Here is a 57,671-nt window from a genome sequence, read left to right as displayed (position 1 = left end):
GAGTACGCTGAGTCGCCGCCCGCAGCGTCGGATGCCGCGGCGGCCCGCCGCGCGATGACCCAGATGCCCGCGGCCGATCCGAGGAAGATCACCGCGAGCATCCCCCAGCCGGCCGTGCCGAACGTGATCGCGGTGGCGTTCACGACCACCGGTGCCGCCAGCGAACCGAGCGAGAACCCCATCCCGAACACGCCCTGGTACGCGCCGGCCCGCACCGGATCCGCGAGCTCGAAGCTGAGCCCCCATGCGCCGGCCTGCGAGAGGATCTCGGCGAATGTGTGCGCCACGATCGCCGCGAGCAGCACGACGACCGCCGCCCAGGCGGGGAGTCCGGCGGCGAGCGCGTAGACCATGCACGCCGCGGCCATGAGCCAGCCCGCGATGAGCGTGACGCGTCCGGCGACGCGGAGGTCGTGCGTGCCCCGCGACGCGCGCACCTGGAAGAGCACGACGAGCACTGTGTTCGTCACGATCAGCACAGACACGACGACGGTCGGCGCCTGCGTCTCGCGGGTGACCCAGAGCGGGAGCCCGAGCTCGGCGACGCCGAACTGCATGCCGAACACGGCCGACAGCGCACTGAGCAGCAGATAGCGCGGGTCGCGCCACGGCGAGCGACGGCGCCACTCGACGCGCTCCGCCAGCGCGGCGGCGGCAGCCGCCGTGTCGATTGATCCGGTCTCCGTGCGCACGGGGGTCGTCGTCCGGCGCGGGGCGTCGACCTCCGACGGGAGCCGCAGCAGGGGCAGCGAGCCGAGGGCGCACAGCACACCGGCCACCGCGATCACGCCGCGGTACGCCTCGGGCGTACCGAGAGCGAGGGCGATCGCCGCCACACCCGACCCCACCGCGATCGACACGTTCGTGACGGTGCGCAAGACGGCCCGCGCGTGCACGCGCCGTTCCGGAGGGAAGCCGCGCGCGATGATCGCCGAGCGTGAGGAGTGCCCGATCGAGTCGAAGAACCCTGAGAGCGCGGCCAGCACGAGGGCGGGGACGAAGCCGTCGGCGAACGCGTAGGCCGCGAGGAGCACCCCGCCCAGCGCCTCGAAAGCGAAGCTCAGGCGCCGAGCGCTCCACCGGTCGGCGAGCCATCCGCCGAGGAACGAGGCGACCACCCCGCATCCGCTGGAGACGGCCAGCACCACGGCGGCCTGCGCCCCGCTGAGACCGATGATCTGGGTGAAGAACAGCACAGTGACGGCGAGGAACACACCCCGGCCGATGCGCGAGACGGAGGTCGAGGTGACGAGCGCGCGCAGCACCGGCTCGCGCAGATCCTCCACGATCCGAGCGATGAAGCCTGCGACTCCACCCCTCCCCCGGTTCTCATCGGTGGTGGGCGGGGCGGAGGTCACCCTTCATCCTCACACGCTCCCGGAGCCGCTCCCGTCGATCGGCGGGTACCGGCACGGACACGCAGCGGCGTCGGATACCGTGGAAGGATGCCGAACCGCCTGCTCGCCCCCGAGGGCGCTCCGGCATCGGTCGTCGAGTTCGAGCACTCCGGTGCGACGCTCATCGCCGAATCGTTCGGCAGCGGCGAGCACACGTTCGTGCTGCTGCACGGCATCGGCATGGGACGCAGCGTCTATCTCGATGTGGTGCAGCGGCTCAGGGGACGCGTCATCGCGGTCGACCTCCCGGGGTTCGGCGAAGCGCCCGAACCCGAGCGCACGCTCACGATGGAGCGTCACGCCGACCTCGTGGCCGCCTACCTCCGGCACGCCGACGAGCGCGACGTCATCGTGATCGGCCACTCGATGGGAAGCCAGATCGCGGCGGAGCTCGCGGCACGGCATCCGTCGCTGGTGCGCGGCGTCGTTCTCGCCGGCCCAACCGTGAACAGCGCGCAGCGCAGCATCCGTGCCCAGGCGACGTACCTGCTGCGCGACCTGCTGGGCGAACGCCCGATCGTGCTGTGGCGCGGCGCGCGGGAGTACCTGCGCGGCGGACCGCATCTGCTGCGCAAGATGCGTGCGACGATCGTGCACGAGCCTGAGAAGGCCTATGCCCGCATGCGCTGCCCGACCCTGGTGCTGCGCGGCGAGAACGATCCGCTCGCCCCGATGAGCTGGTGCCGCGAGATCATCGACGCCGTGCCCGGCGCGCAGCTCGAGGTCATCCCCGATCACGGCCACGGCACGCTCATCAGTGATTCCGGGCCTGCCGCCCGGCTCATCCAGTCCTTCGCCGAGCGCACGTGAACCGCGGGCGCCCACAGCGATGTGGACGATCATCCACTTGCGCAGATGTGGACGATCGTTTACATCGACCGTTGGGCCGTGTATTCACCAATCCCTTGCAGCATACGGTCGATGAACTCATGGTCGCCGAGCGCGTCACGCGCGAGTTCCGCTGCAACGCGATATGCCTCGACCACCCGACGGAGGATGCTGACGGCCCGGTCGTGCGCTTCGCCTTCATCGAGGCCAAGACGACGCCCCGCCCGCGCGAGCGCGATCGGGGTTATCCCTGTTGCGCGATATTCGCCTTCGACCGACATCGCGAGGCGAGGCAACCCCGAACCGCGAATCGGGTAGGGCGTGTGGCTGCCCAGATCGTACAGCGGCGCCAAGGTTGCGCGGTCGGCACTCAGAAGCAGCGAGTAGTTCTTCGCATGGGCATCGGTTCCCAGAGCGGCGACGTTGAAAACGATGGCGTCGAAGAATCTTCTCGCGTTTAGCCGACGGTCCTCGTGGTGAGGCAACGAGGCGAACAGTTGCGCGATCGTTGCGATGCCTGGCCCTCCTTCGGCCTGGTACTTCTTCTCAGGCGGGATGGACATCGCCTGACACAGGTCTTCCTGATGCAGACGTTCCCAGCGCTCACCTGTCTTGCGTCGGTCGTATCTCACCGAGACAAACGCATGATCTCCTCTCTCTGTAGTGACGACGAAGTCGTCGGCTACATCGAGACCCAGCCACCGCGCCGCAGCCATGGTCATGAACTCATTGATGTGATGATCGGAGTACGGCGGTACGGCAGGTTTGATGATGTGCGTCGTCGGCGTGGAGTCGTTGGGTATGGCCCAGCGTCCTTCGTCTGTGCGGAAAAGCGCGACCTTTGGTTGAGCACCAGGAAGGCTCCACCGCACACTTGCGTTATCGCGGCGGCCCCAGGTATCGCGGTTTGCGATCACGTCGGCGACGATGGCGGCGAACTCGGACTCGTCGAGTTCTGATACGTCGCCCTGCCTCACCGCCGCGTCGGAGCTGTCGTCGCCTTCCGGCAAGATCTGCACTGCTCCCGCCGCATCACTCCCCATGTGAGCGAGGAGCGCGAACGGATTACGCGGCGATACTCCGAATTCCCGTCCGAGCTCCTCGAGCCGCGCCGCACTGTCCGGCAGGAGGCCCTGGAGGAACGCGCGCGTCGGACGGTTCTTGTGGTTCGGCACAACCAGCGGAAGCGATAGGGACAGCGGGGTGACGCCGCGGTTGCCCCAGTAGTCCGGCATGTACGAGAAGGTGACGCTTCCCTGCTGCGTCTGAGCCAGAGTTCCGATACGTCGTCCGTCAAGGAAGACAGCGAGTCGTTCATTCATATCGGCCCGTCTCCCTGTGCCAAGATCTCCAGTTCCAGGGCCCGGTACACCCGCATGACACGGGAGAGGGTGACGTTCGGCGCACCGGTTTCGAAACGCGCGAGCCAGTCCCGAGTGACGCCCGCTTGGGCCGCGAGCTGTGCCTGTGTGAGGCCTAGCGCTTCACGCCGGGCTGCGGCGAGGGTGCCGAAGTCGGTGCTGCGCTCCAGATTGAACCTCATGACGCCCCCTTGTGGCTTTTATCCCACATTATGCCATGTGCGTTTTATCCCACAACCTGACTTGTGCGTTAAGACCCACAAGTCAGCCGGCGGCCGGCGGGGTCTGCTTCGACTCCGCGAGCTCGTCGACCACGAGCCGGCGCTGCTCGACGGTGCCGTTGCGATAGGCCTGTCGTCCGACCATGTGCGCCGACAGCGGGGCCGTGGCGAACTGCATCATCACGACCGGCGCGACCAGGACGACGCCGACGAGGATGCCGCCGATCGAACGCTGCGACAGCGCGATCGCGACGCAGATGAGCGCCAGTCCGAGCACCTGCGGCTTCGTCGCGGCATGCAGGCGTGACGGCACGTCGCGGAAGTGCAGCAGCCCGACCGCGGCCGAGAGGCACAGCAGTGCGCCGAGCAGGATCAGCACGAGCACCGTCACATCGATGACCGCGTCGGGGATCATCAGGCCGAACACGTTCATGGCGTCGTGTTGTCCCTTCGTGCGACGAAGCGGGCGACCGCGATCGACCCGAACACCCCGACAGCTCCGATGATCAGCAGCACCGGGATGGTGCGGGTGTGTCCGTTGATGGCCATCTCGGCGCCGAGCACGCACATGACCTCGGTGAGCAGCACGTCGGACGCGACGGCCCTGTCGAGGATCGACGGCCCGCGCACGATGCGGATCAGCGCCAGCACCGCCGCGACGCCGAACACGATCATGATGACGAGAAGGAGGATGTTCATCGCCTCCCCTTCCGCGAGTGCTGAGCGCCCTGAGCCTCGCCGCTGCGGGCGACGGATGCCGCGCGCTCATCGGCCTTGAGAGCACGATACTGCGCCGGGTCGCCGAGGGCGCGCACGATCCTGCGCTCCCACTGCAGCACGCCCTCGCGCTGGCGTTCGACGTCGTCGGCGCTGCGCACGCCGATCACGTGCAGATACAGGATGCGGCGGTCTCGATCGGTGTCGACCACGAGCGAGCCGGGGATCAGCGACGACGCGACCGCGACGTGCGTCATCATCAGGTCGTCGGCGTACTTCAGCGGGACGGCGATGATCGCCGCTCCGGGTTGGCGTCGGAAGTCGAACACCTGCACGGTGACCGAGAGCGCACCGTGGAGCACGGCGAACAGGAACCGGACGACGAGGATCGCCGCGTACCAGAGGTTGACGCGTCCCGAGAGCTCGACGGTCGGAAGGCGGAAGACGCGCGTGACGAAGATCGCGACGACGAGGCCGGTCAGGAACGACAGCACCGTGAACTGCGCCCACAGCAGCATCCACAGCACCACGAGCCACGCGAGGAATGGCAGCTGCACGCCGATGTCGCGCCAGAAGTGGCGCCGCGCCCCGGGGGTCATCCGTCCACCTCGTCTTCCAGCTGCACGAGATTCACCGGCTGCAGCAGGGCGGCGCCGATGCGGTCGCACAGGGCGTAGAGCGGCCCGGCGAACACCGTCAGCGCCACGGTCACCGCGACCATGCCGGCCGTGGCCACGGTCATGATCGGCGGGATGACCCTGCTGTCCTGCTGCTCGTCGGCGGCGGGAGCGGTGGCGAGGTGCGAGATGCGGCCTTCGGTCTCGGCGGAGTCCTCCTCCTCGCGCCAGAACGCGAGGTTCCACGCGCGCATGAGCGCGTACAGGGTGAGGAGCGACGTGAGGATGCCACCGAAGATCAGCACGATCATGAGCGGGGTGCCGACGGATGCCGCCGCCTCGAACAGCGCGAACTTGCCGATGAAGCCGGAGAAGGGCGGCAGGCCGCCGAGGTTGATCGCCGGGATGAAGTACAGCACCGCGATCACCGGCGAGAGCTTCAGCAGTCCCTTGACGCGAAGGATCGAGGTGCTCCCGGCCCGCCGTTCGATGAGGCCGACCGCGAGGAACAGGGTCGTCTGCACGACGATGTGGTGGACGATGTAGTAGACGGTCGCGCCGATGGCAGCCGGCGTCGCGATGGCGAGGCCGAAGATCATGTACCCCACGTGGCTGACGAGCGTGAAGGAGAGGATCCTCTTCAGCTCCGCTTGCGCCACCGCGCCGAGCACGCCGACGACCATGGTCGCGAGCGCGATGATGAGCAGCAGCGTGTTGATGTCGTTGTCGGCGAACAACTGGGTCTCTGTGCGGATCAGCGCGTACACGCCGACCTTGGTGAGCAGTCCGGCGAACACCGCCGTGACGGGTGCCGGAGCCGTCGGGTAAGAGTCCGGCAGCCAGAACGACACCGGGAAGATCGCCGCCTTGATGCCGAAGGCGATCACCAGCATGAGGTGCAGCACGAGCTGGGTGTCCTGCGGCAGTTCGCTCATCCGCTCGGCGATCTGCGCCATGTTCACCGTTCCGAGCGCGCCGTAGATCATCGCGATCGACGCCAGGAAGAGGATCGACGAGACGAGCGAGACGACGATGTACACCGCGCCGGTGCGGATGCGGGACTCGGTGCTGCCGAGCGTGATGAGCACGTACGAGGCGACGAGCAGGATCTCGAAGCCCACGTAGAGGTTGAACAGGTCACCGGCGATGAAGGCGTTGAAGATGCCGGCGGCCAGGATGAGGTACGAAGGGTTGAAGATCGAGATGGGCGTCTCGTCTGTGCCGTCGGCGGCGCCCTGGCCGATGGAGAACAGGAGCACGGCGAGCAGGACGATGCTCGACACCAGCACGAGAAGCGCAGCCAGCCGGTCGACGTAGAGCACGATGCCGAACGGCACGGGCCACCCGCCGACCGACACGGCGAGCGGAGACCCGGCGTCGACGATCACGAGCAGCACCGCGGCGATCACCGACACGACGGCGAGGGTCACGACGGTCACGATCACCTGCAAGCGGGCGTTGCGGCCGAAGACGAGCGTCACGGCGGCACCCAGCAGAGGCAGCGCGACCAGCAGGGGGACGAGCGCGTTCATGGGCGGTCCTCCTTCCCGTCGGCATCCGGTGCATCTTCGTGGTCGTCGGCATCCGCGTCGGGGATGCCGTCGGGAACGGAGTCAGCCGCCTCGGCATCCGTCACCGCAGTCCCGACGGGCGTGTCGACCGGTGCGTCGTCATGGATCGCAGGGTGGTCGCGCATGTGCAGCACCGTGATCGGCGCGGTCTGCACGCCGACGAAGTCGGTGGTGACCTCGTCGTCGGAGTAGTCGCCCTCGTCGTCGCCCATGAGGTCTTCCTCGGCATCCGTGCGCCCGCGGATCGCGATGTCGTCTTCGTCGTCCTCGACGGTGTCGGCCTGACCGAGCTGCCACGAACGGTAGATCAGGGCGAGGAGGAACGCCGAGACGGCGAAGGTGATGACGATCGCGGTGAGCGTCAGCGCCTGGGGCAGCGGATCGCTCATGCCTCCCTCGGTGCCGAAGAACGGCGCGTTGCCCGGCACTCCCATCACGATGAGGAGCAGCAGGTTCGTCGCGTTCCCGAGCAGGAGGAAGCCGATGAGCACGCGCGTGAGGCTGCGCTCGAGCATGGCGTAGACCCCGCACGCGAAGAGCACCGCCATGATCAGGATGAGGGTGAGCGAGACGTCCATCAGGCGCTCACCCCCCGCTCGCGCAGTTCGTGCGCCTGCCGGTCGACCTCGGCGCCGAGGCTGCGGAGCACGTCGAGCACGAGCCCGATCACCACGAGGTAGACGCCGATGTCGAAGATCGTCGAGGTGACGAACTCCATGTGCCCGATGCCGGGGATCTCCCACTCCCAGAAGGTGCTGGTCAGGGGTGAGAGCCCGAAGAAGAGCGGGACGACGGCGGAGCCGACGGCGAGGATCAGTCCGGCGCCGAGCAGGCGCCCGGCATCCGTCGGGGCGGCCGCACCGAGCTCCCAGCGGCCACCGGCGATGTAGCGCATCACGAGCGCCATGCCGGCGACCAGTCCGCCGGCGAACCCGCCGCCGGGGAGGTTGTGCCCGGAGAACAGCAGGAAGATCGACACGACGATGATCGTGTGGAAGAGGATGCGCACGATCACCTCGAGCAGGATCGAGCGGTTCTCCGGCTTCATCCGCTGACCGCCGACGAGCCACGCGCGCGGGTTGCTGCGGTTCTCCGAGGTCTGGAACCGCACGCCGTCGGTCGTCTCGACGAGCGGACGGCCGCGCGTGGCACGCCGCCGCGGCTTGGGCAGCGTGCGCGTCGCGGACAGGAGGTCGGCGCGGTGCGTCACGAACACGAGCGAGGCGACGCCGGTGGCCGCGAGCACGAGCACCGACAGCTCGCCCATGGTGTCCCATCCGCGGAGGTCGACCAGGGCGACGTTCACCACGTTCTTGCCGTGGCCGATCTCGTACGCGAGCTTCGGGAAGGCCTCGGAGATGGGCTCGGCGATGCGGGCCTGCGTCGCGACGATCGCCACGAGGGCCATCGTCAGGCCGGCGCCGATGCCGAGGAGCGCGCGGGGCACGCGGCCGACCGAGGCGTTGTGCTCGCCCATGCGCGCGGGCAGTCGGCGCAGCACGAGGGCGAAGGTCACCATGGTGACGGTCTCGACGAGGATCTGCGTGAGCGCGAGGTCGGGAGCGCCGCTCGTCGCGAAGAGCACCACCATGCCGAGCCCGGTCACCGAGACGAGCACGACGCCCGTGTAGCGCTTGCGCGCGCGGACGGCCACCACACCGGCGGCGGCCATGATCGGCGCGACCGCGAGCTGCGCCGGCGTATGCCACAGCGACAGGGTGAACTCGTCGATCCCGCCGGCGATGAGCACGGTGGTCTCGGCCGCGACGAGCACGACGAAGATCGTGCCGACATACACCGGGAGCGAACCGCGCTGCGTGAGCGTGGTGCTGAGCACCGAGAGCCGGTCGACCGCGCGGACCGTGAGGTAGTAGACATCGGCCGCAGTGAACGGCAGCACGCGCGGTCGACGATCCCAGCCGGTGCGTCGGCTGAGGAGGAACAGCCCGAGGCCCACGACGAGCGACAGCACCGAGATGCCCAGTGCCGGCTCGAGCCCATGCCACAGCGCGAGATGTCCCGGACCTTCGGTCGCCTCGCCGGTCGCGGGGTCGAGGCCCGGCATCGCCGTGACGGCGTATCCGTGCAGGGCGACGTCGAGGGCAGGAGCGCCGATGCCGCACGCGATCGTCAGGCCGGCGAGGATGATCGGCGCGGAGAGGAAGCCGACGGGCGGGTCGGGCCAGGCGGTGTCCGGCATCCGATCGCCGCGCTCGTCACGCTTCGACCAGAACGCGCCCCAGAGGAACCGAGCACCATATGCCGCGGTGAGCATGGAACCGAGCACGACGCCCAGGAGCGCCACGAGTGCCCACGCCGACCCGCCCTGCGCGTCGTGCAGGAGTGCGGTGAGCGTCGATTCCTTCGCCACGAAGCCGATGGTCGGGGCGACGCCGGCCATGGAGGTGACCGAGATGAACGCCGCCGTCGCCATGGCCGGCGCCTGCCTGCCCACTCCCGAGAGCTCGGTGATGTCACGCGTCGAGAGCTGCCGGTCGATGATGCCCACGATGAGGAAGAGCGCCGACTTGAACAGGGCGTGCGAGATCACCAGCGCGATGCCCGCGAGCGCCGCGGCCTGGGTGCCGTAGCCGGTGACCACGGCGAAGAACCCGAGCTGGCTGACCGTGCCGAACGCGAGGATGCGCTTGAGGTCGGTCTCGCGCAGGGCCTGCACGCCGCCGAGCAGCATCGTCACGACGCCGAGCGTGATGACGACGGGCCGCCACGGCGCGCTGAGGGCGAAGATCGGCGCGAACCGTGCGATGAGGTAGATGCCGGCCTTCACCATGGCCGCCGCGTGGAGATAGGCGCTCACCGGAGTCGGTGCCGCCATGGCTCCGGGGAGCCAGAAGTGGAACGGGAAGAGCGCCGACTTGCTGACCGCGCCGACGAGCAGCATGACCACGGCCGCGTCGACGAGCGGCCCCGACGGCGCGAGCTCGAGGATGGCCGTGATGCTCGTCGTTCCGGCATCCACCGCGAGGAGCACGACCCCCACGAACATCACGAGGCCGCCCAGCGTCGTCACGAGCAGCGCCTGGAGCGCGGCACGACGGCTCGCGGCGCGGCGCCGGTAATGCCCGATGAGGAGGTACGACAGGATGCTCGTCACCTCCCAGAACATCACGAGCATCACGATGTCGTCGGTGAGCACGAGGCCGTACATGGCGCCTGCGAAGCCCAGGAGCACGCCCGAGAACTGTCCGATGCCGGCCGAGTCGTCGTGGAAGTACCAGCGGCAGTAGAGGAGCACGAGCGCGCCGACCCCGCTGACGATGAGGGTCAGCACCCAACTGAGCACGTCCATGCGCAGAGACATCTCGAGACCGAGCTGCGGGATCCACGTGATGCCTTCGAAGGGCGCGTCGCCCCGGATCACGAGGGGAGTCGACGCAACGGCGTGGACGAATGCCGCGGCGGGAATGATCGCCGCGACGAGGAATGCCCGAGGCCCCAGCCAGCGCACCAGAACGGGCATCAGGAGTGACCCGAGGAGGAAAGCGGCGAGGAGCATCAGCATATACGCGGCTCCTCGGGGCTCGTCGGCCGGGTGGCTCAGTCGGGCGATGTGCTTCTATTCTACGGGCGCGAGCGGGCCGCGTTCCCCGTTCGAGTCGCTTGATTCGCCCTCGATCCGGCCCGGAAGGGGCAAATCGTGCGACGTGAAACGCCGGCGGCGTGCGAGAGTGGGGCCATGCGAGGGGCCAGGATGCGGGAGGCTGCCGGGTGGATCGCAGCACTCTCGATCGCCCTCGTCGCGGCGGCGCAGGTCGCGGCATCCGCTCGCGGCGACCTGCTGTTCCGCGACGGGGACTCGCTCGTGGTGGCCATGCTCTCGCGATCACTCCTGTCGGGAGAGCCGCTGGACTGGGCGATGTCGAGCGTGCTGTTCTTGCCGGAGACCGCCGTGCTCAGCGCGATCCGCGCGGTCACCGGCGCCGATCTGGGCACTCTGCTCGCGGTGAACGCCGTGATCGACGTCCTCGGGCTGTATGGAGCGCTCCGTCTCGCCGCCGGGAGACGCCGCGCGCACACGGCTCCGGTGGCATTCTCGCTCACAGGTATCGGAGCTTTCGCTCTCATGGCCGCGACCGAGACGTCGGCCTCCCGCGACGCGCTCGAGCTCGCGTCGCTCCTCCTCACCACGACGTACTACTCGGCCACGGTCGTGGCGGTCATCGCCGCCGTGGGCATCGCGCGACGCGCGCTCGACGCCTGTGCTGAGCGGCGGCACGGTGCAGCCGCGACCGCAGTGGTGGCGCTCGGCCTGGTCGCGGCCGCGTCGACTCTGACGAATCCGCTGTTCGGGGCGTGGGCGACGGTGCCCCTGGGTGCCGTGATGGTCGCGTCTTGCCTGCGGCGGGGCATCGACCGCAGACGGATGCTCACGCTCACGGCAGCGCTCGTCGGCGGCACCGCCAGCGGTCTCCTCGGGCGCATTCCGTTTGCGGCATGGATCGCGAACACCGGTGCCGGGTACGCGCAACCGGCGCAGTGGGCAGCGTCTCTGGAGTACTACACCGCACTGCTGGCCGAACGGGTGTCGACGCCGCTCGGCGTTCTCGGGACTGCGGTGGTGCTGCTCCTCGTCGCGTTCGCGGTTCTGCGCACGCTCCGGGCGAGGTCCGACGGCGAGCGCATCGTCGCGGTGAGCGCGTGGGCGGTCCCCCTCCTCGTCGTGGTCGGGGCGGTCACCCTCGGCACCCACGCGGCGCGCTACCTCCAGCCCGCCGTGTTCGCCCCGCTGCTCGCGCTCGTGTCGTCACCCGGCATCCCCCGGTTCACGGCATCCCTCGTCCGGCCTGTCCCGCCGACGGGGGCGCGAGCTCTCGTAGGTACGGCATCCGTGGTGCTCCTGGTCGCTGGCGTGCTGAACGTTCCGCGATTGGCCGACGCAGCGCACCGTCCCGACCCCGACCTGAAGTGCGTCACGTCCTGGGTCGACGAGTCCGGCCGCACCGGCGCAGGGCAGTTCTGGACGGTGCGGCTGCCCAAGGCCCTTCTCAGCGATCCTGCGCAGCTCGTGCAGGTCGATCATCGCCTCAACGGCTACGCCTGGCTGGTGAACCGCACCGACTTCGACGCCGGCGCGGTCACGTTCCTCGTCGAGGACGCGCAGACGGTGCCGTGGGAACTCCCGGTGGCGGCCACTCCGGAGCACGTCATCCCGTGCGGGCGGTACCGCATCCTCGACTTCGGCGCGCAGCGGCTCCCCCTCGGGCCGGCGCACAGCTGACGCGACGCGATGCGCTCGCGTCGCTGGTTCGCTCCTGTCGCGCTTGCGCCGCTGTCAGTCCCTGCGCCGCTGTCGATCGCTGTGCCGCTGTCCATCCCTATGCCGCTGTCCAGCCCTGCGACGCCGCCCTCCATATCGTCCCTGTGCGCGGCCGCCGAGCCGGTATGCGCACAGCGCGGGGACGGCACAGGCTCGACGCGAACGCACAGGGTCGCTGGGAGTGCACAGGCTCGACGCGAACGCACAGGGAGCGGCACCCCGCCAAGGGCGCACCGGCGGGCAGGAAGCCGGATGCTCAGCGCGAGGGCGGTGCCGTGGTGGTCCCCAGCCGGAAGCGGCACGTGAGGTGCTGCGTCACGCCCTCCTGGCCGCGCAGCATCCGGGCGATCTGCTCTCCCGCGGCTCGGCCCTTCTCGACCGCGGGCTGCACGCTCGTGGTGAGCACGGGGCCGCCGAGTCCGTCGACGGCGATTCCATCGAATCCCGCGACCGAGAGGTCTTCGGGCACCCGCAGGCCGAGCTCTTCTGCGGCACGGATGACGCCGACGGCGAGGAGGTCGCTCTGCGCGAGGATCGCGGTGGGCCGCGTCTGGGGGTCGGACAGCAGCATCCGCCCGACGATGAGCCCTTCATCGATGAGGCTGCCGGATGCCGAGATCGCGCGCGCATCCGGGAAGACGGATCGCATGCCGGACAGCCGGTCGATCGTGACGTCGACGGTCGCGGTGGCGATGCGCTCCTGCGTGACGGGCGCTCGCCGGCGCGCGGAGTCGAGCGGCAGCGTGACGAGCGCGACATCACGGTGACCGAGTTCCTGCACGTGCCGCGCCACGGCGGCCGCGGCCTCGGTGTTGTCGAGCGTGATCCGGGGGACGCCCTCTCCCGCATCGCCTTCGATCACGACGACGGGCAGACCGCGCCCTCGGACGATGTCGAGCGACGCGCGCGTTCTGCCGGAGCATCCGATGAGCACGACGGCATCGACAGGGGCGTTCGTGAGCGAGGCGCCGCCGCTCGCTCCCGGCTCGTCGCGCATGAGCAGGATGCCGGCGCTGAGCTCGGCGAGGCCGTCGGTGAGCCCGTCCATCATCGCGGTCGTCACCGGATCGAGGAACGCCGCACGCAGGTGCCCTTCGAGCACGACCGCGACGATGCCGCTGCGCCCACGGCGCAAGGACGCCGCACGCGGGTCCGGCCCTGCGTACCCCAGCTCGGCCGCGGCGGCGAGCACGCGTTCCCTCGTCGCCGGCGCGACCTTCGCCTTGCCGCTGAAGACCACGGATGCCGTCGACGTGGCGACTCCGGCGGCGCGCGCGACGTCGGCGATCGTCGCGCGCCGCGGTGTGTCGGGCGTGCTCATACTCCGAGGATAGCTCCCCGGGTTTCGCCGAGTCGAATCGATTCGATATGCTGTGCCGCATGGACTCAGCCCTTACCCGATCCCAGTTCGTGCGCTGGCGCATCGCGATCTTCTCGATCTTCCTCGCGAGCGGCCTCTCCATCGCGACCTGGGCGTCGCGGGTGCCCGACATCAAGGTCGATCTGGGCATCGACAACGCGCAGATGGGGCTGCTCCTGCTCGGCATGGGGATCTCGTCGATCGTCGGCATCTCCACCAGCCCCGCCGTCATGGCGCGCACCGGGGCGCGGCTCGGGATGCTCGTCACGATGCTCTGCTTCGCAACCGGCGTCCTTCTCATCGGCCTCGGCACGAACGTCGTCGGGTCCGTGCCGCTCGTGATCGTGGGACTGGTTCTCTTCGGCCTGGGCAACGGATCGCTCGACGTCATGATGAACGTCGAGGCCACCGCCATCGAGCAGCACATGGGCAAGACAATCCTGCCCGTCTTCCACGCGTTCTTCAGCTTCGGCACCGTGCTGGGGGCGGGCGCCGGCGCCCTCGCCGTGCAGGTGGGCGCGAACGTCGCCGCGCACACCATCACGATCGCCGCGGTCATCGTCGTGGTCGCCGTCGTCTGCTTCCTGAACGTGCCGTCGCGCGAGGCCGCGCTCGATCCCGCCCCCGCCGAGAAGCCCCACTGGCGCGAGCGGCTGCACGTGGCCCTCGAGGCATGGCGCGAACCCCGCACCTACGCACTGGGCATCGTGATGCTCGGCATGTCCTTCGCCGAGGGCGGCGCGAACGACTGGCTCGCCCTGGGCGTCTCCGAGGACCACGGCGCCGGTCCCGCCGCGGGAGCCGCTGCACTCGCGACCTTCTCCGTCGCGATGACCGTCGTGCGGCTGTTCGGCGGCCCGCTGGTCGACCGCATCGGCCGGGTCATCGTGCTGCGCGTCCTCGCCATCACGGCAGCCGGCGGCATCCTCCTGTTCATCCTCGCCCCGAACACACCCCTCGTGTTCGTCGCCGCGGCCCTGTGGGGCATCGGCGCATCGCTCGGATTCCCCCTCGGGATGTCGGCCGCCGCCGACGACCCGGCCAAGGCGGCTGCGCGCGTGAGCGCGGCGGCGACCATCGGCTACATCGCCTTCCTCGGCGGACCGCCGGTGCTCGGCTTCATCAGCGAGCACATCGGTCTGCTGAACACCCTGTACATCCTCGTCGTGCTCGCAGCGCTGTCCGGCCTGTTCTCCGGGGCCGCGCGGCCGCTGCGCGACGACGAGATGACGCCGGCCGAAGCCGAAGGCGCGCAGAAGCCCGCGGCGAACCAGGCCTAGGGTCGCTCCCCACGCACGAGTGCCGCCGCGTGCGACCGGCTGCGGGCGCCGAGCTTGGCGAGCACGTTGGAGACGTGGGTCTTCACGGTCGGCACGCTGATGCCGAGCCGCTGAGCGAGCTGGGCGTTGGACCAGCCCTGCAGGATGCCGTCGAGCACCTCGCGCTCTCGCGAGGTGAGCTCGGCACGCTGCACCGGGTCGTCGGGCGGAGCTGCCGTCACGGCCTCGGCCGCGGCGGCGAGCGCCCGCCGCGTCACGCGCGGATCGAGCGCGCCCTCGCCCGCGGCGACCGCACGAACGGCGGCAACGAGGGTGGCGGCGTCGGCCGTCTTGAGCAGGATGCCGGCCGCTCCCGCGCCGATGGCGCCGTAGACCAGCTCATCCTCATCGAAGCTCGTCAGCACGAGCACGTCGCCGAGTCCGTGCTCGACGATCTCCCTCGTCGCCGACACGCCGTCACGGCCCGGCATCCGCAGATCCATCAGCACCACGTCGGGACGGAGGGCCTTCGCGTTGCGCACGGCGACGTCACCGTCGGCGGCCTCGCCGATCACCCGGATGCCGTGGGACTCGAGCATGATGCGCAGCCCTGCTCTGATCGCTCCATGGTCGTCGGCGAGGAGCACGGTGGGCTCGCTCATGACGCCCTCACCGGCAGCGCAGCCCGCACCAGCCATTCGTCGGCGCCGGTCGGGCCCGCCGAGAACTCGCCGTCGAGGGCGTCGACGCGCTCGGCGAGCATGCTGAGGCCCCAGCCCGCGCCCCGGTAGGCCGCCGAAGCCGGAGGCGCTCCTCCATGCGAGAGCACGCGCACGTCGACGCGATTCCCGTCGTGCCGCAGGACCACCTCGACCTCGCATCCCGGCGCGTGACGCAGACAGTTCGCCAGCGCCTCCCGCACGATGCGCACGACCGCCTGCTCGACCGCATCCGGTAGCGCGGGCAGCTCGTCGCGGTCGTACGCGACGCGCAGTCCGCTGCGACGGGCCTCATCGACGAGACCCTCGATGTCGGCGAGGCGCGGTGTGGCCGAGAGCTCTCCCCCGCCCCGGCGCAGCACCGCGATCATGGAGCGGAGGGCCTCGTGGGCATCGAGGCCGGCATCGCGCACCGCCCGCAGCGCCGCGCGGTCGCCGTCTTCGTCGGCAGGCGTCGCCAGGGCCGCCTCGGCACGGATCGCCATTGCGAGCACATGGCCGGCAACGACGTCGTGGAGCTCCTTCGCCATGGTCTCTCGCTCGCGCATGACCGCCTCGATCCGCTCACGTTCGGCCGCCGCGGCGGCGTCCTCGGCACGTTGCCTGTGCAGCTCGGCGAGCTCGTGGGCCTGAGCGACAGCCACGGCCCACCAATAGTCGGTGCCGACGAAGGCGCCGAACTGCACGGCGACGAGGAACGCCATCGGCGCAGGGGCCGCGGCGATGGCGAGCGCAGCGGCGAACATCCCGATCACGCCCAGCGCCAGCGCGAGCAGCAGGCGACGGCGCTGGCGGGCGTCCGCGGCGAACGCCGCGGTCCAGAGCACGTCGAGCAGCACGATGAAGGGGCCGAGGCCCCCGGTCGTGACGAGGTCGATCGCGAACACCGCCGTCGCGAGCACGAGCGACGTCCACGGGGCGCGGGTCTTGGTCAGCACGAGCACGCACGCGGGAAGAGCGGTCGCGAGCGTCCACCACGGCGACACCGAGTCCGACGGCAGCAGCGAGAAGATGCTCCAGACGCCGGTGAAGCCGAGCAGAGCGGCGAGCACGCTGAGCAGGGCGATGAGCAGCGCGTCGATCGGCGGCCGGTGCGCCCGGTACCAGAGCCGGATGCGGTCGGCCGTCACCTCCTCCATGCGCCCATGCAACCACGAGCGGCCCGCCCGGCGCATCCGACGAAGGGATGAGGCGTGTGCGTCGTCGACCGCTCCTTTCGCCCGATCCGCGAGCCGGGCCCTTCGCCCAGGCTGATCGCATGGAACTCTTCGGCGGTCTTCCCCTTCCCCTGTCGCTGACGGTGCTCGCCCTCCTCGACGGGCTGAGCGTCGGGACGCTCCTCATCCCGGTATTCCTGCTGCTCAGCCCCGGGCGGGTGCGCGTGCGCCGGATCCTCCTGTACCTCGGGACGATCGCGGGCTTCTACCTCGTGATCGGCCTGCTCTTCCTCTGGGGGCTGGTGAACGTGGTCGACGTGGCCGCGGACGTGCTCGCCTCGCCTGCGGGCAAGATCGCGCGGCTCGTGGTCGGCGCCGGGCTGCTCGTCACGGCCTTCGTCATGCCCACCGGGCGCTCGCCGAAGACCATCCCCGTCGCCGCGACGACCGCCCCGCACACGGCCCCTTCATCCTCGACCGGCATCCATGACCCGCTCTCGCCGCCCGACGCGCCGGACCGTACCGCAGCGACCCGGCCCCTCACAGAAGGTCGCCTCACTCGCTGGCGGGAGAAGCTGCTCGATCCGCGCACGCGCTCGGCCGCCGTCATGGCGGTCGCCGTCGCGGCCGGGCTCGTCGAGGTCGCCACCATGCTTCCCTACATCGTCGCGATGACCATGCTGGCGGATGCCGGCGTCTCGACGCCGTTCCGGGTCGTGGCGATGGCGGGCTACTGCGCGCTGATGATCGCCCCCGCCGTGGTGCTGCTGATGCTGCGCCTCGTCGCCGCGAGGCTGGTGCAGCGCCCTCTGGAACGGTTCGCCGCCTGGATGGAGCGCACGGGGGCCGAGAACACCGCGTGGATCATCGGCATCGTCGGTTTTCTCATCGCGCGGTCGGCCGCGACCGAGCTCGGCCTCTTCGAGGGCATCGGCTCGCTGCTCGGGAGCTGAGCGCTCCGCGACGAAGTAGGCTCGTCGGGTGCGCCTCGTCATCGCCCGCTGCTCCGTCGACTACTCGGGGCGTCTCAATGCCCATCTGCCGCCCGCCACTCGCCTGATCCTGCTGAAGGCCGACGGCTCGGTGCTCGTGCACAGCGACGCCCTGAGCTACAAGCCGCTGAACTGGATGAGCCCTGCTTGACATGGTATTCCCGCTGGTCCTGCACGCTCGGAAGCGCACGGCGACGGTGGTCGTGAGCCGCGACCAGCCCTCCCGGCGGGACACGTGACTGGCGGTCACCAGCGCCGATCTGGCGCGGCCTCCATGGCTGAAGGCGCAACCCACGCGACGCGCGCGTCTGATGCGTCAGATCGACGGCCAGCGCCGCAGGCTGAGCACCCGAATCCGTTCGCACTTCTCGAGACAAGTAGGTTGATTCGGTGAGACTCGTCATCGCTCGTTGCTCCGTGGACTACAGCGGTCGCCTGAACGCCCACTTGCCTCTCGCAACGCGGCTGATCCTGCTGAAGGCCGACGGCTCCGTACTCATCCACAGCGATGCGCTGAGCTATAAGCCTTTGAACTGGATGCAGCCGCCGTGCAGCATCACCGTTGAGGAGGCCTCCGAAGACGCCGCGGCGGCAGGTGTGAGGGAGTGCTGGCGCGTTGCCCACTCGAAGAACGGTGACGCGCTGCTCATCAACATCTTCGAGGTGCTTCATGACTCGTCTCATGACCTCGGTGTGGACCCCGGCCTACAGAAGGACGGCGTGGAGGCTGATCTACAGAGACTGCTGGCGGAACAGGTGGAGCTCGTTGGGGAAGGCGTCAGTCTCGTGCGCCGCGAGTACCCGACGGCCATCGGCCCGGTGGATCTGCTCGTGCGTGATCCTGCCGGTGGCACCATCGCGGTGGAGGTGAAGCGCCGCGGCGACATTGATGGCGTCGAGCAGCTCACGCGGTACCTGGAGCTGTTGAACCGTGATCCGCACCTGGCGCCCGTGAGTGGAGTGTTCGCGGCGCAGGAGATTAAGCCTCAGGCGAAGATCCTGGCGGCGGACCGCGGGATTCGTTGCCTGACGCTGGACTACGCCGCCATGAAGGGCGTCGAGTCCGGCGCTCCAACCCTCTTCTGATACGCCCGCGCGTGAGCGACCTGCTCCGCAGCTATTGCGCTGGCTAGGCTCACTCCATGGCGATACCCGACTATCAGACGCTAATGCGCCCAGTGCTTGAGGTGCTCTCGGACTCGGGCGTGCTGCCAATGCGCGACCTCACCGAACGCATTTCAGATCGTCTGAATCTCACAGAGGATGAGCGTCGGGAGACGATCACCTCCGGGATGAGCCTGATCGCGAACCGGGTGCATTGGTCTGTGACGTACCTCTCGAAGGCGAAGGCTATCGAGCGTCCGCAGCGGGGACACGTTCAGATCACTCAGCGGGGGCGCGACTTGCTCGCAAGCGTGGCTGAGATTCGGAACTCGGCCCTTGAACAGTTCCCCGAGTACCGCGAGTTCTACGACAAGTACCGGAGCAACAAGGCACGAAACCGTCAGCTCGAGGAGCCCACCTCGGCCGCGCCGAGTGCCGCCGAGGAAGACGAGTCGCCCGATGACCTGATCGCCCGCGCGGAGGCGGACTCGCGGTCTGTGCTTGCGGCCGAGCTGCTCGACAAGGTGCGCACGATCCACCCAAGTGCGTTCGAGCGCTTGGTGTTGAAGTTGCTTGCGGCGATGGGCTACGGGGGCTTGGGAGAACACCTCCACACCGGCCAGTCCAACGACAAGGGGCTGGACGGCATAATCACCGAGGACAAGCTCGGACTTGACCGCATCTACGTGCAGGCGAAGCGCTACGGTGACGGCAACCCCGTCACTCCAGAGCAGGTGCGTGGGTTCCTCGGAGCGATGATGGGCAAGGGCGACCGTGGTGTGTTCCTCACCGCCAGCACCTTCACGAAGAACGCACGCGAGGCGGCCGTCGGCGTTCCCGCCCGCATCGTGCTCATCGACGGCGAGGAACTCGTGGAGCTGATGATCGACCACGGCGTGGGAGTCGAGCCGATCCGGGTCGCGACCCTGCATCGCATCAACGAGGACTTCTTCGACGCGCTCTAGGGTTCCCACGGCGCACGTCAAAGCGTGTCGGACCTGAGCGCTAGTCTCGGAGCATGGCGAAGAACAGCAGTCTGGTAGCGGCACGAGCGGCGAAAGCAGACGAGTTCTACACCCAGCTCAGCGACATTGAGCGCGAGCTTCGGCACTACAAGAAGCACTTCGCGGGCAAGACGGTGTATCTCAACTGCGATGACCCGCGGGTGAGCAACTTTTTCCATTACTTCAGCTACAACTTCGAGAAGCTGCAGCTCAAGAAACTCATCGCGTCCTGCTACAAGAGTCAGGCGACCGATCGATTCAGCCAGAACGATTCGGAGCAGGCTGTCTACCTCGAGTATGAGGGCGACAAGAATGGCAGCGGAATCCCTGACGTAGACGAGATAGGGGTCAAGCACTTCCAAGGCGACGGCGATTTCAGAAGCGCCGAGAGCATCGAGCTGCTCGAGCAGGCGGACATTGTGGTTACGAATCCACCCTTCTCGCTCTTCCGCGAGTACCTCGCACAGCTGATTGAGCACGACAAGAAGTTCGTGATCATCGGGCCCACCGGTGCTATTACCTACAAGGAAGTGTTCCCCCTCATCAAGAACAACCAGGTCTGGCTCGGGAACGGCTTCCAGTCCGGAAACGCCTACTTTGCAACCACTAACCCTGATGGCTACGCCAAGGGCGTCTACAACCCTGAGACGGGCCTCGTGAAGTTCCGCAATGTGAGCTGGTTCACCAACCTCGACATTGCCAAGCGCCACGAGGAATTGGTGCTCTACAAGACATATGACCCTGAGACCTACCCGACCTATGACAACTATGACGCCATCGAAGTCAGTCGGGTTAAGGACATCCCTGCGGACTGGGACGGGGCGATGGGGGTGCCGATCACCTTCCTGGAAAGCTATAACCCCGAGCAGTTCGAGATTCTCGGCATCACTGACCGCGACAATAACTCGGGCCTGAAGACCAAGGAGTACTCGCGTGATGACGTGCCGAACGCCGGGGACCTGAATCGCCGCGGCGCGATCAGGGTGAACGGTAAGCTCAAATCCACCTTCGCACGCCTCCTGATCAGAAGGATCCAGCCGTGAAGATCGAACTCAAAGAGGTCACCGTCCGCGAACTGGCGGAGGGCTACTTTGACAACGCCGAGGGTGGCGTTGTGGGCTACGACGGCCAGCTAGACATTAGGCCTCCGTATCAGCGCGAGTTCATCTACAAGGACAAGCAGCGGGAAGCAGTCATTAACACCGTTTCGAAGGACTTCCCTCTCAACGTGATGTACTGGGCGGTGCGGGAGGAAGGCGGCTACGAGGTAATCGACGGTCAGCAGCGCACTATCTCGCTGTGCCAGTTCGTGGACGGAGAGTTTGCCCTCAGCATTTTTGGAAAGCCGGAGGTGCGCTACTTCCACAACCTTCAGGCTGACGAGAAGCAGCGCATTCTCGACTACAAGCTAATGGTCTACCTTTGCTCGGGCACGGACAGCGAGAAGCTTGAGTGGTTCAAGACCATTAACATCGCTGGAGAGAAGCTCACGAACCAAGAGCTTCGCAACGCCGTGTACTCCGGCCCTTGGGTCTCAAGCGCAAAGAAGTACTTCAGCAAGTCAAACTGTCCGGCCTACGGCATCGCCAGCGATCTGATGAACGGGTCGCCGATCCGCCAGGACTACCTGGAGACAGTCATCGAGTGGATCAACGACGGCGATGTTGAGGGCTACATGGCCGCCCATCAGCACGATCCGCAGGCGAGCGAGCTGTGGCTGTACTTCCAGAGTGTGGTCGCCTGGGTACGTGCGACCTTCCCGACCTACCGCAAGGAGATGAAGGGTCAGGAGTGGGGTGCGCTCTATAACGAGCACCGCTCCGATCCGCTCGATACGGCCAAACTTGAGGCACGTGTAGCCGAACTGATGCTGGACGAGGAGGTCCAGAACAAGCGCGGAATATACTCTTTCGTCCTCGACGGCCTGGAGCGCCACCTCAACCTGCGCACCTTCAGCGACAAGCAGAAGCGCGAAGCATACGAGCGTCAGAAGGGTGTTTGCGTGAAGTGCGGCAAGCACTTCGAGTACGAGGAGATGGCGGGCGACCACATCGTTCCGTGGAGCAAGGGCGGCAAGACGGTGGCCGAGAACTGCCAGATGCTGTGCGCCTTCGATAACGGCAGCAAGGGCAACCGGTAGCCGCCCGGGCGAGGAGTGAGCAATGACGCACGCTGACGAGCAGGAACTTCCCCCGGAGAAGCAATCCGGCTACAGGATCACGATCCGCGACTGCAACAGCATCGGTGAGGCGACGATCCAGCTGCGCCCAGGGTCACTCAACATCAAGTACGGTCCGAACGGCATTGGTAAGAGCACCATCGCACGGGCTCTGACACTCCGCGCGCAGGGCGACGACGCAATCCACGAGCTCACGCCGTTCAGGTACAGGACGGTGAAGGACGGCCCACGCCCTTCGGTCGACGGCGCGGAGACCATCACGCGCGTGATGACCTTCAACGATGAGTACGTCTCCCAGTTCGTGTTTCAGCGCGACGAGGTGCTGAAGAACAGCTTCGAGGTTTTCATCAACACCGAGGAGTTCCAGGAGGGACTCGCTCAGATCGAGTCGAAGTTCGAGGCGCTCAAGCAGACCTTCGCCGATGAACCAGAGTTCGATGAGGCTCTCACGAGTTTCGAGAAACTGCGCGACGCCTTCAACGTCACCAAGGGTGGTGCTCTCGCAAAGACCAGCAAGGCGTTCAAGGGAATTGGTGTAGGCGGAAAGCTCGCGCACATCCCCGAGCCACTGCAAGGATACGAAGAGTTCCTGAAGAGCGATGACCCTGCAACTTGGATCAAGTGGCAGGCCACAGGTAAGGCCTACCTGGAGCTATCGAACAATTGCCCGTTCTGCTCTACCCCTAGCGTCGATAAGGTGGTGGCTTCGAAGGTTTCAGAGGAGTACGACTCAACATCGGTTCGTAACCTCAGCGACCTCCGCAGCGTCATCGAACGGCTGGGCCAATACATTGCTCCTGCCGACCTCCAGGTCCTCAAGGACCTGACAACTTCAATCTCTGGGTTGACGCCTGAGCAGGAGTCCTTCGTCGTCTCGCTTCGTACCGCGGTCGTCACTCTTCTCACCAAGCTCTCGAACGTGAAGAAGCTCTCCTTCCACGCGCTGAAGGACGAGAAGAACATCGCGGCAACCCTTGAGGGCTTGAAAATCGACCTGAAGTACCTCGCAGTCCTCAACTCAGAAGCCACGCGGTCGGTTGTTGGGCTCATCAACAGAAAGCTGGATGAAGTCGTTGGGCAGATCAACGAGATTAATCGTCAGATCGGGATACAAAACCACCAAGTCAAGAAGCTGATCCGCACACATCAGACGGCGATCAATTCCTTCCTGAAGTCGGCAGGGTACCGCTACGCAGTCCGCATCGAGTCAGGCGAGAACACATACAGGATGTTGTTGGAGCACCTGGACGCGCCGGGTGACCACATCGAATCGGCCCGAGACCACCTAAGCTACGGCGAAAAGAACGCTTTCGCCCTCGTGCTCTTCATGCATGACGTTCAACACAAGAAGCCAGATCTGGTGGTTCTTGATGATCCGGTGTCGAGCTTCGACAAGACTAAGAAGTTCGCGATCCTGCACCAGCTCTTCCATGGCAAGAACAGGATCCGTAACACGACCCTTCTGCTCACTCACGACATTGAACCCGCCATTGACGTGGTGCGTACCTCAACCTCAGGCCAGTTCGACGCGGTGGACCCGGTCGTGCACTTCTTGAGCGGCCGCGCCGGAACTATCACTGAGAAGCCGATAAGCGCGAGTGACATCGCCACATTCACGAAGGTCTGCGAGGACAACATCTCCTCCGCGACCGATCCGCTCATCAAGTGCATCTATCTTCGCAGGCTCTTTGAGGTGCACGGCTCACGCGGCTTGCCTTATGAGTTGCTGTCCAGCTTGCTCCACGTTCGGAACACCCCGAGCCGCAAGCTGAGCCCAACGGTCTTCGAGCCGCTTTCGGAAGACGAGGTGGACGACGCCACGGAGATGGTTCGGGCTTACATCCCAGACTTTGAGTACACGAAGTTCCTGGACGAGATGAACACCTTCGAGGCGCTCGCAGCGCGCTTCGACGCGACTACCGTCGGCTACGAGAAGGTGCAGGTCTTCCGCGTTATGCTCGCGCTCGAACCGGACAAGCTTAAGGGTGACGAAGTCTTCACGAAGTTCGTCAACGAGGCGTACCACATCGAGAACGAGTACGTCATGCAGCTCAACCCGCGCGACTTTGACGCCGTTCCAGAGTTCGTCATCGCCGCCTGCACCGACCTGGTAGACAAGTTCAACGCGGCCTGACTCCGGCCGCCACAGCCATGCAGAGCAGTAAGTCTCCCGCGTTGGAGTCCACCATTGAGGCGGCTTTACTTCGAGCTGGTGCATTCCGTCCCGCAGGCGCCATCGGCGGCGAGGTTCCGGACATGCCTGGTCTATACGCGATTCGGATCCGCGACCGGTCGACGCTCCCCGAGCCCTTCGCGAGCCTCAGCGAAGCCCGAGGCCACGACCTCCTCTATGTCGGCATTGCGAGCGGTAGCCTGCGCCGCCGGTTCCTCGGGCAGGAGCTTCGGGCTCGGGGTCACGGCACGTTCTTCCGCAGCATCGGCGCTGTCCTCGGCTACCGACCGGTCCGGGGCAGTCTGGTCGGCAGGCGGAACACGAGGAACTACAGGTTCACGCCGAGCGATAACGAGGCGATCATCGCCTGGATCAATGCGAACCTGCTCGTGAACTGGGTCGAATTCGCCGGTGCTCACGCCGTGGAGGAGTCGGCTCTGGTCCGGAAGCACCTGCCGCTTCTGAACCTGCAAGGCAATCCGGCGCGTCTGTCCGAGCTGTCCGTACTTCGGGCAGAGTGCGTGCGCCTCGCGAACACGCCCGCACAGTAGGCACATCGACTCTTGACGCTCTGGACACCATCTACCTCGGTGTCACGCGTAACTGAAGGATGCTCCCAACCCGCTCGACGCGGTCCGCAACGTTGCACCTTCGTTGAGGGGTGCTGGGCCAGGAGCGACGGCCGCCACGAGTCAGTACGCGAAGAGGCCCTAAGCAAGCAGCTCAGGGCCTCTTCTGACGGTTGTGTCGTTGACAGCTTGGACAGTTCTCTCAGTCCGCGCGAACACTTCGGTTCACTCACTCCTCCCGAGTCGTTGTCGGTGGGTTTGGGCGCTTACCTTGCGTAGAGCTGCGCGAACTCGCGCCGCGCTTCGGCTTCCCACCACTCCCAGTTGCTGTCCTTTCTGGGCTCACGCCACGCATCACCGTCGAACCCGAACACGGTGAGGGAAAGGTCTGGGTCGCCCCGCACCACTCGATGGACGCACGCCGTCTCCACGGTGCTCCCAAGGAGCGCGCTCATGGCCTTCATCGGCAGAGACCAGTAGGTCACAATTTGCAGTTCCGTGGCGGACACGCGCTCGGCCTGCATGATGTCGTCCGCGTTTCCCCACTCTCGCGTGCGCCACTCCAAGGCTTCGTCCGACAAGGCTGTTCCTCCATCGGCGAAGAACTTCCGCACGGGGCCGGGCGTCGGGAGGAGGTTCTCGAAGCTGTACTCCCCGTACAGTCCCCGATCACCACGAAGCAGATCGAGCTTCTCCGGGGGCGCGAAGATGACTGAGGGTACGTCGTAGCTCATGCTCCGACCGCCTTTTCAACCGACGTAAGTTCCAGCTCGGACTCGACAGCGCGCTTGTAGCGAGCGATCCTCTTTGCAACGTCGCCCCTTAGCCTCTTCCCGTACTTATGCTCAACCTCTCGAAGCGCCTCCAGCCACTCGACCTCCGCCCTGCAAAGAGACTTTTCGGCCTGATCATGAGCCATTAACCAGAGGATCGGCAAATGGTCCACTGTCATCTCTCCCGAGTACTCTTCGATGGCTTCCTTGAGCGTGAAGTCGAACGCGTCCATTAGGTTTGGGAGCGAGTAGTCCCAACGCTGGAGCACGTCTGAACCGCTGAAAACAGCGTTCCCACCGTCGTCCATACCGAAGTGCGCGACTTCCTGGCTGATCCACTCGTCAGAGTCATACTCGGTCCACTCAAAGCTGATGTAGCCTCCGGTGCGCTCGACAGCCTCAGTCAGGTCTCGTAGCCTTGCGGGACACTCAGAGTCCGGCCCGAACCATCCCGCTCCTCCCCCGAAGTAGCCATCAAGGTTGTTGCGGTATGCGTACCTTCCAGTGCCCCACCCCCTAAAGGTCCAGGTTTCGTCATGTTTGGTGAGCTGGTAGCCATCGCTCCAGGGCGTCTTGCACCCGAGAATGTCGTAGTCGCTGTCGCTTGCAGTCTCCGCCGATGGTCGATTTTGCTCCGCCTGTTGCATCTTGTTCCTCTCTACGTCCGCGACCCAAAATGAGCCGGGACGTTCTTCTACCGAGGAACTCACCCGAAGAGTCAAACTTTCTCGCGAACCGCACGCGACATTCACGCACGACAAGCCGCGCGAAGAGTCGCGGTTCCACAACCGTCGTGGTCGTCAAACTCGAAATACGAACCCAAGCACTCCTCAACTGGATGAGCCCGCCGTGTTCGCTCGTCGTCGAGGAGCCCGACGACGAGGCGGCGCAGGCGGGGATCGTCGAGCGCTGGAGGGTCAGCCACGCCAAGACGGGGGATGCTCTGTCGGTGAGCATCTACGAGGTGCTCCACGACTCCTCGCACGAGCTGGGCGTCGATCCCGGCCTGCAGAAGGACGGCGTCGAGGCCGACCTCCAGCGGCTGCTCGCCGAACAGGTGGAGCTCGTGGGAGAGGGGACGGTGCTCATCCGCCGGGAGTACCCGACCGCCATCGGCCCCGTCGACCTGCTCGTGCGCGACCCGGAGGGCGGCACCATCGCCGTCGAGGTGAAGCGCCGGGGCGACATCGACGGCGTCGAGCAGCTCACCCGCTACCTCGAGCTGCTCAACCGCGACCCCCATCTCGCCCCCGTGAAGGGCGTGTTCGCCGCGCAGGAGATCAAGCCGCAGGCGAAGGTCCTCGCCGGCGACCGCGGCATCCGCACGCTCACCCTCGACTACGCCGCCATGAAGGGCGTCGAGTCCGGAGCGCCGACGCTGTTCTGAGATGCGACGCCCTGGCGGGGTCCCCGGCGGCGCATCCGGGTCGGGCCAGGCTTCCCGCCCGAGGGGGTATGCCGTGCAGGACAAGACCTCACATGCCGAGCCCGTAGGCTGGAGGAATGCCCGCATCCCCATACTCCTGCGTGCTCTGGGACGTCGATGGCACGATCGCAGACGCATCCGTCGGCATCCTTCGCCGCCTCGCCGTCGCTCTCACGCATTTCGGACGACCGGCGCCGACGCGCGAAGAGCTCGTGCACTGGATCGGTCCGCCGATGTTCGAGTCTCTCCAGGCGCAGGCGGGCATGACACCGGACGAGGCCGCGGATGCCGTGACGTTCTACCGCACGCTCGGCCGCGCCGACGGCTACACCACCGATGTGCGCACGTACCCCGGCGTCCCGGAGATCATCCGTGACCTGCACGCGGCGGGAATCCCGCAGGCGACCGCCAGCTCGAAGCCCGAGAATCAGGTCGACGCGATCATCGACCACTTCGGGCTGCGCCCGTACTTCCTGGCGACGGTGGGCGCGACGCCCGACGAATCGACGCTGGCCTCGAAGGCCGACATCATCGTCGAGTCGCTGCGTCGGCTGAAGGAGCGCGGTGCGGACGTCTCGCGTCCCGTGCTCGTGGGCGATCGGCACCACGACGTCGACGGCGGCAGGGCGAACGGCGTGCCGGTGATCTTCGTGGATTGGGGCTTCAGCGCCGCGCACGAGGGCGATGACGCGGCCTTCCGCGTCACGACGCCCGAGGAACTCAGGGCGCTGCTGCTCGCCTGAGGGGACCGCGCCAGGGAGGCTCGCCTGAGCTCACGTGAAGGGCCTTCGCCTGAAGAGACCGCGCCTCCGCCTGAAGGAGCGCCTGCGCGTCAGCATCCACGACGGGAGTGCCGAACGCACAGGACTCCCCGCCCGAGGACGCGCTGAGCGCGGCCCCGGGGACGGGGAGTCCCGGTGGTCGTCCGCGTCAGAGCGGACGGATGTTCTCGGCCTGCAGGCCCTTGGGGCCCTGCGCGACATCGAACTCGACCCGCTGGTTCTCGTCGAGCGAGCGGTAGCCGGATGCCTGGATGGCGGAGTAGTGCGCGAAGACGTCAGCGCCGCCGTCGTCGGGGGAGATGAAGCCGAAGCCCTTCTCCGAGTTGAACCACTTGACCGTGCCCTGGGTGCTCATTTACTGCCTGTTCTGCTGGAAAAGAAGCCGACGCAGGATGTGCACCGACACCGCTAACGCTAGTGGAGCCTGCGCGGAGCGGAAGAGGCGGGGTCAGCCCGTAACAGAAATGTTGCATGAGCCGTCATCGGGCGCCACATGGGATGGCACGGAAAATAGTGTGGCCCTCACCGCGGGGGGAGCGATGAGGGCCGAAGACGACCGGAGGGTGCGTCATACACAGCCTACCCCCTCCAAGGGTGATTTGTCCCCCATTTGGGGGACAAATCTGAACTTTCTCGAGAAATCGACAGCGGCCCCCTCGAGTAGCCCATTGGGGACTGAACTACTCGAGAGGGCCCAATCGCGTGCACGGATCGTCTGCCCCTGGGGAAGGCTGACCGTCTTCTGGGGAAAGACGGAGACGATCAATCCCCTGTGCACGCACCACCACGATAGGGGAGGACGTGAGGTCCCGCCAAGGGGCTCACCGAGGGTCCGGACGTCGGGCTAGCCTTGTGCGGTGACCATGCTGAACAAGGACATGACGCTGTGCATCTCGCTGTCGGCGCGTCCGAGCAACAACGGGACCCGATTCCACAACCACCTGTACGAGCAGCTCGGCCTGAACTGGATCTACAAGGCCTTCGCGCCGACAGATCTGGCGATGGCGATCGCGGGCGTTCGGGGTCTCGGCATCCGCGGCTGCGCGATCTCGATGCCGTACAAGGAAGACGTGATCGCGCTCGTCGACCGCATGGATCCGTCCGCCACGGCCATCGACTCCGTCAACACGATCGTGAACGACGACGGCGTGCTCACGGCGTACAACACCGACTATTCCGCGATCGCCCAGCTCATCGAGCGGAACAGCCTCGATCCCGCGGCTTCGGTGCTGCTCCGCGGCTCGGGGGGCATGGCGAAGGCGACCGCGGCCGCGTTCCGCGACGCCGGGTTCACCCGCGTGACGATCGTCGCACGGAACGAGCAGACCGGCCGAGCTCTCGCTGATCTCTACGGGTTCGCCTGGACGGCGGATGCCGGAGCCGACACGGCTGACGTGCTGGTGAACGTCACCCCCATCGGCATGGCGGGCGGAGCCGAGGAGCACGCGCTCTCATTCACCGACGACCAGATCGGCGCGGCCTCGGTCGTGTTCGACGTCGTGGCGCTGCCAGCCGAGACGCCGCTCATCCGTGCGGGCCGGTCAGCGGGGAAGACCGTCATCACCGGAGCCGAGGTGGCCACGCTGCAGGCCCTGGAACAGTTCGTCTTGTACACCGGCATCCGCCCCGACCCCGAGCAGGTGCGCGCGGCCGAGGAGTTCATGCGCGCTCAGTGAGGCGCGGCCCACGTCGAAGAGCGCCGGCGGTTCACACGTCCTCCGACAGTCCATCCGGCCCCGAGCCCGCGTCCGACTCCTCGTCGGGGGCGAGAGTGACGCGGCGCAGGGCGCGGTAGAGCGCGGATTCCGACCCGAACCCGACGGCACGGGAGATCGCAGCATAGGTGAGTCCGGGATTCGTGGTGTGCAGACGCAGGGCCGCACGCGCCCGCACGTCGCGGATCTGAGCGCCGACCGTCGTCCCCTCGGCGCTGAACGCGAGCTGCAGCGTTCGGCTCGCGACGCCGAGGCGCTGCGCGACGATGGTGACCGACAGTCGCGGGTCCGGATGCTCCGCGACGATGAGCTCCATCGCCCGGGCGAAGAGTCCCACCCGGTTGCGGGCGTCTCCGACGATCTGCGTAACGACGGACTTCGCGATCTCCCTCGCCGCCATGTGCAGCGGCGAGGCGTCATACGGGCTGCTCGTGGAGATCCGGCACAGACCCGCCATGAACATCACCGAGGGAGAGAGCAGCGACGTGTCGGCGGGCTCGTCCTCATACGAGGAGGCGACGGGGAGCGCGACGCCTTCGATGAGTGCCGGCGAGACGCTGATGTAGAAGAACTCGTTCTCGGACGCTTCGAGATCGAGGGTCACCGGCTGGTCGCTCGGGGCGAGGAGAGAGATGCGACGCCCGCGCCGGAGCATCACTCCGTCTGTCGAGAGCACGACGTTCCCGGTCCTGGTGATCACGGCGAACACGCGGTCCAGGGAGTGCCGGTCGCGATTCCAGCGGATCTGCGAGGGCGGTCCTGACACGTGGGCGAACGTGAGCTGCGGGAAGAGCGCGAATCGCGCGCGCAGCGGCTGTCGGCGATCGATCTCCAGCACCTCGACGTTCGAGAAGCGCAGAAAGGACGCGAGCTCCTCATCCGGCTGATGCCGGGGGTCCCGCATCTCGAAGTCCGCCCTGTGCATCACCCTGGACTCGAAGAGGCGCAGACGCTCCGCTCGTCGACTGTTCATGAAGATCTCCCTGTGTCGCCATTCGGCATCTGAGACGCCGTCCGTCTCGCGGACGCGTCGGGCGTACCAGAACACCGGCATTGCCCCGGTTAGGAGACGCGCGGGTGTGTGTAGGCCCACATACAAGACGCAGCGAGGGTGCTTTCGGCACGCCGTTGCAGTTTTCGATAGGTGGAAGCCGTTTCCCGATTACGTCCTCATGGGAATCTCCTCATTCGCGTCCTGGTGCGGGCGGGCGGTGGTGCTGCGGGTAGGCGGTCCTGGTGCGGGTGGGCGGTCGTGGTACGAGTAGGCGAAGTCGCGGCTGCGCCCTGCGGCAGACAGGCGGATGCGCGCTGACGCATCCCCTCGACTGCGGGAGTGTCGTCAGGTCGTGCGCGTCTGTCCTCGCGCCGCGCTGCTACTGAGCGATGACCGTCGTCCTCGTCCACGGGCCGAAGTCGCGCGTGTCCGGCGCAGCGTGTCGAAGACGGATGACGTGTTCGCCCGGCGGAAGGGAGAGGTACTCGTTCCACTCTCCACTCGACGGCAGCCGGAGCGTCTGCACGCCCGTGACGCCCACGATCTCCCGCTGGATCACCGTCCCCGGCGGCCCGGACAGGCGGAAGTTGAACCGTTCGGACGAGACCACCGCCCCGTCACCGGGCGCACGCGGACGCGGCCCGGCCGTGACGGAGTAGACGAGCGGTGCGCTCACGGGCGACACGTGCTCGGCCACGGTCTGGCGAACGGCGACGCTGTGGCTGCCCGCCTCTCCGCGCTCGACCTGGATCGTCCACGATCCGTCGCTGCGGGCGCGAGCCGAGTCCCATACCGATCCGTCGTCCGAGACCACCTCGACGAGGGCACCGGGGATGGCGTCGGTTCCGGTGATCCAGGGGTACATCCGCTCATCGAGCTGAGCGAGCTCCGCCGTGGGAGCTGACGGCGTGCCCGAGGCGGGCGGCGACGAGGGCCGGGGCGCGCCGGGCCGAGCCACACTGCCCTGTGCCGCGTCGGGCTGCGCCACGACGGGCCAGCTGGAACCGCGCCGCTCCACGTCAGGAGCATCGGGAGGCGGCGCATCCGACTCGGGCGCCGCGAACGGCTCCTGCTCCGGGCTCTGCGACCGGGGTGCCGCCGACGAGGGCCGAGGAGTCGGCTCGGGCGCCGCGGTCGCAGGTCGATCGGAGCCGTGCTGACTCGACGTCGGCGTGCCGCCCTCGGGCACGAGACTCCAGACCGTCGCGACGCTCACGACCGCCACGGCCGCGGCCAGGAGAAGAAGGAGAGTGAGACCGCGCCGATCGCCCTGGCGACCGTGCTCGTCGTCCTCGACGGCGTCCGTGTCGGATCGAGAGGAGAACGCGGCGTGCTCGGCGGCTGCCATCGCCATCGACACCGGTGGAGCCGGCGTCGTCGCCGCGTAGCCCGCCGCTCCCACTGTTCCCGCGACGGCGGGAAGGAGAGCCGCCGCGATCGTCGCGATGTTACGGGCCTCGGCGAGGGCTTTCGGGCAGTCGGCGCAGACCTCGAGGTGCGACTCCAGCTTGGCGCGCGCACGCTCGGACAGGGCGTCACGCGTGTAGGCGCCCATCTCCTTGACGGCAGCCTGACACTCGGGCTTGGTCGACGCGGCGAGCTGTGCGCTGATCCAGGCGTCACGGAGGGAGCGCTTCGCCCGGAGCAGCAGAGACGACACGGCGTTGGGCGCCAGACCGAGGATCGGACTGATCTCGCGCGGCTTCAGACCGTCGACCTCGCTGTACCACAGCACTTCTTGCCAGCGGGTCGGGAGGGAGCGGAACGCCGCCATCGCGGCCCCGCCCTCGAACTCCTCGACGGCGGAGAGCTCACCCTCCTTGGCACCGGGATCGACGACGAACTCGAAGTCGTCCACGGCGATGTCGGTGTCGCGCGAGTACCAGCGACGACCGACGTTGCGCACGGCCATCACGAGGTACGGACGGAAGCCCGCCGTCGGCCCGCCACCCGAACGGATGGCGCGGAGCACTCGCGCGAACGCCTCGGAGACGATGTCTTCCGCGTCCAATGACACGAAGGTGCGTGCGACCGACAGGGCGGGACCGGCGTGCCGACGCCAGAGCTCACCGTATGCGATGCTGTCGCCGGCGCGGACGAGCTCGACGAGCTCGTCATCCGAACGCGCAGCGGCGGCATCGTCGGTGCTCATCTCGTCCTCTCGCTCGTCGGTGAACGCCTGACTCGATCATCCCATCGTTCCTCCGCGCGTCGCGGACCCCTCCCGATGGTCGGGATCCGCGACGCCCCATCAGGCGCGAGCATGCCGCCGACGCTGCCAGATCAGCCCGGCGAGCGCCGTGATCGCGAGGCCTGCCGCCCCCGCCCAGAAGCCGAAGCTTCCGATGCCGCCGGTGAGCGGGATGGGCGGAACCTCCGACAGCTCGTTCTCGATCGGCGCATCGAGCGCCGTGACGCCCTGCACCGTGATGAACCGCGGCGTCGGGTCGAGCGCGTACCCGGCCGGCGTCCTGGTCCCGCCCAGCCGATACCGGCCGTCCGCGAGCGGCTCCACGGTGAACGCGCCGGGCGACGGGTTCACATCCGCATCCGCGCATCCGCTCGCATCCGCGGCGATGCAATCGGCGACCGCGATGGGCTCGCCGGTCGGCACGCCGTCCGCGTCCACCGGCGTCAGCTCCCACTCAGCGCCGGCCAGCGCCTCCTGCGACCCGGCGGCCACCTTCTGCCACCCCAGGCTCGACGGGAGCACAGTGATCCCCGCGGGATCGCACGACGGCTCCACCGGTGCAGGCTCTCCCGGGGCCGGCGGAGTCGTGTCCTCCGGAGCGACGCACGCCGTGTTCACGAGCCGGCCGCCATCGGGCATCGCCGTAAGCGGCACGTCGTACTCGATCGTCACGGCATTGGTTTCGCCCGGCTGGAGCTCCGCGATGACGGCGCCCGCCTGCAGCCCCGCCGGCAGCGGCTCACGTGCGGCGAGGTCGACCTTGTCGTCGGTCACCACGAGATCGTGCAGGGTCTGGTCTCCCGTGTTCGTGACCACGAGACGGTAGGTCAGGGTATCGCCGGTGTGGAACGCCGGGTAGTCGTCGACGTCGTTCGCGTCGTGCCAGTTCCCGTCGAGGTCACGGACGTACTTCTTCATCGCGACGGAGTTGACCGCCCCGATCTCGAACCGGCTGGAGGTGCGCATCGGAAGCTCGGTCCGATCCGCCCGCCCCTCGGCACGGTTGACGTAGACGTCCTCGAAGGTCGCCCCGCTCGTGACGACGGCGATCGTGAACTCCTGAGCGCTGGACGGCGCCAGAGCAGGGCCGATGACCCGCACGGCGGTGGCCTGGGGAGTGAACGTCGTCGACCAGCCGACCGTGTTGCCGTCGATGCTGCCGGCGGAACCGTTCGACGCGTCGGCAGGGTCGTCCTTCAGCGACTCCGGAGGCGCCGTCGTGTAGTAGACCGTCGCTCCGGCGACAGCGGTCACGGGCCCGCTCAGCGCGTAGGTTCCGGAGAAGCTCGTGCCCCGGCCGTCCCCGTTGTAAGGCAGCACGTCGATGACGTCGGTGAACGCCTGCGTACGGGTGTCCTGCGACGAGACCCGCACCGTCCACGAGTCCTGAGCGACGCCGTGGTCGTGCGGCACCTTCGCCTGGGCCGCCGTCTTGGTCAGCATCGTGTACCCGCCGTCACGGATCTTCGTGCTCGCCCGTCCGGTCGCCGTGGTGCCGTTGATGGACGCGCTGGCGACGTTCTCGAACACGTCGCCCGGGGTGGCCGTCGCCGGGATCCGCGCACTCAACGTGATGACGAAGTCGGTGTTCGTCGGCACGTCCGTGAGCGTCCACGACAGCATCTGGCCGGAGATCGACGTGGGGGTCACGGATGCGCTCCCTGCCACGTACTCCATGCCGCTCGGCAGCGCGTCCTCGATCGTGATCTGGGGCACCGTCGTGTCTGCGGGCGCGTTCGCGCGATAGCGCAGCGTGTACGTCACGGTCGCGCCCGGGATCGTCTCCGGCTGGTCGACCTCCTTCGCGATCGCCGGCGTCGCGGCGATGATCCGGAGGACGTCCCGGCCGCCGCCCGTGTACGGGTAGCGCGAGTTCGGGGTGACGACGCCGGACAGCGGCACGTCTGCGGCGCTGAGCGTGCGGTGCGGATTGTTCCAGCTCGTCCCGCCGTTGACCGAGTACGACGTCCACGTCCAGATGTCCTGCCCGACCGTGACGGTCGACTTGATCTTGGACTCGACGAACAGACGCGCGACGTTCTCACTGATGAGCGCGCCCGCGGCGGGGGAGATGATCGCCTTGACCGCCCGCACGGTGCTCATGTCGGCCGGCTTCACGCTGGTCCATCCGGCGGTGCCGTTGCAGGTGAACGCGTTGGGGTCGTAGTTGTTGCTTCCGGGGTCCATGTTGCCGTTCGTGCCGGTGCCCGTGTAGTACCAGTACGTGATGCCCGGGTACGGTGTGACCACGCCGTCCGAGATGGTCCCCATCGAGGCGCTGACGACGTCGACGTACTTCGAGTCGACGATCGTGCAGACCTGGGTGCTCTGCGTCGCACCGGTAAGAGGCGGGCGCACCCCCGAGACCGAGAGAGCCGGCTGTCCGGCCATCGTGCGATAGGTGTCGGTCCAGATCGAGCCCGGCGCCGGAGGCGACAGGTTCTGCAGCGCCCATCCGCCGGTCCAGATGCCCCGCGTCGACGCCACCTCGTTCACGTTGTTGGCCGCGAGGTCGGTCGAGCTCTCGCCGCTGACGGCGACGTAGGTCGGCGTCGATGCCTGCAGCGTCGTCACGGTTCCTTCGGTGAACGGGAACTGGAGGTTGATGACACCTGCTGCCACGACATCCCAGCCGGGCTCGAGCGCGTTGCCGTCGGAGCCGAGCGTGGGGAGCAGCGTCTTCGAGTAGTCGATGCCCGTGAGCGTCAGACGCATCTTGTTCGTGCCGGTGGAGACAAGGGTGCACGTTGCCGGGAAGGGCGCGGTCTGGTTCGCGGCGTGTCCAGTTCCGGAGTAGGGGTATCCCGACTGCTGCCTCCCCTGCACGGAGCAGCCGATCGCCTGCGGCGTCACGGTGTTCCCCGCGGTCGACGACAGGGTGAGGTCATAGCTCACGGTGGCCGGCCCCTGGGCGGCGCCGGGGGCGTGGCGGAGGGCCCACGGGAAGGTGATCAGCTGCGATGCGTCGGATCGGGTCGAGGTGGGCTTGCCCCCGTCGAACTTCATGTCCATCGCGAACACGTTCGTGATCGGGATGGCAGGCAGGGTCATCGTCGCGCCGCCGATCGTGCCGGTGAGCGAGACGCTCTGCCCCGTGGCACCGCGTACTTCGAGCCCGGTCAGCATGAGCTCCGCGGTGCCCTCGTTGCGGGTGCCGACGTTGCAGGTCAGCGTGGTGCCGTCGGCCGAGATGGACGACGCCGGTGACACGTCCGACGTCAGGCACACGTCGGGCATCGAGACGAAGCGGGCGTTCTGCGCCGTGAAGGTGATCGTGACGTTCTCGACCGGGTCGTTCGTCGGCGCGGCGCTGTCGTCGTTGACGTTGAAGCGCCAGACCGAGGTCAGCGCCATTCCTGCGGAGACCGTGGCGGGCGCGGGAGCCTGCCATTCTCCGTCGATCTGGTAGACGGTGGCCGCCCCGGCCGCCTCCGCCTGCACGACGACACCCGCGCCGACCATGGCGACCGCGAGCACGGCGGCGCCGGCCCTCCGGATCCAGTGGCGGATGCCGCCAGGGCGATGCCCCTTCGTTCTCGTCCCGGCCGCGTGGCGGCCCCTCATCCCGTTCATCGTTCTTCTCCCCTCGCCGCGTCGCGCTCTGCGCGCGCGGTGTCCTTCCCGTCTCGTGTGTGCACGCGCTCCGTGCGCGTGCGCGGCCGGCGCTGCCCGGCATCCTGCACTCCCTGCCACCCCGCGTACGCCGCGATGAGAAGCAGGCCTCCTCCCCCCAGCACCGCCCACCAGGGGAAGCCGGGGATCGTCGGGGCCGCCCCGGCCGCCTCCACCTCCCTGACAGGTGTGGGCGTCACGCGCTCGCCGGTGACGACGATGCGGTGCGTGTTGATGCCCAACGGCGTGCAGGTGATCAACGTCAGGAGGTCTTCTCCGACCTCCGGCCTGATCGTGCCGTTGGCGTCGGGCTCGATGACCTGGATGTCCCGCACCCGGTAGGTGAGCACCTTCCCGAAGGTCTCGACCGTGATGAGGTCGCCCACGACGACCTTGTCGAGATCGGTGAACATCGTGGCGTTGGCGAGCCCGCGATGCGCCGTGATGACGGCGCGCGTGCTCTCGCCGCCGATCGGCAGATGCGAGCCTTCGAGGTGCCCCGCGCCCTTGTTCAGCACGTCGTCGGTCGTCCCGTGGAACACGGGCAGGTCGACGTCGATGCTGGGGATCTTGACGCGGGCCATGAGCCCGTCGGCGTTCGCGGAGAGGATGGAGCGGTAGTCCAGCGACTCGGACAGCGTCCCGTCGCCGACCGGCACGTTCGCGTTCTCCGCGAGCACCACGCCCGCAGTCAACGCCTCGTTGTACTCCTTCGCCTGCCGCAGCTGCTCCGATGCGTCGGGGGCCGCATGCCGCACAGCGCTCTCGTACGTCTCGATCACACGAGACTGGTTGTACGACGTGACCCAGGCGGCGGTCATCGGATAGAGACCCGATACCAGACCGGCGAGGGCGAGGAGAGTGATGGCGATCGTCAGTCCGCCCGGCCTCCACCGTCGGACGGTGCGCGCCGATCCCACCGCAGGCGCGTCGCTTCCCGCATCGTGCGCTGTCGTTGGCATTCCCGTCATCTCTCCTCCTTCCTCTGGCTCACCTGGTCCCTGGCTCACCGGCCCACCGGACCGGGCGGAGTGCGCCCGATCCGGTGGTCGGCGTGTGCGTCAGTCCTCGACCTCGACCCGCCGGCGGTGCTTCACCATCACCAGGCCCACGGCGATCACGAGCGCGCCGATCCCGGCCGTGATGAGGATCACCTGACCGGCCGCACCCGTCATCGGCAGCGGCGGAACGTTCTGCTGGGTGTTCACGATGTCGACGTTGTCGCCGGGCACCGTCGCCCCGACCTTCACGGCAACGGGCGTGAAGGGGTCGGCGGGGAGCACGTAGCCCGCCGGCGCCGCGATCTCCTTGAGCACGTAGCAGCGCTGCTGAGCGTCGATCGCAGGGTTCACGCTGTCGCTGACGAACAGCCCGTCGACGGTGATGAGACCCGTACCCGACGACGTGAACTCGGTCTCGCCGCTGACCGCCACGGGAGCGCCGGTCGGCTCCGCCGTGGAGCAGTCGGCAGCGTACGGGTCGAGAGCGTTGTACACCTCGAAGACGGCGCCGTTGAGGACGCCCTCGGGGCCGGTCGTGCCTGCGGCGCGCTTCTGCACCTGGAGGCTGCCCCAGTAGGTCTTCACCTCGTTGGAGGGCAGCGGGGGCCGCACCGACGGGTCGAATCCGGGGTTGTTCGGCCAGAGCTCGGCCTGGTTGGTGATCGCGCCGTCGCCCACCGACACCACGGTTCCGGCGAACTCGACGGTGATCTCGGTGCCGACGTGGGCGTTGGGACCCTCGTTCAGCCACGCGACACCGGCAGGGGTGAAGTTCATCGTGACCTGCTGGCCGACGACCGTGACCGTGTAGTACGTCGTGTCGAGGGGCGCACCGTCTGCCGTGACGACGACGGCGGCGGCATCCACCGGCTGCAGCCGGCTGTCGAGCTCGTCACGGATCGCGAAGCCCGTCCATGCGTCCTGCATGCTCGGGATCGGAACCGTCACCGGGAAGGTGATGGTGGAGCCCAAGCCCGTGTCCTGCTGCGGCTCGACGGTCTTGACGATCGTTCCCTCGCCGTTCTTGGGGTAGGCGTGCACGTCGTACACCCAGCCGTTCTCATAGGGCATGGGGATCGTAAGGATGAACGGCGTCGCACGATCGACGATCTGCGCGGGAGCCGACGTCTCGCACACCTGGTACGCGCCGACCGGGAGGCTCACGGTCGCGGTTCCCTCTGCGTCCGTCGCCGGAAGTGCGACCGGGGCGCCGAGCGTGTACCCGTCAGGCGCGGTGCACGCGCTTCCCGGCGTGATCGCGTTGAGGTCGTACCAGGTCTCGGAGACGCCGAGGTCGAGCGGTGCGCCGTCGAGCAGGAGCGGGTACGCCGTGAACACGACGTCGGCCACCGGGTCGGTGAAGTCGCCGGGCGCCGGGCCCTCGCTGAGATCGCCCTCGGCCGTGCCGTTCTGGTGCAGGTACTTGTGCACGGTGAGCGAACCCGTGCGATCCGGATCGAGGTCGCCGTAGTCCTGCGGCGCCGCATACGCAGCGGAGCCGGCGCCGAGCAGCGCCCCCAGTCCGAGTGCGGTCGCCCCGATCAGCGACAACGCACGACTTGTGTTGCTTCTTTCAGACACGCGTGTGTCTCCCTCCTCCGTGGCCCGATGGCCGCCGATGGCCGCTGCGGCTGACTGCGCAACAGGCCCCTTCACTGCACCGGATACCGAGACGAGGAGAACGTGACGCGAGAAGCGACGATTTTCTTCTCGACGTCTCCTCGGGCATCTCGTGCACCAGCGCGGCGGTGGCCTCCGCACCTGCCGTGCGGCAGGGCCACCGCGGATCGGGTGAGGGGAGGCGGAAGGGCCGCCCCTCACCCGACGGTCATGTCAGGATCGTGTCCGCGGAACCACGGCGACGGCGCACCGCCAGCGTGATGCCGAATGCGGCGAACAGCGCGCCACCCAGAGCGCCGAGCGTCCACAGCGCCCCGCCCGTGACGGCGAGGCCCGGAGGCATCACCGTGGTGGTCGTCCGGCAATCCTGATCGAGCGAATCGATCGCGCAGTTCGAACCGGATGCCGGAGGCGTCACGACGACGTTGACGATCTCGCCGGCCTCGCGAGCGGTGATCGAGTACGTGACCTCCACGCTCTCGCCCACCGCCAGCGGTCCCTCCCAGCTGAGCACCGGATCGATGAACTCCGCACCCGAGCTCGCGTCGTCGTTGTAGTCGCCGATGGCCAGCGCCGAGCTGAGATCGTCGGCGAACGCGGCCGGACGCTCTTCGGTGTAGTCCACGGCTCCGGTGTTGGTGACCGTGACGGTGAACACGATCCGGTCGCCCACGCGAGCCTGCGCCGTCGACGCCTCCTTCACGACGCGGTACGTCGCGATCGGGGTCTCGGTGACGCAGCCGCCCGGTTCGGCGCAACCGCCGCCCGGAACGTCCGCGGTGACGGCGTTGCGCAGCACGAGGTCGCCGGTCGCCGGCTGGTTGACGGTGACGGAGTACGTGACGGTCGCCGTCTCACCGACGCCCACCGCGCCAGACCAGCTCACGCCAGTCCCGTCGACGACGGCACCGCCCGTGGCGTCGCCGTTGTAGGTCGCGTCGTCGAGCACTCCGGAGAGGTCGTCCTCGAACGATGCCGGGTTGTCGTCGGTGTACGCGACCTTGCCGGTGTTCGTCACGGTGATCGTGTACGTCACGACGCCTCCGAGGGCGACGTCCTGCACGTCGGCGCTCTTCGCGATCGTGTACGACGCCAGGGCCGTGTCGGTGACGCAACCCCCAGGGACGCACTCCCCGCCCGGCGCGGACGGCGCCACGACGTTGCGGAGCATGAAGTCGCCCTCGATCGGATCGTCGACCGTGACCGAGTACGTCACCTGCAGCGTCTCGCCGACGGCGAGCGGGCCCTTCCAGGTGAGCGTGTCTCCGACCACCGAGCCTCCCGCCGACACGTCGTCGTTGTACGAGGCGTCGTCGAGCACGCGCGACAGGTCGTCGGTGAACGCGGCCGGCTCATCGTCCGTGTAGGCCACGGTTCCCGTGTTGGTGACGGTCACCGTGTAGGTGACGACGTCTCCAGGGGCGGCCTCCGCGGGCTCCGCGGACTTCTCGATCGAGAAGGATGCCGCCGGCACGTCCGCCCTGCAGTCAGGGTCGGTCGACCCTTCGACGCAGTTCGCGCCGCTGCCCGGCGGGGTGACCACCGTGTTCGACAGCCGGCGATCACCGGTCGCGGGGTCGTCGATCGTCACGGAATAGGTGACCGTCACCGTGGCGCCGACGGCAAGCGGACCCGACCACGACAGCACGGGGGCGGTGTACGCCGTGCCGGATCCGCTCGAGCTCGCGGCGTCGCCGTTGTACGTGGCGTCGTCGAGAACCGACGACAGGTCGTCGGTGAAGGATGCCGGATCCTCAGCCGTGTAGGCAACCTGCCCTGTGTTCGTGACCGTGACGGTGTAGGTCACCGTCTCGCCCGGTGTCACGTCGGTCGCATCCGTCGTCTTGACCACCCGGTACGACGCGAGCGGCGTCGCGGTCTTGCAGGCGCCGTCGCAGCTGCCGCCGGGGCCCGTCGGGGTGATCGCGTTGCGCAGGACGAAGTCGCCGGTGACGGGATCGTCCACCGTGACCGAATAGGTCACCGTGACCGTCTGGCCGACGTCGAGCGCTCCCGACCAGGTGAGAGTCGACCCGGTGACCTCGCCGCCCGCGGAGACGTCGTCGTTGTACACGGCGTCGTCCAGCACTCCGGAGAGGTCGTCGGTGAAGGTCGCCGGAGTCTCTTCGTCGTACGCGACGTCACCCGTGTTCGTCACCGTGACGGTGTACGTGACCACGTCACCGGGACCGGCGGCGATCAGGTCGGCCTCCTTGGTGACCGTGTAGGAGGCCACGGGCGTGTTCGTCTCACAGTCCGTCACGGGATCGCAGCCGCTGCCGGGGACCGTCGTCGTCACCGTGTTGGCGAGGTCGCGGTCGCCGGTGAGGGGATCGTTGACGGTCACCGAGTAGGTGACGTCGACGCTCTCCCCCACCGCGAGCGGGCCGGACCAGGTGAGCACGGTTCCCTCGACGACGCCGCCCGCGGAGACGTCGCCGTTGTACGTCGCGTCGTCGAGAACGCCGCTCAGGTCGTCCTGGAACGTCGCCGGCTCGGCATCCGTGAAGTCCGACGCCCCGGTGTTGGTCACCGTGACCGTGTACGTCACCGTGTCACCGGCCATCGCGGACTGCACGTCGACCCTCTTGCGCAGGGTGAACGACGACACCGGCGTCTCTTCGCGGCATCCCGTCTCGAGATCGCACTCTCCGCCGGGGCCGGTCGGCACGACCGCGTTGGTCAAGATCCGGTCGCCCTCGGGCGGATCACCGACCGTGACCGAGTAGGTGACGGTGACCGTCTCGCCGACGGCGACGGGACCGGCCCACGTGAGCGTGCCGTCCACGACGCTGCCCCCTGGGCTCACGTCGCCGTTGTAGACGGCGTCGTCGAGGACACCCGACAGGTCGTCGCTGAAGGTCGCGGGCTTGTCGGCCGTGTAGGCCACGGCGCCGGTGTTCACGATCTTGACCGTGTAGGTCACGGTCTGACCGGGAACCGCCTTCTCGACGTCGGCCGTCTTCGACACCGTGTAACCTTCGATGGGCGTCTCCGTGCACTGCCGCGTCGCGAGATCGCACGGGCCCGGAGGGGTCCCCGGCGGGACGAGGAAGTTGGCGGCGACGTCGTCCCCGCGGTCGCCGGCGTCCTTCACGGTGACGGTGTACGTGATCGTCGCCGTCGCCCCCGCCGCGAGCGTTCCGCGGATGTTGAGGATCCCCGCGTCGGGACCGGTCACCGTCACCCCCGATGTGTCGGAGGAGGGCGCCTCGGTGAGGGTCGCGTCGTCGAGCACGCCGTTGAGGTCGTCATCACGCTGCAGGTCGACCCGGGTCGCTCCCGTGTTGGTGGCCGTGATCGTATAGGTCAGCTCGGTTCCCGCTCGCACCGGTGTCTCCGAGGCCTGCACAGATTTCGTGTACGAGACGCCGGTGATGGGCGTCTCGGTGCACGTGGGCGCCTCGGGGTCGGGCGGCGTGCACTCTCCATCCGTCGGCGGCTCCTCGCCGGGCGCGAGGAGGAAGTTCGACGCGATGCTGTCGCCCCGCTCGTCATCCGGGAGCACCGTCACGGTGTACACGACCGTGTACGTGGCACCGACCGGCACGGTCCCCGTGATGCGGATCTCAGCGCCGTCGCGTGCGACCGTGAGCCCATCGGGCGAGACGGGCTCCGCCGTGACGACCGCATCGTCGAGGACGTGCGTGAGGTCGTCGACGGCGTCGACCGTCGCAGGGGCCTGACCGTCGTTGTCGAAGTGGAGCGTGTAGGTGATCGTCGATCCCGCCACGACCGGATCGGACGAAGCCTGCGCCGTCTTCCACTGACTCAGGGATGCGCCGGGCACCCGCACGTTGTCGCATGGCACGGCCCCGGGGAGGACGGCCTCGTCCGGCACGCACGCCGTGTTGCGGAGCACGTTGTCCCCGTCGCCCGTGTAGGTGACGGTGTAGGTGATCGTCGCCGACTGGCCCGCGCCCAGCACACCGCTCCAGGTCAGTTCGGTGCCGACGCGGTTCGCTGTGCCGGTCGTCGCCGTCACCGAACCGTCGTCGAACGTGGCGTCGTCGAGCACATCCGTCAGATCGTCGGTGAAGGTCGCCGGTTCGGCTGCCGTATAGGAGCCAGGGCCGGGGTTCGACACCGTGATGGTGTACGTGACCGTGCCGCCGACGGCGGGGAGATCGGATCGGCTGGCCGCCTTGTCGATCGTCAGCCGCGGGAGCACGAAGCTCGTGGCGGCGCAGGGCTCGCCGGTGACCGGGTCGACGCCGGTGTCGCCCTCACACAGCGGAGGGCGCGGGTCGCCCGGATCGCCCGGGCGCCATGCGAGGTTGCGCGCCGTGCCGTCGCCGGCCGAACCGACGGTCACGGTGTAGCTGATCGAGACGGATGCGCCGGAGGCGAGCGCACCCGACCACGACAGCAGGGGAGCGCTGTAGTCGATCGCACCAGGCAGGGTCGCGGTCGCGTCGTCGTTGTACGCGGCGTCGTCGAGGACACCGGCCAGGTTGTCGAAGATCACCGCGGGGTTGGTCGTGGTGAAGTCGCCGGCGCCCGTGTTCCTGGCCGTGACGGTGTAGGTGACGGCGTCGCCGGGGCGCGTGTCCGCCGTCGCGTCGGAGATCTTCTCGATCGTCAGGCCGACGTCGCACGCGGTCGTCGACGACTGGTTGTTCGCCCCCACCGGGTCGAGTTCGTTGCCCAGCACCGTCGCCGTGTTGGTGAAGCAGGTGTCGGGAGTCGCCACGGTGTCGGCGCTGATCGTGAACGTCTTCGTGGCACCGACGGCGAGTGCGCCGCCGTTGACCTGGACGCTGTTGCCGTTGATCGAGAAGGAGACGTCACCCGTGACCGCCGGGTTGCTCAATTCGGCAGGCAGCACGTCGATGACCGACCATCCGCTCGAGACCCCGGTGCCGTTGTTGGTCACCGCGACCTGGTAACTGATGCGGCCGCCGCGCTCGTAGATCGCGGGGCCGGTCTTGACGATCTGCAGATCGACGGGAAGCCCGGGGATGGACGTGCCGTCGTTGCCGCTCGCATTCGGGCCCGGCACAGGCGCGAGGGCGGTGAAGGTCGGATTCGCCGCTCCGGGATTCGTGATCGCGATCTGCGCGATCTGACCGGTGACGTTGTGGGAGAACCCGAGGTTGCCGTTTCCGTACACCCACGCCGCACCCCACGCGCCGGTCACCGTCGTGTCGATCTTTCCGGGGAAGCGCGTGTACGCACCGGTCGTGGGGTCGATGCGGATGAGCGTTCCCGGCTGCTGGCCCGAGGAATAGTCGATGGCCCAGAAGTAACCCCCCAGGAACGCCCAGTCGGCGATCACGTAGTCGGCGGTCGCGAGATTCGAGACGGTCTGGATGGCGCCGGTGGTGACGTTGACGCGGTAGATGGCGTGGCTCGCCGGGTTGCCGGTCGCCACGCCGCCGTTCGTGGTGTACAGGAAACCGTCTCCGCCGAACGAGCCGGTGAACTGTGTGAGCGGGAAGGTGCTCGTCCCGACGCGCTGCACGATCTTGCCACCCTGACCGATCTTGACTATGGAGAGGTTGGGGATGGTCGTCGGCGCGCTGGTCTGGGTGATGTTGGAGGTGCTGACTCCGTAGATGAAGTTATCGGCGGTGTTGAAGCCGATGGCGTTGTAGTTGCCCGAGGCGAGCGCGTTCCCCTCCGGGGTGAAGTCGTACGTGCCGTCTGTCGAAACGGACCTGTGCAGTCCCGTGGGCTGGCCGGTGGCCGACTGCGCCACGAACACGACGGGCGAGTTCGGGTTGAACGGGTCTCCGTCGGCCGCGTTCGCCGCCGTCGGCACCGCGAGTCCTGCTCCTACCAGTCCACCCGCCAACAGTGCGGACGCCGCGATCGCGGAGAGCAGTCGTCGACCGTGCTCTCGCGCGTTCCGGACCGCGCGTCTCGTGCGCTCGTTCCTCATCACGATTCTCCCCTCCTCGTGTCGCCGTCCGCCTCGGAGAGAGGGACGACATGCTCGGGTGCTGGCCAGGGCCGGCGGCATCCATGGTCTTCAGGTGGCGGACGCCGCCGGCCGCACCCGGCTCTCACGGTAGAGAGCCGCCTCGGGGCGCGAGCGTCGCCTGCGCAAAGCGATAGTCAAGCTTCGCTTTCCGAGAGCGTTTGCACGATTCGGCAGATGGTCGCTCTCACGGTAGGGAGCCGCCTCGGGACGTGAGGAGCACCTGCGCAAAGCGGTAGCCTGCGTACGCCGCGGGACCGTTAGCACAATCCGCCGTCCTGCGCTCCCCCCTGGAACCCGTCGCATTCCGGTGGCACCGTTTCCGCATGCCGCTTCCCCCGCTTCTCTCGCAGATCCCCCGCCGAGTGCGTCCCTTGCTCGAAGACGACTCCCTCGGCCTCCTTACCCGCGGGTACGACTTCGGCGACAGCATCTGGCGTCGCGTGCGCGCAGGAGCCCGATCCGCACCGCTGCGACTGCTGGGCGATCCCGCGATCCTCGTGCGCGGTGCCGAGGGTGTCGCCCTGTTCTACGACGAGCAGCGCATCCGGCGCGCTGGTGCCATGCCGACGATCGTGCGGGAGCCCCTCTTCGAGCACGGCTCTGTGCACGCTCTCGACGGCGAGGACCACCGCCACCGCAAGGCAACGTTCGTCGAGGTGGCCTACGACGACGCGCAGGTCACACGGCTGGCGCCGTGGCTGGAACGCGAGTGGACGCGCGAACGCGACGCCTGGCTCGACGGCGGCACTGCGAGCGCGTACGACGCCGCGGTCGGCGCACTCGGGCGCGCGATCATGGGGTGGGCCGGCCTCCCAGGAACGCCGGCGGCGAAGACACGGTGGTCAGCGCGTCTCGCGCAGATCGTCGACGGGTTCGGCGTGCCCTATTCACCGCAGTACGCGCTGGCCTTCCTCAACCGCGCGTGGTCCGACAGGCATGCCATGCACCTCATCGAGGCGGTGCGTGGGGGGACGCTGCGTCCGGAGAAGGGCACGGCGCTGGAGCGGTGGGCACGGCATCGTTCGCGCGACGGCCGGCTCCTCCCCGCCCACACCGCCGGCGTCGATCTGCAGAACAGCATCCGCCCGATGATCGCGGCCGCGCGCTTCGTCGCGTTCGCCGCCAAGGAGCTGCACGACCACCCCGATTGGCGGGAGAGGATCGCGGAGGAGACGGCGGAGCGCGGTGTGCTCGTCGGCGGGCCGCTGGCCACGATGTTCGCGCAGGAGGTGCGCAGAACCGGCCTGTTCGTGCCCATGCTGCCGGGCCGCGCGACGACCGACATCGAGATCGACGGCCAGCACGTGCCACGCGGAGGCCGAGTGCTCATCGACATCCTCGGCACCGACACCGACGACGGCTCGTGGGCCAACCCCGAGCGGTTCGACCCGGAGCGCTTCCGCGACGTCGAGGACTATGAGGCCGTGCCGACGTTCATCCCGCAGGGCGGCGCCGACGTGGCCACAGGTCACCGGTGTCCGGGCGAGAAGCTCGTCATCGCGGGTCTCACGGCCGCGATCGCGGTGCTCAGCGACCCGCGCCTGACGATCCTCGACAGCGGGCTCGGCGTGAACCGCCGACGCCTGCCCACCAAGCCGGCATCCGGAGGCCGCGTGCGGTCGGCGAAGGGATGCCCTTTCCACTGAGCACGACCACCGCGACGAAGACACCGACGAGACGGAGGATGCGATGAAAGCACTGACCTGGCAGGCGAAGCGCACGGTGACGGTCGAGGAGGTCGACGATCCGGTGATCCAGGATCCTGGTGATGCCATCATCCGGGTGACGTCGTCGGCGATCTGCGGCTCGGACCTGCACCTCTACGAGCTGCTCGGACCGTTCCTCGACCGCGGCGACATCCCGGGGCGGGAGCCGATGGGCGAGGTCGTCGAGGTCGGCTCAGGCGTCACGCGGCTCGCCGTCGGCGACCGGATCGTCGTGCCGTTCACGATCGCGTGCGGCGAGTGCTTCATGTGCACGCGCGGGCTGCAGTCGCAGTGCGAGACCACGCAGGTGCGCGAGTACGGCACCGGGGCGGCGCTCTTCGGTTACACGAAGCTGTACGGTCAGGTCGCCGGCGGTCAGGCGGAGTATCTGCGCATCCCGCGCGCCGACTACAACCACATCGCCGTCGGACCCGACCTCCCCGACGAGCGCTACCTCTTCCTCAGCGACATCCTGCCGACGGCATGGCAGGGGGTGGAGTATGCGCACGTGCCCGAGGGAGGGACGCTCGTGGTCATGGGTCTCGGACCCGTCGGTCAGCTGGTGACCAGAGTGGGCCGGCACCGCGGCTATCGCGTTCTGGCGGTCGACCCGGTCGCGGAGCGGCGGGCGATGGCCGAGCGACACGGCATCGAGACGATCGACCTCGATGACGACGTGGCCGCCCGTCTCGTGGATCTCACGGATGCACGCGGCGCGGATTCGGTGGTGGATGCCGTCGGGCTCGAAGCCCACGGGAACTCCGGCATCGAGCTGGTGCAGAAGAGCGTCGGACTGCTGCCGGACCCGCTCGCCCGCCAGGTGTTCGAGAAGGCCGGAATGGACAGGCTCGCGGCTCTCCACGCCTCGATCGACGCCGTGCGACGCGGCGGCACCGTCTCTCTGAGCGGGGTGTACGCGGGCGACGCCGACATCCTGCCCATGAAGACGATGTTCGACAAGCAGATCAGCCTCCGCATGGGCCAGTGCAACGTGAAGAACTGGGTCGACGCGCTGCTGCCGCTCGTCGAGGACCCCGCCGATCCGCTCGGCGTCATGGATCTCACCACGCACCACGCACCGCTGGAGGATGCGCCAGAGCTCTACCGCACGTTCCAGCGCAAGGAGGACGGCTGCATCAAGGTCGTGCTGCACCCCATGTCGGCGTGACGGCCGCCCGCGCGGGCCGCATTCGGCGCCGGCTGTTCCGTGCCGTCGCGGAGGTCTCGGCGGAGGTGAACCGGCGCGGGCTATTCCGTGCCGTCGCGGAGGTCGGCAGGGGCGTCCGATCCGTCGTGCCCGCCGAGGTCCTCCTCGTCGACGTCGCCCTGCCCCTCGTCGCCGAGTTCGGCGTCGAGCGGTTCGTCACCCTGCGTCTCGGGTTGCCCGGTATCGGTGGGGAAAGTGCCGTCGGTGAAGTCGGCGCCGAGCCGGTCGTCCTGTCCTGGCAGTGCGTCTTGACCTGCCACCGCGTCGGGGTTGGACATGTCGTGCTCCTCTCTCTGGGAGAGCTCAGCATGCACCGCCGACGCGTCTCGCGCACCCGTCTTGACAGGGCGCCGGTCGCCGGTCTCGATCAGCGGACGTTGGCCTCGAGCCAGGGCACCGGGTTGATGGGGCTCCCGCTGATGCGCACTTCGAAGTGCAGGCACGAGCCGATGGTGTATCCCGTGGTGCCGACCTTGCCGAGGAACTGCCCGGCGACGACGTGGTCGCCCACGTTGACCGCTCGCGTGCCGTAGTCCATGTGACCGTACAACGTCGACACCGCCGACCCGCCCAGGTCGTGCTTGATCTGCACCGTCACGCCGTAGCCGCCGTAGCTGTCCTGCGACATCGTCACCACGCCGTCGGCCGCCGCGTAGATCGGGGTGCCGACCGGAGCGGCGTAGTCCTGGCCCATGTGGCTGCGGCCGGGACGGCTCGCGCCGAACCCGTCGGTCATCGAGTAGCTGCCAGGCGCCATCGGGATGATGACCTGTCCCGGCTTTGCGATGGGCGCGATGCCGCTGCGCGCCGTCGCGGCCGCGACAGCACGGATCTCTTCGAGCTCGGCAGGCGTGGTCGCCGAGAACGCACCGCGCACGACGACCTCGGGCAGCTTGTCTCCCTGCACCGTGAGCGACTGAGCGGGGATGCCCGGTGCGTCTGCGGATGCTGCGGCGACGGCCCCGCCGGTCTGGGCGAGTCCGATGGCCGGGAGAGCGGTTCCGCCCACGAGAGCGGCGATCGCGAGTGCGGCACCGACCGTGCGGACGGGACGCCGCCGGCCTGCTGCCGGGGCGGGCCGTTCGGGAGTACGCACCCCGGATGCCGGAGCCGTCGCCCGTGAGCGACGCGGCGCCCGGCGACGGGGACGGCGGGCACGGGGCGCGGGCTGCTCGCCTCGGGAAGCGTCGGCGTCGGCGATGCCGACCTGCGGGTCGCTGTCGTCGCTGCTCTCGTGGCCGAGGCCGGCTGCCGAGGCGGCGAGTGCCACGGATGCGGCGAAGGCCTCGGTGGCAGCAGGCGCCGCGGCGGCCTCCGGTACGACAGCGCCTTCGGATGCTCCTCCGGTGCCGGATGCCGGAACGGCGGCTTCACCCGGAACGGCGGCTTCACCCGGCACGGTGGCTGCGGGGGCCGACTGCGCGGAAGGGGTCGCTTCGGTCGCGGACGCGGCGCGCGCTCGCTCGCGGCGCAGGTCTCGTCGCAGAAGCACCCGCGGGGTTCCGGCATCCGAGCGGGGGGACTCGGCCGGGATCACGGATGTGGACGCGGTTTCGGGTGATCGCGAAGTGATGGTGAAGCTCCTCAGCAGACGAAGACGTCTGTTACCGAAACGTAACCATACGCTCGTTCCGCGCTGGTGCCAAATCCGTTCGCGAGATGACCGAAAGGCGTCGCGTCGTCGTCAGGCGCTGAGACGGCGGAACGACACCCCGGCCCGCTCTAGTACCCGCGCCGCCCGCGTCGATGAGCCGACGAGAACCGTCATCGCGCTCAGGCGTGCCAGCGGCAGGTCGCTCGCCGAGTCGGTGTAGAGCGTGTCGATGGCCTCATCGCGACGGCTGCGCACGAAGGCCTCGACCTTCGCCGCGCCGACGTTGTGGCGGGCGAAGCGGGGTCCCCGCCGCGTGAACACGAACTCGGAGGCGTGCAAGGGCGCGGCATCCGCACCGATCTCGGTGAGGTATCGCATCGCGAGATATCGCTCCGTCGCCGTGGTCACCAGGGCGTCGCCCTGCTCGATGCCGTCGCGAAGCGCGGCGACGACCTCGGGGGCGACGTTGCCGGGCCGCGATGCGAGGCGGCGTGCGGCCTCATCGGCGAGGCGGTGGTACCCGTCTGCGGCGAGGCCCGACAGCGCCAGGTGGACGATGGCGCGGTTGCATCGGGGCCGCACATCGCCGCGGGTCCCCGCCATGGCCGCAACCGCGGCGAGCGCGGCGACCGGGACGACGAGCCACGGGCGGCGACGCAGACGCGAGAACACCACGGTCGCCATGGTGTCGGAGCGGCTGAGCACCCCGTCGAGGTCGAAGACGACGGTCACTCGCCGTCGACCGAGCGCTCGATGATGAGGGAGACCCGATCCGCGCGGTAGACGTCGACCGCATACTCGAGGCACTCCCCCGTGTCGGTGAAGGTGCGGCGGGTGAGCTGCAGCCCTCCGGACGCCCGTGTCGTCGACAGGTGCGCGCTGGTCTCGGCATCCAGCACGATGACCTCCAGCTCGGCCGATGATCGGGCGAGGGTCAGGTGGAAGCGCCGGCGCACCTCCTCCCACAGCGATCCGGAGAGATCTCCGTCGAGAAGACCGGGCACGAGATCCGCCCGGTAATAGGTGGTCTCCAACGCCAGCGGCTCGCCGTTCGAGCGCCGCAGCCGTCGCAGGGCGTACACGGGGTGACCGGGACGAACGTCGAGTCCGGCCGCCACCTCGTCGTCGGCCTTGCGCTCCTCCGCCCAGAACAGCTCGGCGCCCGGCTGCCGTCCCGAGCGCGCCACCTCTTGCGAGAACGATCCGAGCCGCAGCTGCACGCGCGGTTCCGACACGAACGTGCCTCGCGTGGCGTCGCGGTGCACGCGCCCCTCGCGTTCCAGCATCCCGAGGGCGCGGCGCAGGGTCATGCGGCTCACGCCGAGCTCGACGCACAGCTCGCGCTCCGGCGGGATCGGAGCCCCCACGGGAAGCTCACCCGCATCGATGCGCGCGCGCAACTCGGCGGCGATGCGCATGTAGGCGGGTACGCCAGGTTTCGCGGGTGTTACATTCTCCCGATTTTCCGCCGTCACGGTTGACACGCTACCCGCCATCACCCTACCGTACCTTGGTATATACCAAGTTGGTCTATACCAACCATCCCGCCCAGCGAAGGTCGAGTCATGGAAACACCCGAATCCCCCACCTCGTCCGGCCAGACCGGCACCCGCATGAAGCGTGAGCTCGGGCTCTACGCATCCTTCGCCGTGGCCTTCGGCTTCGTGTCGATCGCCACCGGCATCTTCACCACCTACGGCGCGGTGCTAAACAGCAGCGGTCCCCGCGGAATCTGGGCGTGGCCGATCGCCGTCATCGGGCAGACCATGGTCGCGCTGATCTTCGGAGCCCTCGCCGCCCGCATCCCGATCAGCGGCTACGCCTACCAGTGGGTGTCGCGTCTGGCGAACCCCATCCTCGGCTGGATCACCGGATGGGTGTCGTTCGCGTTCCTCGTGATCGTCGTCGTCGCGGTCGACTACACCATCGCCGCGACCATCCTCCCCGAACTGTTCGGCTACGCGCCGACGCCCACGAACTGCTGGGTCATCACCGCCGTCGTGATGCTGTTGCAGGCCATCCTCGTCGCCCTCAGCACCAAGGCCACCAACCGCGTCAACGAGGTCGCGGTGACCGTGCAGATCATCGGCATGATCGGCATCACCGTGCTCCTCTTCGTCGTCGGCGCCGTGATCGGGCGGCTCGACTTCACGCAGCTCTTCGCCACGGCGCCGGTCGCCGAAGCCGGCTACTGGGACTTCGGCGGGCTGACGAACGCCGGCCCGTTCCCCCTCGCCTTCCTGCTCGGGGCGTTCACCATCGTCGGCTTCGAGTCCGCCGCGAACCTCGCCGAAGAGACCAAGAACCCGGAGCGCGTCATCCCGCGCGCCATGGTGCAGGCCGTCGTGGCCCTCGGCGTGCTGGGGATGCTGTTCCTCATCGCCGTCACCGCCCTCGCGGGCGACACCGCCGAGCTGGCGACGTCCGCCACGCCGGTCGCGACCGTCATCACCTCGGTGCTCGGCCCGGTCGTCGGCAAGGGCCTGCTCGTGCTCGTCGTGATCTCGATCTTCTCGTGCGGTCTCGTCATCACCCTCAGCGGAACGCGCCTGATCTGGGCGATGTCGCGCGATGAGCGGTTCCCCGCCTGGCAGGTGCTGCGGAAGGTGAGCCGCAGCCGGCACACCCCGGTCGCCGCGACCGTCGGGTACTTCGTCATCACCCAGGCGATCCTCGCGATCTTCAGCAGCGCCAACGACGCCCTGTTCGTGCTCTTCTCCGCCGCGACCCTGCTGCCGGCGATCATCTACGCCGGAACGGTGCTGCTCTACATCGTCACGCGCAGGTCGCTCCCCGCCAGCAAGGGCTTCACGCTCGGCCGCTGGGAGGTGCCCGTGCTGGTGCTCGCGAGCGTCTGGCTCGTGTACGAACTGCTCATCTTCCGCGACGTCTCGTTCGAGCAGCCCCGCCTCTACGTCGGCATCATGCTCGTGATCGGCATCGCCTACCTCGTGTACCTGCTCGTCACGCGCGGGAGGAAGGGACTCACCATGCCCGACATGCAGGATGTCGACCGGGCCTTCGACGAAGACACGATCACCACCGCCCCGTGACCCCGCAGCCGTCAATCGAAAGAAGCACCACCATGAGCTCGCACACACCGTCTCGCACCGTCGCCGTCATCGGCGGGGGCATCGTCGGGTCGGCCCTGCTGTACACGCTCGCGCACCGCGGCGTCGACGCCGTGCTGCTCGAGTCCGAACCGTCGCTCGGTCTGGCCGCGAGCGGCACCAACTCCGGGGTGCTGCACACCGGGTTCGACTCCACGCCGGGAGAGCTCGAGACCGAGCTGATCCTCCGTGCCGCGCGCATCCGCCCCGGCATCCTCGAGGCTCTCGACGTACCCGTCATCCACACCGGTGCCGAGCTCGTTCCCCGCACCGACGACGACGCCGAGACGGTGCGCGCACTTGCGGCGAACGCCGCGCAGAACGGGGTCGAGGTGCACATCCGCGAATCCGACGGCACCCTGCTCGTGCCGGGCGAGTCGGTGAGCGACCCCGTCGCCTTCACGCAGGCGCTGGCGGCGAGCGCCGTCGCCGCCGGGGCGTCAGTGGAGCTGAACGCGAGGGTGACCGGGATCACGCCGGCCGGCGACGGACTCGACATCGAGATCGCCGACGGCCGGCGCATCCGGGTGGCGGCGGCGGTGAACGCGGCGGGCCTCTACGCCGATGAGGTCGCGCGTCTGGTCGGGGACGACTCGTTCGAGATCTACCCTCGCAAGGGCGAGTTCTTCGTGTTCGAGCTTCCCGACGGACAGACCCTCGACCGCATCATCCTGCCCGTGCCGACCAAGCGCACGAAGGGTGTCCTCGTGTTCCCCACGCTCGACGGCAAGGTCGTCGCCGGCCCCACCGCCGTCGACCTCGACGACAAGGAGGACTGGTCGGTGCGGACCGAGGCGCGCGAGGAGATCCTCGCGAAGGCCGTGCAGCAGTTCCCCGCGCTGGAGGGTCTCGAGCCGATCGCGAGTTATGCGGGCCTGCGCCCCGCCGGGCGGGACTGCAACTACGTCATCGGCCGGTCGGAGAAGAACGGCCGGCTCATCAACGTCGCCGCCATCCGCTCCACCGGACTCACGGCATCGCTCGGCATCGCCGACTACGTCGCCGGCATGCTTCCCGAGCTCGGCGTCTCGGTGGGCGACCTGCGCCCGCCGACGCCCGCGGCTGCCGCCCCGCAGGACGGCCCCTGGTGGCAGCGCACCGCGCGCTACCGCTCGCAGCCCTCCTCCTGACAGCATCGGGGGCGGATGCCGTGCACGCGTCCGCCTCCACCCCGACCGAAGGACCACGCACTCATGACCACCGTTCTGGCGATCGACCAAGGCACGTCTGGCACCAAAGCCGTCGTCGTCGACCACGGGGGTCAGGTTCTCGCGCTCAGCGAGGTGTCCATCCGCCCCACCTATCTCCCCGGCGGCGGCGTCGAGCACGACCCTGAGGCGCTGCTGGAGTCGGTGCTGCGCGCCGGACGCGTCGCCGTCAACCAGGCCAAGGTCGACATCGACGTCGTGACGATCGCGAACCAGGGCGAGACCGTGCTCGCGTGGGATCCGGAGACGGGCGACCCCCTGTCGAACATGATCGTCTGGCAGGACCGCCGCGCCGAGTCGATCTGCGATGAGCTGCGCGACCGGGCGGACGACATCGCCGCGCGCACCGGGCTCGTGCTCGATCCCTACTTCTCTGCGCCCAAGCAGGCGTGGGTCCGGCGCAACGTCACGCGCGACGGCGTGGTCACCACCTCCGACAGCTGGCTGCTGCACCGCCTCACCGGCGAGTTCGTGACCGACGCGTCGACGGCGAGCCGGTCGCTCGTGATGGACCTCGACCGCGTCGAATGGGACGGCGAGCTGCTCGAGCTGTTCGGCCTCGGCGACGAGCGGATGCCGGCGATCCTCGCGTGCGACGACATAGCCGGCACCACGACAGCCTTCGGCGGCACGGCATCCGTCGGCGGGCTCGTCGTCGACCAGCAGGCCGCGCTCGTCGCCCAGGCGTGCCTGCAGCCGGGCGAGGCGAAATGCACGTTCGGCACCGGAGCGTTCCTCCTGGCCAACACCGGCCGCACCGCTGTGCGGTCGACGGCGAGCCTGTCGTCGTCCGTCGCCTGGCAGCAGGGCGGGCACAGCACCTACTGCCTCGACGGGCAGGTGTACACCGCGGCATCCGCCGTGCAGTGGCTCGAGAAGCTCACCTTCATCGACACCGCCGCCGACATGGACCGCGTCGCGGCTGACGACGCGCAGGGCGTGCTGTGCGTGCCCGCACTCGCGGGCCTGGCGGCGCCGTGGTGGCGGCCGGATGCCACGGCCACGTTCACCGGCATGACGCTGTCGACCGGCAGCGAGCACCTGGTTCGCGCGGTGCTCGAGGGCATCGCCGCGCAGGTGGCGGAGCTGGCCCGTGCGATGGCCGCCGACCTCGGTCAGCCGCTGCAGCGCCTGCGCGTCGACGGAGGACTCACGCAGAGCCGCGTGCTCATGCAGGCGGTCGCCGACCTCATGCGCATCCCGGTCGACGTGTACCCCTCGCAGCACGCCACGCCGCTCGGCGCCGCGGCCCTCGCCCGCTGCGCCATGAACCCCGGCCTCGCCCTGGAAGACGCGATCGTGCCGTGGTCGCCGTCGCACACGTACGAGCCGCAGTGGTCGGATGCTCGGGCCGAGGAGTTCTCGGCTCGCTGGAGGGCCGCGGCAGACGCGCTGGCCTGAGCGGGCGGGCTCAGGCGCCGCCATGCCAAACTGGATGCGTGACTGAGTCTCGGAGGCCGGCCGTCGTTCGCGGCTTCGCTTCAGCGACCCTCGCGATCTTCATCGCACTGGCCGGGCACGTCTCTGGCGGCGGACTGATGCCCGGTGTCCTGGGCATCGCCGTCCCCTGGCTCTTGTCTCTCATGGTGTGCGTGCTCCTCGCGGGCAAGACCCTGTCGCTCATCCGTCTCTCTCTGTCGGTCGGCATCAGTCAGTTCCTCTTCCACCTGCTGTTCGTGCTCGGCACCGTGACGCCCTCTGGGTCGCCTGCTCCGCATCACATGCACGACGCACCGTTGGTGCTCCCTACTGTCGCCGGCGTCGACGACGCGGTCGTCGCCGACGGGTCGATGTGGATCGGACACCTCGCCGCGGCGCTCACGACCATCGCCGCTCTCCACTGGGGCGAGCGGATCGTGCATGCGCTGCGCATCCTCGCGGCTCAGGCCGTGCGGTGGCTGCGGCGATGCCTCTCCGTCGACATGGTCCACGCCCGACCGCGCGCCCCGCATCGGCTGCGCGGCGACTTCCTCGTCGCCTCGAACGCGGCCTCCGCTCGTCTCGCGACCCTGCGTGGCCGCGCGCCCCCCGTTCGCCTCGCGCTCTGATCCGACCCGCATCCACCTTCGAGGGGTGTGGTGCGTCGCTGCCCGTGCACGAGAGTGCGCAGGCGTCTGAACGCAGTTTTCGGCGTCCGCTCGCGGGCGCCTGTCGAGAGGCCCATCCATGTCCCCTTTCCGCAGGTATGCGGCGGGGCTGATGCTGGCTGCCATCGCGGTGATCGCGACGGCAGCACCGGCATCCGCCCATGACCAACTGATCGTGAGCACTCCGTCAGACGGCGAGCAGCTCGCCGCCGCTCCGTCGAGCGTCTCGTTGACCTTCTCGGGCGACCTCCTCGTGCTCGACGAGGCGTCGACCGGCGCTGTGGTGCTCGTGGTCGACGCCTCGGGCACCGACTGGGTCACCGGTGCGGTGACGGTGTCGGGCAGCGAGGTGACGGCCGAGCTGGCACCGGACATGCCCGTCGGGGGCTATCAGGTGCGATGGCAGGTCGTGTCGGAGGACGGGCACCCCGTCTCGGGAGTGATCCCGTTCGCCGTCGGCGACTCCGCGCCGATGGTGGCACCGTCGCGCACGGATACGGGAGGAGCACCGTCGGCCGACTCGCCGACAGTCGCGACAGATCAGATCGCAGATGAGTCGAGCGGCGCCCTCCGGATGCTGCTCGTCGGCGGGATCGGAGCAGCGGTCGCCGTTCTGCTTCTCGTCATCGTTCGAATCGTTCTCCGTCCCCGGACGGCGGCCGCGACGCCAGAGACCGGCGATTCCGCGGCACAACTCTGAAAGGCAACAGTCATGAAAACCACCAGTACCACCACGGCCCCGCTGTCACGTCTGCTCGCGGTCACCGCGGTCTCGCTGCTCACGCTGACCGGCTGCGCGACGGAGGCCGCTCCTGCCGTCACCGAGAGGGCACCCGCTGGCGACACCGTCACCATCGAAGACGCCTGGGTCAAGTCTGCGGATGAGGGCATGTCCGCCGCGTTCGGCATGCTCGTCAACAGCGGAGACGTCGACGTGACCGTCGTGTCGGTCTCATCCGACGCGTCGAGCATGCTCGAGCTCCACGAGACCGTCGAGAACGAGGCCGGCGAGATGGTCATGCGCGAGATCGAAGGGGGCTTCGTCATCCCTGCAGGCGGTGAGCTCCTCCTCGAGCCGGGCGCGAACCACATCATGCTCATGGATCTCACCGCTCCGCTGCATGCGGGCGACGAGGCCGCGTTCACGCTCACGTTCTCGGACGACACGACCTACGAGTTCACCGCACCGGTGAAGGACTACTCGGGCGCGAACGAGAACTACGAAGAGGGCGACGATCACGAGGGCATGGATCACTGATGCCCGCGCCCGCTGAGGGCGCCCACTCCCGTCGCATCGGATCGACTCGGCGGCAGTTCCTCCTCGGAGGGGCTGTCGCCGGGGCCGGCGCGGTCGCGGCGGTCGGAGTGGACCTCGCCCTGAACCGCCCCGGCAGCGAGCCGCAGGTCGCGGCGACGCCGATGAACGGCGAGGAGACCGTGCCATTCTTCGGCGTGCACCAGGCCGGCATCGATACCGCTGCTCAGGCGCACGGCGTCTTCGTCGCCCTCGACCTGCATGACGACGTGGACCGCGACGCGCTCACCCGACTGATGCGCATCCTCACCGACGATGCCGCCCGCCTCACGCAGGGAGAGCCTGCGCTCGCAGATTCCGAACCCGAGCTCGCGCTTTCGCCCGCGCGACTCACGGTGACGTTCGGCTTCGGGCCAGGCCTGGTCACGCGAGCGAACGGGGCGGCGCCGAGCTGGCTCGCGCCGCTGCCCGCGTTCCGCGTGGACAGGCTGCGACCCGAGTTCTCCGCCGGAGACCTGCTGTTGCAGATCGCCGGGGACGATCCGCTCACGGTCGCTCATGCGACACGGATGCTGCTGAAGGATGCCCGCGGCTTCGCCAACATCCGCTGGACTCAGCAGGGCTTCCGCCGCGCCTACGGCACAGAACGTCCCGGCACGACCATGCGCAACCTGTTCGGCCAGGTCGACGGCACGACGAATCCACAACCGGGCACCACGGACTTCGACCGGGTCGTCTGGACTGACACCGACGGCTGGCTCGCCGGCGGCACCGGCGTGGTCGTCCGCCGCATCCGCATGGACCTCGACAAGTGGGACCGCCTCGACCGCAGCGGCCGCGAGGCATCCGTCGGCCGGACACTCGCCAACGGGGCCCCGCTCACCGGCACCGACGAGTTCGACGAGCCGGACTTCGAGGCCAAGACCGCCATCGGATTCCCCGTGATCCCGCAGTTCGC

Annotated in this window: 47 protein-coding genes and 1 pseudogene (2 of these 48 running past the window's edge); 23 read left to right on the top strand and 25 right to left on the bottom strand. The window is 68.3% G+C overall.

All coding sequences use genetic code 11. The features are described from left to right. Positions 1–1,358, bottom strand: partial view of an MFS transporter gene (locus AB663_RS04570; RefSeq protein WP_232304635.1) — the 5' portion only. It extends 19 nt beyond the left edge of the window; the window shows 1,358 of its 1,377 coding nt (coding positions 1–1,358); its start codon is at positions 1,356–1,358; its stop codon lies off the left edge, out of view. An 87-nt stretch (positions 1,359–1,445) separates the two neighbouring features. On the opposite strand from AB663_RS04570, the gene AB663_RS04565 reads away from it, so the two are divergent. Further along, complete coding sequence (locus AB663_RS04565) at positions 1,446–2,207, top strand: alpha/beta fold hydrolase (RefSeq protein WP_067196227.1); 762 nt, start codon at positions 1,446–1,448, stop codon at positions 2,205–2,207. A 59-nt stretch (positions 2,208–2,266) separates the two neighbouring features. Here the strand turns inward: AB663_RS04565 and AB663_RS04560 are convergent, their stop codons facing one another. The 8 genes from AB663_RS04560 to AB663_RS04525 form a co-directional block, all read right to left on the bottom strand. Beyond that, positions 2,267–3,547, bottom strand: a complete 1,281-nt coding sequence (locus AB663_RS04560) for a HipA domain-containing protein (RefSeq protein WP_067196225.1) — start codon at positions 3,545–3,547, stop codon at positions 2,267–2,269. Further along, on the bottom strand, positions 3,544–3,768 hold the full coding sequence (locus AB663_RS04555; RefSeq protein ID WP_067196224.1) for a helix-turn-helix domain-containing protein: 225 nt from the start codon (positions 3,766–3,768) through the stop codon (positions 3,544–3,546). The genes AB663_RS04560 and AB663_RS04555 overlap by 4 nt, the downstream gene beginning before the upstream one ends. Before the next feature lie 82 nt (positions 3,769–3,850). Continuing rightward, positions 3,851–4,240 (bottom strand): monovalent cation/H(+) antiporter subunit G, encoded by a 390-nt coding sequence (gene mnhG, locus AB663_RS04550; protein WP_067196223.1) that lies wholly within the window; start codon positions 4,238–4,240, stop codon positions 3,851–3,853. Then, a complete protein-coding gene (locus AB663_RS04545) occupies positions 4,237–4,506 on the bottom strand; it encodes a monovalent cation/H+ antiporter complex subunit F (RefSeq protein ID WP_067196222.1) in 270 nt (89 codons plus the stop codon). Before AB663_RS04545 ends, mnhG begins: the two co-directional genes overlap by 4 nt. After that, positions 4,503–5,123: a Na+/H+ antiporter subunit E gene (locus AB663_RS04540; RefSeq protein ID WP_067196220.1), complete on the bottom strand. Its 621-nt coding sequence runs from the start codon at positions 5,121–5,123 to the stop codon at positions 4,503–4,505. Before AB663_RS04540 ends, AB663_RS04545 begins: the two co-directional genes overlap by 4 nt. Further along, positions 5,120–6,673 (bottom strand): Na+/H+ antiporter subunit D, encoded by a 1,554-nt coding sequence (locus tag AB663_RS04535; protein WP_067196218.1) that lies wholly within the window; start codon positions 6,671–6,673, stop codon positions 5,120–5,122. Before AB663_RS04535 ends, AB663_RS04540 begins: the two co-directional genes overlap by 4 nt. Then, the gene (locus AB663_RS04530) at positions 6,670–7,290 is read right to left on the bottom strand and encodes a Na(+)/H(+) antiporter subunit C (RefSeq protein ID WP_067196216.1); all 621 of its coding nucleotides are present in this window, start codon (positions 7,288–7,290) and stop codon (positions 6,670–6,672) included. The genes AB663_RS04535 and AB663_RS04530 overlap by 4 nt, the downstream gene beginning before the upstream one ends. Further along, positions 7,290–10,235 (bottom strand): Na+/H+ antiporter subunit A, encoded by a 2,946-nt coding sequence (locus tag AB663_RS04525; RefSeq protein ID WP_067196214.1) that lies wholly within the window; start codon positions 10,233–10,235, stop codon positions 7,290–7,292. Before AB663_RS04525 ends, AB663_RS04530 begins: the two co-directional genes overlap by 1 nt. A 174-nt stretch (positions 10,236–10,409) precedes the next feature. On the opposite strand from AB663_RS04525, the gene AB663_RS04520 reads away from it, so the two are divergent. Further along, positions 10,410–11,951, top strand: a complete 1,542-nt coding sequence (locus AB663_RS04520) for a hypothetical protein (RefSeq protein WP_067196213.1) — start codon at positions 10,410–10,412, stop codon at positions 11,949–11,951. Positions 11,952–12,246: 295 nt separating this feature from the next. Here the strand turns inward: AB663_RS04520 and AB663_RS04515 are convergent, their stop codons facing one another. Next, on the bottom strand, positions 12,247–13,311 hold the full coding sequence (locus AB663_RS04515; protein WP_067196211.1) for a LacI family DNA-binding transcriptional regulator: 1,065 nt from the start codon (positions 13,309–13,311) through the stop codon (positions 12,247–12,249). A gap of 59 nt (positions 13,312–13,370) precedes the next feature. On the opposite strand from AB663_RS04515, the gene AB663_RS04510 reads away from it, so the two are divergent. After that, the gene (locus AB663_RS04510; protein WP_067202149.1) at positions 13,371–14,630 is read left to right on the top strand and encodes an MFS transporter; all 1,260 of its coding nucleotides are present in this window, start codon (positions 13,371–13,373) and stop codon (positions 14,628–14,630) included. Here the strand turns inward: AB663_RS04510 and AB663_RS04505 are convergent. Beyond that, positions 14,627–15,271, bottom strand: a complete 645-nt coding sequence (locus AB663_RS04505; protein WP_067196209.1) for a response regulator transcription factor — start codon at positions 15,269–15,271, stop codon at positions 14,627–14,629. The two genes, AB663_RS04510 and AB663_RS04505, sit on opposite strands and share 4 nt — an antisense overlap. Next, complete coding sequence (locus AB663_RS04500) at positions 15,268–16,467, bottom strand: sensor histidine kinase (protein ID WP_067196208.1); 1,200 nt, start codon at positions 16,465–16,467, stop codon at positions 15,268–15,270. Before AB663_RS04500 ends, AB663_RS04505 begins: the two co-directional genes overlap by 4 nt. A 119-nt stretch (positions 16,468–16,586) precedes the next feature. On the opposite strand from AB663_RS04500, the gene AB663_RS04495 reads away from it, so the two are divergent. The 8 genes and pseudogenes from AB663_RS04495 to AB663_RS04465 all read left to right on the top strand — a co-directional run bounded on the left by AB663_RS04495 (position 16,587) and on the right by AB663_RS04465 (position 24,488). Further along, entirely contained in the window at positions 16,587–17,438 is an 852-nt protein-coding gene (locus AB663_RS04495) for a GAP family protein (RefSeq protein WP_067196206.1), read from the top strand. Between the two features lie 28 nt (positions 17,439–17,466). Further along, positions 17,467–17,622, top strand: a pseudogene (locus AB663_RS16820) (endonuclease NucS); the annotation flags it as partial. A gap of 245 nt (positions 17,623–17,867) precedes the next feature. Further along, positions 17,868–18,563, top strand: a complete 696-nt coding sequence (nucS, locus tag AB663_RS04490; protein WP_067196204.1) for an endonuclease NucS — start codon at positions 17,868–17,870, stop codon at positions 18,561–18,563. 56 nt (positions 18,564–18,619) lie between these two features. Beyond that, positions 18,620–19,546, top strand: a complete 927-nt coding sequence (locus AB663_RS04485; protein WP_083511106.1) for a restriction endonuclease — start codon at positions 18,620–18,622, stop codon at positions 19,544–19,546. A gap of 53 nt (positions 19,547–19,599) precedes the next feature. Continuing rightward, a complete protein-coding gene (locus AB663_RS04480) occupies positions 19,600–20,628 on the top strand; it encodes an adenine-specific methyltransferase EcoRI family protein (RefSeq protein ID WP_067196201.1) in 1,029 nt (342 codons plus the stop codon). Beyond that, positions 20,625–21,725: an HNH endonuclease family protein gene (locus AB663_RS04475; RefSeq protein WP_067196200.1), complete on the top strand. Its 1,101-nt coding sequence runs from the start codon at positions 20,625–20,627 to the stop codon at positions 21,723–21,725. Before AB663_RS04480 ends, AB663_RS04475 begins: the two co-directional genes overlap by 4 nt. Positions 21,726–21,747: 22 nt before the next feature. After that, positions 21,748–23,898 carry an AAA family ATPase gene (locus tag AB663_RS04470; RefSeq protein ID WP_067196199.1) on the top strand — a complete coding sequence of 717 codons (2,151 nt, stop codon included), beginning with the start codon at positions 21,748–21,750 and terminating at the stop codon, positions 23,896–23,898. A 41-nt stretch (positions 23,899–23,939) separates the two neighbouring features. Then, positions 23,940–24,488, top strand: a complete 549-nt coding sequence (locus AB663_RS04465) for a GIY-YIG nuclease family protein (protein ID WP_157540869.1) — start codon at positions 23,940–23,942, stop codon at positions 24,486–24,488. Between the two features lie 284 nt (positions 24,489–24,772). On the opposite strand, the gene AB663_RS04460 is transcribed toward AB663_RS04465, so the two are convergent. Together AB663_RS04460 and AB663_RS04455 are read right to left on the bottom strand one after the other, a co-directional pair. Continuing rightward, the gene (locus AB663_RS04460) at positions 24,773–25,240 is read right to left on the bottom strand and encodes a hypothetical protein (protein ID WP_067196196.1); all 468 of its coding nucleotides are present in this window, start codon (positions 25,238–25,240) and stop codon (positions 24,773–24,775) included. Then, positions 25,237–25,989 carry a hypothetical protein gene (locus tag AB663_RS04455; protein ID WP_198147990.1) on the bottom strand — a complete coding sequence of 251 codons (753 nt, stop codon included), beginning with the start codon at positions 25,987–25,989 and terminating at the stop codon, positions 25,237–25,239. Before AB663_RS04455 ends, AB663_RS04460 begins: the two co-directional genes overlap by 4 nt. Here AB663_RS04455 and nucS (AB663_RS04450) point away from each other — a divergent pair. Further along, positions 25,956–26,666, top strand: coding sequence for an endonuclease NucS (gene nucS / locus AB663_RS04450; RefSeq protein ID WP_083511105.1), 711 nt, complete (start codon positions 25,956–25,958; stop codon positions 26,664–26,666). The genes AB663_RS04455 and nucS (AB663_RS04450) overlap by 34 nt on opposite strands. Positions 26,667–26,782: 116 nt before the next feature. Next, positions 26,783–27,448, top strand: a complete 666-nt coding sequence (locus tag AB663_RS04445; protein WP_067196192.1) for an HAD hydrolase-like protein — start codon at positions 26,783–26,785, stop codon at positions 27,446–27,448. Between the two features lie 187 nt (positions 27,449–27,635). On the opposite strand, the gene AB663_RS04440 is transcribed toward AB663_RS04445, so the two are convergent. Further along, a complete protein-coding gene (locus AB663_RS04440; protein WP_067196190.1) occupies positions 27,636–27,842 on the bottom strand; it encodes a cold-shock protein in 207 nt (68 codons plus the stop codon). Between the two features lie 502 nt (positions 27,843–28,344). Here AB663_RS04440 and AB663_RS04435 point away from each other — a divergent pair. Further along, positions 28,345–29,163: a shikimate 5-dehydrogenase gene (locus tag AB663_RS04435; protein WP_198147928.1), complete on the top strand. Its 819-nt coding sequence runs from the start codon at positions 28,345–28,347 to the stop codon at positions 29,161–29,163. Positions 29,164–29,194: 31 nt separating this feature from the next. Here AB663_RS04435 and AB663_RS04430 read toward each other — a convergent pair whose 3' ends face one another. From AB663_RS04430 to AB663_RS04405, 6 genes are all read right to left on the bottom strand, one after another. Next, positions 29,195–30,175 (bottom strand): AraC family transcriptional regulator, encoded by a 981-nt coding sequence (locus AB663_RS04430; protein ID WP_198147927.1) that lies wholly within the window; start codon positions 30,173–30,175, stop codon positions 29,195–29,197. 400 nt (positions 30,176–30,575) lie between these two features. Continuing rightward, positions 30,576–32,348: a sigma-70 family RNA polymerase sigma factor gene (locus AB663_RS04425; RefSeq protein ID WP_067196187.1), complete on the bottom strand. Its 1,773-nt coding sequence runs from the start codon at positions 32,346–32,348 to the stop codon at positions 30,576–30,578. A 99-nt stretch (positions 32,349–32,447) separates the two neighbouring features. Then, positions 32,448–35,951, bottom strand: a complete 3,504-nt coding sequence (locus AB663_RS04420; protein WP_232304634.1) for a DUF7507 domain-containing protein — start codon at positions 35,949–35,951, stop codon at positions 32,448–32,450. Between the two features lie 5 nt (positions 35,952–35,956). Beyond that, positions 35,957–36,970, bottom strand: a complete 1,014-nt coding sequence (locus AB663_RS04415) for a class C sortase (RefSeq protein WP_232304633.1) — start codon at positions 36,968–36,970, stop codon at positions 35,957–35,959. Positions 36,971–37,060: 90 nt separating this feature from the next. Continuing rightward, a complete protein-coding gene (locus AB663_RS04410; RefSeq protein ID WP_198147926.1) occupies positions 37,061–38,581 on the bottom strand; it encodes a SpaH/EbpB family LPXTG-anchored major pilin in 1,521 nt (506 codons plus the stop codon). Between the two features lie 247 nt (positions 38,582–38,828). Further along, positions 38,829–44,504, bottom strand: a complete 5,676-nt coding sequence (locus tag AB663_RS04405) for a DUF11 domain-containing protein (RefSeq protein ID WP_067196181.1) — start codon at positions 44,502–44,504, stop codon at positions 38,829–38,831. A gap of 365 nt (positions 44,505–44,869) precedes the next feature. Here AB663_RS04405 and AB663_RS04400 point away from each other — a divergent pair, with 365 nt between their 5' ends. Continuing rightward, positions 44,870–46,192, top strand: coding sequence for a cytochrome P450 (locus tag AB663_RS04400; protein ID WP_067196179.1), 1,323 nt, complete (start codon positions 44,870–44,872; stop codon positions 46,190–46,192). A 43-nt stretch (positions 46,193–46,235) separates the two neighbouring features. Next, on the top strand, positions 46,236–47,420 hold the full coding sequence (locus AB663_RS04395) for an alcohol dehydrogenase catalytic domain-containing protein (protein WP_067196177.1): 1,185 nt from the start codon (positions 46,236–46,238) through the stop codon (positions 47,418–47,420). Between the two features lie 80 nt (positions 47,421–47,500). Here AB663_RS04395 and AB663_RS04390 read toward each other — a convergent pair whose 3' ends face one another. From AB663_RS04390 to AB663_RS04375, 4 genes are all read right to left on the bottom strand, one after another. Continuing rightward, positions 47,501–47,737: a hypothetical protein gene (locus AB663_RS04390; RefSeq protein WP_067196175.1), complete on the bottom strand. Its 237-nt coding sequence runs from the start codon at positions 47,735–47,737 to the stop codon at positions 47,501–47,503. Between the two features lie 89 nt (positions 47,738–47,826). Beyond that, positions 47,827–48,951, bottom strand: a complete 1,125-nt coding sequence (locus AB663_RS17525; protein WP_232304632.1) for a M23 family metallopeptidase — start codon at positions 48,949–48,951, stop codon at positions 47,827–47,829. Between the two features lie 192 nt (positions 48,952–49,143). After that, positions 49,144–49,785 carry an HAD family hydrolase gene (locus AB663_RS04380; RefSeq protein ID WP_067196173.1) on the bottom strand — a complete coding sequence of 214 codons (642 nt, stop codon included), beginning with the start codon at positions 49,783–49,785 and terminating at the stop codon, positions 49,144–49,146. Further along, positions 49,782–50,471, bottom strand: a complete 690-nt coding sequence (locus AB663_RS04375; RefSeq protein ID WP_067196171.1) for a GntR family transcriptional regulator — start codon at positions 50,469–50,471, stop codon at positions 49,782–49,784. Before AB663_RS04375 ends, AB663_RS04380 begins: the two co-directional genes overlap by 4 nt. Before the next feature lie 147 nt (positions 50,472–50,618). Between AB663_RS04375 and AB663_RS04370 the strand changes: the two genes are divergently transcribed. From AB663_RS04370 to AB663_RS04340, 7 genes are all read left to right on the top strand, one after another. After that, the gene (locus AB663_RS04370; RefSeq protein WP_067196169.1) at positions 50,619–52,106 is read left to right on the top strand and encodes an APC family permease; all 1,488 of its coding nucleotides are present in this window, start codon (positions 50,619–50,621) and stop codon (positions 52,104–52,106) included. 32 nt (positions 52,107–52,138) lie between these two features. After that, positions 52,139–53,293 carry an NAD(P)/FAD-dependent oxidoreductase gene (locus AB663_RS04365; RefSeq protein ID WP_067196167.1) on the top strand — a complete coding sequence of 385 codons (1,155 nt, stop codon included), beginning with the start codon at positions 52,139–52,141 and terminating at the stop codon, positions 53,291–53,293. 63 nt (positions 53,294–53,356) lie between these two features. Then, on the top strand, positions 53,357–54,772 hold the full coding sequence (locus tag AB663_RS04360; protein ID WP_067196165.1) for an FGGY-family carbohydrate kinase: 1,416 nt from the start codon (positions 53,357–53,359) through the stop codon (positions 54,770–54,772). Between the two features lie 38 nt (positions 54,773–54,810). Then, complete coding sequence (locus AB663_RS04355) at positions 54,811–55,419, top strand: hypothetical protein (protein ID WP_067196163.1); 609 nt, start codon at positions 54,811–54,813, stop codon at positions 55,417–55,419. Between the two features lie 118 nt (positions 55,420–55,537). Beyond that, complete coding sequence (locus AB663_RS04350; protein ID WP_232304631.1) at positions 55,538–56,158, top strand: copper resistance CopC family protein; 621 nt, start codon at positions 55,538–55,540, stop codon at positions 56,156–56,158. A 12-nt stretch (positions 56,159–56,170) separates the two neighbouring features. Then, a complete protein-coding gene (locus AB663_RS04345; protein WP_067196162.1) occupies positions 56,171–56,716 on the top strand; it encodes a copper chaperone PCu(A)C in 546 nt (181 codons plus the stop codon). Then, on the top strand, positions 56,716–57,671 hold the 5' portion of the coding sequence (locus AB663_RS04340; RefSeq protein ID WP_067196160.1) for a Dyp-type peroxidase. The gene runs 274 nt beyond the window's last position; only the first 956 of its 1,230 coding nucleotides appear in the window; its start codon is at positions 56,716–56,718; the stop codon falls past the right edge of the window. Before AB663_RS04345 ends, AB663_RS04340 begins: the two co-directional genes overlap by 1 nt.

The organism is Microbacterium sp. XT11 (assembly GCF_001513675.1).
Taxonomy (GTDB): Bacteria; Actinomycetota; Actinomycetes; order Actinomycetales; family Microbacteriaceae; genus Microbacterium.
Note: the sequence above shows the minus strand (reverse complement) of the source record. Positions and strands in the feature narration are given on the sequence as shown.

Coding starts and splice junctions, on each gene's coding strand:
- AB663_RS04445 (WP_067196192.1), top strand. CDS start 26,783: ATGCCCGCATCCCCATACTCCTGCGTGCTCTGGGACGTCGATGGCACG.
- AB663_RS04415 (WP_232304633.1), bottom strand. CDS start 36,970: ATGACGGGAATGCCAACGACAGCGCACGATGCGGGAAGCGACGCGCCT.
- AB663_RS04515 (WP_067196211.1), bottom strand. CDS start 13,311: ATGAGCACGCCCGACACACCGCGGCGCGCGACGATCGCCGACGTCGCG.
- AB663_RS04520 (WP_067196213.1), top strand. CDS start 10,410: ATGCGAGGGGCCAGGATGCGGGAGGCTGCCGGGTGGATCGCAGCACTC.
- AB663_RS04470 (WP_067196199.1), top strand. CDS start 21,748: ATGACGCACGCTGACGAGCAGGAACTTCCCCCGGAGAAGCAATCCGGC.
- AB663_RS04500 (WP_067196208.1), bottom strand. CDS start 16,467: ATGGAGGAGGTGACGGCCGACCGCATCCGGCTCTGGTACCGGGCGCAC.
- AB663_RS04375 (WP_067196171.1), bottom strand. CDS start 50,471: ATGCGCATCGCCGCCGAGTTGCGCGCGCGCATCGATGCGGGTGAGCTT.
- AB663_RS04430 (WP_198147927.1), bottom strand. CDS start 30,175: ATGAACAGTCGACGAGCGGAGCGTCTGCGCCTCTTCGAGTCCAGGGTG.
- AB663_RS04370 (WP_067196169.1), top strand. CDS start 50,619: ATGGAAACACCCGAATCCCCCACCTCGTCCGGCCAGACCGGCACCCGC.
- AB663_RS04525 (WP_067196214.1), bottom strand. CDS start 10,235: ATGCTGATGCTCCTCGCCGCTTTCCTCCTCGGGTCACTCCTGATGCCC.
- AB663_RS04365 (WP_067196167.1), top strand. CDS start 52,139: ATGAGCTCGCACACACCGTCTCGCACCGTCGCCGTCATCGGCGGGGGC.
- AB663_RS04555 (WP_067196224.1), bottom strand. CDS start 3,768: ATGAGGTTCAATCTGGAGCGCAGCACCGACTTCGGCACCCTCGCCGCA.
- AB663_RS04460 (WP_067196196.1), bottom strand. CDS start 25,240: ATGAGCTACGACGTACCCTCAGTCATCTTCGCGCCCCCGGAGAAGCTC.
- mnhG (WP_067196223.1), bottom strand. CDS start 4,240: ATGAACGTGTTCGGCCTGATGATCCCCGACGCGGTCATCGATGTGACG.
- AB663_RS04345 (WP_067196162.1), top strand. CDS start 56,171: ATGAAAACCACCAGTACCACCACGGCCCCGCTGTCACGTCTGCTCGCG.
- AB663_RS04480 (WP_067196201.1), top strand. CDS start 19,600: ATGGCGAAGAACAGCAGTCTGGTAGCGGCACGAGCGGCGAAAGCAGAC.
- AB663_RS04560 (WP_067196225.1), bottom strand. CDS start 3,547: ATGAATGAACGACTCGCTGTCTTCCTTGACGGACGACGTATCGGAACT.
- AB663_RS04425 (WP_067196187.1), bottom strand. CDS start 32,348: ATGAGCACCGACGATGCCGCCGCTGCGCGTTCGGATGACGAGCTCGTC.
- AB663_RS04405 (WP_067196181.1), bottom strand. CDS start 44,504: ATGAGGAACGAGCGCACGAGACGCGCGGTCCGGAACGCGCGAGAGCAC.
- AB663_RS04535 (WP_067196218.1), bottom strand. CDS start 6,673: ATGAACGCGCTCGTCCCCCTGCTGGTCGCGCTGCCTCTGCTGGGTGCC.
- AB663_RS04440 (WP_067196190.1), bottom strand. CDS start 27,842: ATGAGCACCCAGGGCACGGTCAAGTGGTTCAACTCGGAGAAGGGCTTC.
- AB663_RS04510 (WP_067202149.1), top strand. CDS start 13,371: ATGGACTCAGCCCTTACCCGATCCCAGTTCGTGCGCTGGCGCATCGCG.
- AB663_RS04540 (WP_067196220.1), bottom strand. CDS start 5,123: ATGACCCCCGGGGCGCGGCGCCACTTCTGGCGCGACATCGGCGTGCAG.
- AB663_RS04420 (WP_232304634.1), bottom strand. CDS start 35,951: ATGAGGGGCCGCCACGCGGCCGGGACGAGAACGAAGGGGCATCGCCCT.
- AB663_RS04485 (WP_083511106.1), top strand. CDS start 18,620: ATGGCGATACCCGACTATCAGACGCTAATGCGCCCAGTGCTTGAGGTG.
- AB663_RS04530 (WP_067196216.1), bottom strand. CDS start 7,290: ATGGACGTCTCGCTCACCCTCATCCTGATCATGGCGGTGCTCTTCGCG.
- nucS (WP_083511105.1), top strand. CDS start 25,956: ATGAGCCGGGACGTTCTTCTACCGAGGAACTCACCCGAAGAGTCAAAC.
- AB663_RS04505 (WP_067196209.1), bottom strand. CDS start 15,271: ATGAGCGAGCCCACCGTGCTCCTCGCCGACGACCATGGAGCGATCAGA.
- AB663_RS04395 (WP_067196177.1), top strand. CDS start 46,236: ATGAAAGCACTGACCTGGCAGGCGAAGCGCACGGTGACGGTCGAGGAG.
- AB663_RS04390 (WP_067196175.1), bottom strand. CDS start 47,737: ATGTCCAACCCCGACGCGGTGGCAGGTCAAGACGCACTGCCAGGACAG.
- AB663_RS04360 (WP_067196165.1), top strand. CDS start 53,357: ATGACCACCGTTCTGGCGATCGACCAAGGCACGTCTGGCACCAAAGCC.
- AB663_RS04545 (WP_067196222.1), bottom strand. CDS start 4,506: ATGAACATCCTCCTTCTCGTCATCATGATCGTGTTCGGCGTCGCGGCG.
- AB663_RS04495 (WP_067196206.1), top strand. CDS start 16,587: ATGGAACTCTTCGGCGGTCTTCCCCTTCCCCTGTCGCTGACGGTGCTC.
- AB663_RS04350 (WP_232304631.1), top strand. CDS start 55,538: ATGTCCCCTTTCCGCAGGTATGCGGCGGGGCTGATGCTGGCTGCCATC.
- AB663_RS04400 (WP_067196179.1), top strand. CDS start 44,870: ATGCCGCTTCCCCCGCTTCTCTCGCAGATCCCCCGCCGAGTGCGTCCC.
- AB663_RS04565 (WP_067196227.1), top strand. CDS start 1,446: ATGCCGAACCGCCTGCTCGCCCCCGAGGGCGCTCCGGCATCGGTCGTC.